We start from the raw sequence: 56,685 nt of genomic DNA, 5'->3' as shown, positions 1-56,685 counted from the left end.
CGAGTATGTGGCGGCGCCGTGGCAATGGCCAGTGCCATTTGCCGTTCACCTCTGCAGGCCGTCAGTCATAAGCCTGTCCGATGACCAATTCGGCAAACGCCTTGGCCATTGCCGACCTGCCGCGCTCGCGTTGTACCAGCCACACCGCCGTCATCGCCCCGTCATCGAGCAAGGTGCGGTACACCACCCCGTCGATGCGCATGCGCTGGAAGGACGCCGGCAGCACCGAAACCCCCAGCCCCGCCGAGACCAGGCCAATGATGGTCATCGCCTCGCCCGCCTCCTGGGCAAAATGCGGACTGAACCCCGCCTGCCGCGCCAGGCTCAACAGCTGGGCATGCAAACCGCTGCCATAACTGCGCGGGAAGAAAACGAACGGCTCATCGGCCAATGCCGCCATGTGCAGGCCATGTTCAGTACCCTCGGCCAGCGGATGCGACGCGTTGATCACCGCCACCAACGGCTCGCTGAACAACTCGGTGGCCAGCAAGCCTTCCGGCAGCGGCATTGGCCGCATCAGGCCTACTTCGATCGACTCATTGAACACCCCCTCGGCGACATCGCGACTGCTCATTTCCCTGAGGTTCAAGTGCACCGCCGGGAAACGCTGGCGGAACGCATGGATGGCCTTGGGGACCTTCGAGGTGAACGGGGCCGAGGAGGTGAAGCCGATCTTCATTTCGCCCAGCTCACCCAACTGCGCACGTCGGGCCACGTCAGCGGCCTTTTCCACCTGCGCCAGGACCTGGCGGGCTTCGTCGAGGAACAACCGCCCCGCCTCGCTCAGCTCGACCCGTCGGTTGGTACGCTCGAACAGCCGCGCGCCCAGCTCCTGCTCCAGCGCCTGGATCTGCTGGCTCAGTGGCGGCTGCGAGATGCCCAGTTGCTGGGCGGCACGACCAAAGTGCAACTCCTCGGCCACGGCAATGAAGTAACGCAGGTGGCGCAGTTCCATGATTGGCTCCGAGCAGGTCGTTAAACGTCTTAAATAGGTCGAACAATATATTGGATCTAATCATTAGCCAGCTATATGCTTTTTTCATTGCGCCAGAGGTCCCGCCTGTGAAAACTGCTGTAGCGCCCCTTCCCGCCGAGCCAAAACCCGACACCTTGAACGACATGTGGATCGAAAAGGGCACTCCTGCTTTCATGAAGACCGTGCTGGCCCTGTTCAGCGGCGGCTTCGCCACTTTCGCCCTGCTGTACTGCGTGCAGCCGATGATGCCCCTGCTGTCCAGGGAGTTTGCCATCAACGCGGCGCAAAGCAGCCTGGTGCTGTCGGTATCGACGGCGATGCTGGCGTTCGGCCTGTTGGTCACCGGGCCCATTTCCGATCGCATCGGCCGCAAGCCGGTGATGGTGTTCGCCCTGGCTTGCGCTGCACTGTCCACCTTGGCCAGCGCGGTGATGCCGAGTTGGGAGCTGGTCCTGGCCAGCCGCGCCCTGGTCGGCCTGTCGCTCAGCGGCCTGGCGGCGGTGGCGATGACCTACCTGAGCGAAGAGATCCACCCGCAGCACATCGGCCTGGCCATGGGCCTGTACATTGCCGGCAACGCTATTGGCGGCATGAGTGGACGCCTGATCACTGGTGTGCTGATTGACTTCGTCAGTTGGCATACGGCGATGCTGACCATCGGTGGCCTGGCCCTGGCAGCCGCGCTGGTGTTCTGGAAAGTGCTGCCCGAATCGCGCAACTTCCGCCCACAGGCAATGAACCCGCGCAGCCTGCTGGACGGCTTTGTCATGCACTTCAAGGATGCCGGGCTGCCCTGGCTGTTCCTCGAAGCCTTCCTGCTGATGGGCGCTTTCGTCACCCTGTTCAACTACATCGGCTACCGACTGCTGGCCGAGCCTTACCACATGAACCAGGCCTTGGTCGGCTTGCTGTCGGTGGTGTACCTGTCGGGTATCTACAGCTCGGCGCAGGTCGGCGCTTTGGCCGACAAGCTGGGTCGGCGCAAGGTTTTCTGGGCCAGTATCGTGGTGATGGCGAGTGGCTTGCTGATGACCATGGCCAGCCCGCTGCTGATGGTGATCGTCGGTATGCTGGTGTTCACCTTTGGCTTCTTTGGCGCACACTCGGTGGCCAGCAGCTGGATTGGTCGCAGGGCTTCGAAAGCCAAGGGACAGGCGTCGTCGTTGTACCTGTTCAGCTATTACGCCGGGTCAAGTGTGGCCGGTACGGCGGGCGGGGTGTTCTGGCACCAGTGGGGGTGGAATGGCATCGGGGTGTTCATTGGCAGCCTGCTGACGGTGGCATTGCTGGTGGCGCTGCATCTGAGCAAGCTGCCACCTAAATCGAGCTGAACCTCGGGGGTCGCGATGGGCTGCAAAGCAGCCCAAGAATATCGGATCAGTTGATGATCTCGACCATGTCCACATCCACTTCCCGGCTCATCAGGTGTTTCTCCACCTCACCGGTCAGCTTGACCCTGGTCTTGTCGTTGAACGGCGTCTGCGGCAGGTCTTCATCATCGATTTCCACGGTGATGGTGCCGGTGTTGTCCTTGAACTCGTACTTGTCGTCGTTGTTGATCTTTTTGGTCACGAAGCCCTGCAGCACCACTGGGGTGTCGTCGGCTGCATCGTTGGCCGCAGCTACGGTGGCCACCGACTGGGCGCCCGGACCGGTGTAGCCGGCAGCCAGGGCGGCAGTGCTGAACAGAGGGGCGAGGATCAGGGCGAGGTAGCGAGCTTTCATGAGGATCAGGTCCTGTTTGGTTTCGATAGGACCAGATTAGCGACGATCGCTGAATTAAAACTTAACGCAACAAAAAGCCCGGCACTTGGCCGGGCTTTCACTTTCAGTGATCAGCTCACTGATGGTATTGCGCCGACAGCTCATGCACGGCGTTGATGAACACGCCGGCGTGCTCCGGGTCGACTTCCGGTGTGATGCCGTGGCCCAGGTTGAACACATGGCCTGTGCCGTTGCCATAGCTGGCCAGGATGCGCGCCACCTCCTTGCGGATGGCTTCGGGCTTGGCGTACAGCACGGTCGGGTCCATGTTGCCCTGCAGCGCAACCTTGTCACCCACGCGGCGGCGGGCATCGCCGATCTCGCAGGTCCAGTCCAGGCCCAGCGCGTCGGCGCCGGCTTCGGCGATGCTTTCCAGCCACAGGCCGCCATTCTTGGTGAACAGGATTACCGGTACCTTGCGCCCTTCGTGCTCGCGGATCAGGCCGCTGACGATCTTGCGCATGTAGGCCAGGGAGAATTCCTGGTAGGCCGCCGCCGAGAGGTTGCCGCCCCAAGTGTCGAAAATCTGCACGGCCTGGGCGCCAGCGAGGATCTGCCCGTTGAGGTAGCTGGTAACCGACTGCGCCAGCTTGTCCAGCAGCAGGTGCAGGGCCTGCGGGTTGTCGTAGGCCATTGCCTTGGTCTTGCGGAAGTCCTTCGATGAGCCGCCTTCGACCATGTAGGTGGCCAGCGTCCATGGGCTGCCGGAGAAGCCGATCAGCGGCACGCGGCCGTTGAGCTCGCGGCGGATGGTGCTGACCGCGTCCATCACATAGCCGAGGTCTTTCTGTGGGTCGGGGATTGGCAGCGCTTCGATATCGGCCGGGGTGCTGATGACCTTCTTGAAGCGCGGGCCTTCGCCGGTTTCGAAGTACAAGCCCAGGCCCATCGCGTCTGGGATGGTGAGAATGTCCGAGAACAGGATCGCCGCATCCAGCGGGTAGCGGTCCAGCGGCTGCAAGGTGACCTCGCAGGCGAACTGCGGGTTCATGCACAGGCTCATGAAGTCACCGGCCTTGGCGCGGCTGGCGCGGTACTCCGGCAGATAGCGGCCGGCCTGGCGCATCATCCACACCGGGGTGACGTCTACGGGTTGCTTGAGCAGTGCACGCAGGAAACGATCGTTCTTCAGGGCAGTCATGTCGGCATCCGGAAAAAAAGTGCGGGCATTTTCTCAGACGCCAGCGCAAAAGGCACGGTCAGGGCCATGCGTTTTATCTATTGGATGCCATGGATCAAGGGTTTTTGTATACAAAGCTTCGCGAGCAAGCTCGCCCCCACAAGGTACTCGTGGATCCTGTGGGAGCGGGCCTGCCCGCGAATGCGATCGATCAGACTTCGAGGTAGTCCAGGATACCTTCGGCGGCAGTACGCCCTTCGAAGATCGCCGTCACCACCAGGTCCGAACCGCGCACCATGTCGCCACCGGCAAACACTTTCGGGTTGCTGGTCTGGTGCTTGAACTTGCCCTTCTCCGGGGCCACCACGCGGCCCTGGCTGTCCAGCTGGATGCCATGCTGCTCGAACCACGGCGCCGGGCTTGGGCGGAAGCCGAAAGCGATCACCACGGCGTCGGCTGGCAGGATCTCTTCGGAACCCGGGATCGGTTCCGGGCTACGGCGGCCACGGGCATCCGGCTCGCCCAGACGGGTCTCGACCACCTTCACGCCTTCGACCTTGTCTTCGCCGACAATGGCGATCGGCTGGCGGTTGTAGAGGAACTTGACGCCCTCTTCCTTGGCATTCTTCACTTCACGGCGCGAACCCGGCATGTTCGCCTCGTCACGACGGTAGGCACAGGTCACCGACTTGGCGCCCTGGCGGATCGAAGTACGGTTGCAGTCCATCGCGGTGTCACCACCACCGAGCACCACCACCTTCTTGCCCTGCATGTCGACGAAATCTTCCGGCGACTTCTCGAAGCCCAGATTGCGGTTGACGTTGGCGATCAGGAAGTCCAGCGCGTCATGCACGCCCGGCAGGTCCTCGCCCGGGAAGCCGCCCTTCATGTAGGTGTAGGTGCCCATGCCCATGAACACTGCGTCGTACTCGGCGAGCAGTTGCTCCATGGTCACGTCCTTGCCCACCTCGGTGTTCAGGCGGAACTCGATACCCATGCCGGTGAACACTTCGCGGCGGTTGCTGAGCACGGTCTTTTCCAGCTTGAACTCGGGGATGCCGAAGGTCAGCAGGCCGCCGATTTCCGGGTTACGGTCGAACACCACCGGGGTCACGCCAGCACGCACCAGCACATCGGCACAGCCCAGGCCGGCCGGGCCGGCGCCGATGATGGCGACGCGCTTGCCGGTTGGCTTGACCTTGGACATGTCCGGGCGCCAGCCCATGGCGAAGGCGGTGTCGGTGATGTACTTCTCGACCGAGCCGATGGTCACCGCGCCGAAGCCGTCATTGAGGGTGCAGGCGCCCTCGCACAGGCGATCCTGCGGGCATACGCGGCCGCACACTTCCGGCAGGGTGTTGGTCTGGTGCGACAGCTCGGCCGCCGCCAGGATGTTGCCTTCGGAAACCAGCTTCAGCCAGTTGGGGATGAAGTTGTGGACCGGGCACTTCCATTCGCAATACGGGTTACCGCAGCCCAGGCAGCGGTGCGCCTGCTCCACGGACTGCTGCGGCTTGAACGGCTCGTAGATTTCCACGAACTCCTTCTTGCGCTGGCGCAGCAGCTTTTTCTTCGGGTCCTTGCGGCCCACTTCGATGAACTGGAAGTCGTTGTTCAGACGTTCAGCCATTTTTCAAAACCTCTTTACCGCAGTTGTCAGCCCCAGGCTGCAAGCTGCAAGACGATCACTTGAGCACGACAGGCCCCGCGCACGGGGCCGTCACTTGCAGCTGTTGTTACTGCGGGTTGGCACGGGTGCTGGACAGCAACTGCTTCAGGTTGGCCGCCTTCGGCTTCACCAGCCAGAAGCGCCGCACGTAGTCGTCCAGGTTCTCCGAGAGCTCACGCCCCCACTCGCTGCCGGTCTCCTCGACGTACTCGGCAAGGACTCGCGCCAGGTGGCTGCGATAGGCCTCCATCGCTTCACCACTGATCCGCTGGATTTCCACCAGCTCGTGGTTGAGTTTGTCGACGAAGGTATTGTCCATGTCGAGCACGTAGGCGAAGCCGCCAGTCATGCCAGAACCGAAGTTGTAACCGGTCTTGCCCAACACGCAGACAAAGCCGCCGGTCATGTATTCACAGCAGTGATCGCCAGTGCCCTCGACAATAGCGTGGGCGCCAGAGTTACGCACAGCGAAGCGCTCGCCTGCGGTACCGGCAGCGAACAGCTTGCCGCCAGTGGCGCCGTACAGGCAGGTGTTGCCGACGATGGCGCTGTGCTGGGTTTCGAAGGGGCTGCCGGCTGGCGGCACGATGGTGACCTTGCCACCGGTCATACCCTTGCCGACGTAGTCGTTGGCGTCGCCTTCCAGGTGCAGGTTCAGGCCCCCGGCGTTCCACACGCCGAAACTCTGGCCCGCAGTGCCCTTGAAGCGGAAGGTGATCGGCGCTGCAGCCATACCCTGGTTGCCGTGCAGACGGGCGATCTCGCCCGACACGCGGGCACCGATGGACCGGTCGCAGTTGCAGATGTCGAGGCTGAACTCGCCACCGGCCTGGTCACGGATAGCCGGCATGGCCATTTCAACCATTTTCTCGGCCAGCTCGCCCTGGTCGAACGGCGGGTTCCTGTCCACTTCGCAGAACTGCGGCTTGTCCGCCGGGATGTGCGAGCTGCCCAGCAGCGGCGACAGGTCGAGGTACTGCTGGCGCTCGGTGTCGCCTGGCAGTACATCGAGCAGGTCGGTACGGCCGATCAGCTCGCCCAGGCTGCGCACGCCCAGCTTGGCCAGCCATTCACGGGTTTCTTCGGCCACGAAGGTGAAGAAGTTGATCACCATGTCGACAGTGCCGATGTAGTGATCCTTGCGCAGCTTGTCGTTCTGCGTGGCGACGCCGGTAGCGCAGTTGTTCAGGTGGCAGATGCGCAGGTACTTGCAGCCCAGGGCGATCATCGGTGCGGTGCCGAAGCCGAAGCTTTCGGCGCCGAGGATGGCTGCCTTGATCACGTCCAGGCCGGTCTTCAGGCCGCCGTCGGTCTGCACCCGTACCTTGCCGCGCAGGTCGTTGCCGCGCAGGGTCTGATGGGTCTCGGCCAGGCCCAGCTCCCACGGGGCACCGGCATACTTGATCGACGTCAGCGGCGAAGCACCGGTGCCACCGTCGTAGCCGGAAATGGTAATCAGGTCAGCGTAGGCCTTGGCCACACCGGCGGCGATGGTGCCGACACCGGCTTCAGCAACCAGTTTGACCGATACCAGGGCCTGCGGGTTGACCTGCTTGAGGTCGTAGATCAGCTGGGCCAGGTCTTCGATCGAGTAGATGTCATGGTGCGGTGGTGGCGAAATCAGAGTCACACCCGGCACCGCGTAGCGCAGCTTGGCGATCAGGCCGTTGACCTTGCCGCCTGGCAGCTGGCCGCCCTCACCGGGCTTGGCGCCCTGGGCAACCTTGATCTGCAGCACTTCGGCGTTGACCAGATATTCCGGGGTCACGCCAAAGCGACCGGTGGCCACCTGCTTGATCTTCGAGCTCTTGATGGTGCCGTAGCGCGACGGGTCTTCACCGCCCTCACCCGAGTTGGAGCGCGCACCCAGGCGGTTCATGGCCTCGGCCAACGCCTCATGCGCCTCTGGCGACAACGCGCCCAGCGAAATACCGGCGGAGTCGAAGCGCTTGAGGATGGCCTCCAGCGGTTCGATCTGCTCCAGCGGCAGCGGCTGGTCGGCCACTTTCACCTTGAGCAGGTCGCGGATCATCGACACCGGGCGCTGGTCGACCAGCGTGGTGTATTCCTTGAACTTGGCGTAGTCGCCCTGCTGCACAGCGGCCTGCAGGGTGTTGACCACGTCCGGGTTGTAGGCGTGGTATTCGCCACCGTGGACGAACTTCAGCAGGCCACCTTGCTGGATCGGCTTGCGCGCGCTCCAGGCTTCGGCAGCCAGCAGCTTCTGGTCGCTTTCCAGGTCTTCGAAGCGCGCACCCTTGATGCGGCTGGACACGCCCTTGAAGCTCAGGCCAACCACTTCTTCGGACAGGCCGATGGCTTCGAACAGCTGCGCACCACGGTACGAGGCGATGGTGGAGATGCCCATCTTCGACAGGATCTTCAACAGGCCCTTGGAGATGCCCTTGCGGTAGTACTTGAACACTTCGTCCAGGTCGCCCAGCACTTCGCCGGTGCGGATCAGGTCGGCCAGCACTTCGTAGGCCAGGTACGGGTACACGGCCGAGGCACCGAAGCCCAGCAGCACGGCGAAGTGGTGCGGGTCACGGGCGGTAGCGGTTTCCACCAGGATGTTGCTGTCGCAGCGCAAGCCCTGTTCGGTCAGGCGGTGGTGCACCGCACCAACGGCCAGCGAGGCATGCACCGGCAGCTTGCCCGGGGCGATGTAGCGGTCGCTCAGCACCAGTTGGGTCTTGCCAGCGCGCACCGCTTCTTCGGCCTGGTCGGCGATGTTGCGGATGGCCGCTTCCAGGCCGACGCTCTCTTCATAGTTGAGGTCGATCAGCTGGCGGTCGAAGCCTTCGCGCTCAAGGTTCATCAGCGAGCGCCACTTGGCCGGCGAGATGACCGGCGAGCTGAGGATCACCCGCGAAGCATGTTCCGGGGATTCCTGGAAGATGTTGCGCTCGGCGCCCAGGCAGATTTCCAGGGACATGACGATCGCTTCGCGCAGCGGGTCGATCGGCGGGTTGGTCACCTGGGCGAACTGCTGGCGGAAGAAGTCGTACGGTGAGCGCACGCGCTGCGACAGCACGGCCATCGGCGTGTCGTCCCCCATCGAACCGACCGCTTCCTGGCCCTGCTCGCCCAGCGGGCGCAACACCTGGTCACGCTCTTCGAAGGTGACCTGGAACATCTTCATGTATTGCTTGAGCTGGTCGGCATCGTAGCTGGCCACGCCCTGGTCGTCGGTCAGCGTTGCCTGGATGCGCGTGGCATGCTGACGCAACCAGCGCTTGTACGGGTGGCGCGACTTCAGGCGATTGTCGATGGCATCGGTATCGAGGATCTGGCCGGTTTCGGTGTCGACGGCGAAGATCTGCCCCGGGCCGACACGGCCCTTGGCGATGACGTCCTCTGGCTTGTAGTCCCACACGCCGATTTCCGACGCCAGGGTGATGTAGCCGTTCTTGGTGGTCACCCAGCGCGCCGGGCGCAGGCCGTTGCGATCGAGCAGGCACACCGCGTGGCGGCCTTCGGTCATGACGATACCGGCCGGGCCATCCCACGGCTCCATGTGCATGGAGTTGTATTCGTAGAAGGCGCGCAGGTCGGCGTCCATGGTCTCGACGTTCTGCCAGGCTGGTGGTACCAGCATGCGCACGCCACGGAACAGGTCGATGCCACCGGTAACCATCAGCTCGAGCATGTTGTCCATGCTCGATGAGTCGGAACCGACACGGTTGACCAATGGGCCGAGCTCTTCGAGGTCGGGGATCAGGTCATTGGCGAACTTGGTGCGACGGGCCATCGCCCAGTTGCGGTTGCCGGTGATGGTGTTGATCTCGCCGTTGTGGGCGAGGAAGCGGAATGGCTGCGCCAGCGGCCATTTCGGCAGGGTGTTGGTGGAAAAGCGCTGGTGGAACACGCAGATCGCGGTTTGCAGGCGCTCGTCACCCAGGTCCGGGTAGAACGCCGCCAGATCGCGCGGCATCATCAGGCCTTTGTAGATGATGGTCTTGTGCGAGAAGCTGCAGATGTAATGGTCGACGTCGTGCGCGTTGGCCACGGACGAACGGCGACGAGCACTGAACAGCTTGATGGCGAATTCCTGGTCGCTCAGCCCTTCGCCACCAATGAATACCTGCTCGATCTGCGGCAGGCGCTCCAGGGCGAGGCGGCCGAGTACGCTGGTGTCGATCGGCACCTTGCGCCAGCCAACCAGCTTCAGGCCGGCGGCGATGATTTCGCGGTCCATGTTGGCACGGGCAGCTTCGGCTTTGACCGGGTCCTGGTTGAAGAACACCATGCCGACGGCATACTGCCTGGGCAGCTCGACGGCGAAGTGCTCCTGGGCCACGGCACGCAGGAACTGATCGGGCTTCTGCATGAGCAGGCCGCAACCGTCACCGGTCTTGCCGTCGGCGTTGATGCCGCCGCGGTGAGTCATGCAAGTCAATGCCTGCATGGCGGTTTGCAGAAGGTGGTGGCTCGGCTCGCCCGTCATGTGGGCGATCAGGCCAAAACCACAGTTGTCCTTGAATTCTTCGGGATGGTACAGACCTGTTTTCATAGACACATTCTCACCAGGTTCACCTCTCAACGGAGGTAAATCTCTTTTTTAACAACCACTTACCATCCACGCCGATCAAACGCCAGCTTTTTTGCGGTGGCCATGGAAAACCATTGTTGCACAGCGACAGCGATGCTCACAAATTTTCATGTCTCACCATTGAAAATTTATGTCGCAATTTTGAATGTTTTTACGCCATGCGCCGTGATAGCGGCTTGGCTCGAGTCTGAAGCGTTTCAGCCATGACTGCAAGTAAGGCTTGTGGCCGACAGTCCGGGACAGAAAAGCCTGCCGCGCTCGGGCGCAGCAGGCTAGTCGAAGTTCTGTAATCGCTCAGCAACTGGGCAGCGGGGGTGTTGCCGCCCGGAAGGTAATCAGCGAGCCGTGGCAAGCTCTTGTTGAACGCTGCCAACGGTACGTGGCCAAGGTTTACCAGCCTGGACCTTCGCTGGCAAGTTCTTGATTGCCGCAACCGCAGCATCACGGCTGGCGAAGTTGCCGTAGGTGACGACGTACAGCGGTTTGCCCTGGAGGTTTTTCTTGAAGTAGCGATAGTCGCCACCCTGAGCCTTGACGAAGGCCTGGGCCGACGCTTCGGAGCTGGTACCGAGGATCTGCACCACGTAATTGCCCGGCTTCTGCCCGGCGTACCAGCCACTGTTGCCACTGCCACCAGCCACTGGCTTCTCGGCAGGTTTGGCGGCCGGCTTGGCCACGGCGACCTGGGTCGGCGCCGGGGCAGGCTTGGCAGGCGCAACCGGCTTGGCAGGCTGGGTTGCAACAGGTTTAGGCACAGGCGCAACCGGCTGCGACTGCACCGGCTGGGCAGGTGCAACGGCAACAGGCTGGGCAGGTACCGGCGCCGGACCTGCCTGTACGCCTTGCGGCGGTGCGATGGTGGTCACAGTTGGCGGCGGGTTGCCAGGCTGCAGCGCGGTATCGCCAGCCGGGCTGCCTTCTTCACCCTCGCCCATGCCTGCAGCCTGGGCCAGCGGCTCGCGCATCACCGGCTGTGACTGGCCAACCAGTGGCAGCGGCATCGGCTGGGACGAACCCGAGAATTCGATGGCCGGGCTGCCAGCGTTGCCCTGGCCTTCACCCAGTGGCAACTGGGCCTGGGCGACGGGCGCTTCGGCAGGCGCCTTGTCGCCTTTCTTGGGCATCAATACCGCGGCCGCAACAGCGACCACGACCACAGCGGACAGCGCGAGCACGTGTTTTTTAGGCATCTTGAACCCCATGGATGGTCGCTTGGCCGTCGAGCGGCTGGCGATCATGGCTTCGATCAAAGTGTCACGGGCGACCTGGTTGATGTTGCCAGGCCAACCGTCAGAGTTTTCATGGATATCGACGATCTGTTCGCGGGTGAACACCTCGATGCCCCGGCCAGCCCCTTCCAGGCGCTGCTCCAGATACTCGCGGGTTTCTTCTTCGCTGTAGGGGGCGAGCTCGATGATGTGGAAACGTTCTTCCTCGATATTCAGCTCGTCCAGCCCGGCAATCAGCGAAGGCTCACCGAACAGGAACACATGCGGACGCCCTTCCGGTACGCCAGCGGCCAATTCCAGCAACGCTTGGAGTGCCGACTCGTCGAGTTGTTCCGCATCGTCCACCAGCAAATACACTTCCTGGCCAGTCAGTGCCAGTTGCACCACCTTGGCCAGTATCGCCTGCATTTCTGGCTGCGCCACGTCCAGGTTCTGCGCGACCTGGCCAAGTACGCTGGCGGCGTCACTGGCGCCCCGGGCAGACACCACGACGCTCTGCACCGCCTGCTTGTTGGTGCTGGCCACCAGGGCCTGGCGCAGCAAGGTCTTGCCGCTGCCCAGCGGGCCGCTGACCACCAGCATCAACTGGCTGTAGCGCGCCAGGTGGTGCAACTGGCCGAGCACGGGCTTGCGCTGGGCCGGGAAAAACTTGAAGCCGGGCACGCGGGGCGCGAACGGATCGTGGCTCAACTGGTAATGGTCGAGAAAGGCCTCATCGGCATGCAAACTGGTCATTGCGCTGTCACAACCTCAAAGCTGGGCCACGATCGCGCGGTAATCCGCCGACAAGGTGGCCTGTAGAATCTCTTTCGGATAGTCGTCGGTCACAACGGCCTCGCCCATCTGGCGCAGCAGCACCAGACGCAGACGACCGTCGAGCACCTTTTTGTCGACCGCCATGTGCTCCATGAAATGCGCCGGGGTCATTTCCTGTGGTGGCACCACCGGCAAACCTGCGTCCTGCAACAGGCGGATTCCGCGATCGCGCTCGGCCTGGCTGATCCAGCCAAGGCGCATGGACATTTCCAGGGCCATCACCGTGCCCGCCGCCACGGCTTCGCCGTGCAGCCACACGCCATAGCCCATGTGGGTCTCGATGGCATGCCCGAAGGTATGCCCCAGGTTCAGCGTGGCACGCACGCCTGACTCGCGTTCGTCAGCCCCCACCACCGCGGCCTTGGCCGCGCAGGAGCGGCGAATGGCTTCGGTCAGCGCTGCCGGCTCGAGGGCACGCAGCGCCTGCATATTGTCCTCGAGCCAGGCGAGGAACGGCTTGTCGCAGATCAGGCCGTACTTGATCACTTCGGCCAGGCCGGCGGACAGCTCGCGCGCCGGCAGGGTCTTCAGGGTGGTGGTATCGATCATTACCGCATTGGGCTGGTAGAAGGCTCCGACCATGTTCTTGCCCAGCGGGTGATTGATACCGGTCTTGCCCCCTACCGAGGAGTCGACCTGGGATAGCAGGGTGGTCGGCACCTGGATGAAGTCGACACCACGCTGGTAGCAGGCGGCGGCGAACCCGGCCATGTCACCGATCACGCCCCCACCCAGGGCAACCACGGTGGTGCGGCGGTCGTGGCGCGCCGCCAGCAGGCCATCGAAGATCAGTTGCAGGGTTTCCCAGTTCTTGTGGGCTTCGCCATCGGGCAACACCACTGGCAGTACCGAATAGGCACCCAAGGTCTTGCTCAGGCGTTGGAGATACAGGGGCGCGACGGTTTGGTTGGAAACGATGGCAACCTGCCGCCCGGCGATATGTGGTGCCAGCAGCTCGGGCTGGTCCAGCAGCCCTTCGCCAATGTAGATCGGGTAGCTACGCTCGCCCAGGTCGACCTTTAGTGTCTGCATGTATCCCCACAATGTGCTTGGGCGCGGCGCCGTTGGGCGGCCCACGCGGTTACGTTCAACCTCGCCTCGGCGCAGGTGGCCGAGAATAGTCCCGGGTTAACGGGGCGGCAACTGCTGCAAGCGCTCGAGAATGTCGATCACCACCATGCGTGGCGGCCGCTCGTCGGTTTCCACCACCAGGTCGGCGATCTCGCGGTACAGCGGGTCGCGCGTCTCCAGCAGGGAGCGCAAGGTTGCCTCGGGATTGGCCGTACGCAGCAGGGGGCGATTGCGGTCGCGCGCGGTACGGCCAACCTGCTGTTCCACCGAAGCATGCAGGTAGATCACCCGGCCACCCCGGCGCAGCGCCTGGCGATTGGCTTCGCGCATCACGGCGCCACCACCGGTGGCCAGGACCACGCCGTCGAGTGCGCACAGTTCGGCGATCATCGCCTGTTCGCGGTCACGGAAACCCGGCTCGCCTTCCTTGTCGAAAATCCACGGGATGTTGGCGCCGCAGCGCAGTTCGATTTCCTTGTCGGAATCCTTGAACAGCAGGCGCAGCTCTTTGGCCAATAGGCGTCCGATGGTGCTTTTTCCAGCACCCATGGGTCCCACAAGTATCAAATTTCGCACAGAATCAACGACTCACAGCAATCGCCTGGTCACTCATGATACGCGGAGTCAGGAAGACCAGCAGCTCGGATTTTTTCTCTTGTAATGCATCGCGTCGAAACAGCCGCCCAACATACGGCAGATCGCCGAAAAATGGCACCTTGTCGACCACATTGTTTTGCGAAGTCGAGTACACGCCACCAATCACGATCGTTTCGCCGTCCATCACGCGCACCTTGGCATTGACCTCGTTCTTGCGAATCGGCGGTACGTCGTTCAAGGCATTGACGTAATCCGGCTCGTCCTTGGTCACCCTGACGGTCATGATCACCTTGTTGTCCGGGGTGATCTGCGGGGTCACCTCCAGCGATAGCGAGGCTTCGCGGAACGCTATCGACGTGGCGCCACTCTTGCTGGTCTCCTGATATGGCACCTCGGTGCCCTTGAGGATCCTCGCTGTTTCCTTGTCGGCGGTGACCACCTTGGGTTGCGAGATGATTTCACCGTTGCCGCTCTTCTCCATGGCGCTGAGTTCAAGATCGAGCAGCACGCCCCCACGCAGCAGGCCCAGGCCGATGCTGCTGCCGGCACGCTCCAGTCCAAGGTCGACGAACAGGTCTTTGCCCAGCTGCGGATCCTCCAGGTACAACGGCCCGCCCCAGCGCACCCCCAGGCTCTTCTGGTAATCAACGTTGGCCTCGACGATACGCGCCTCGATCACCACCTGGCGCACCGGCACGTCCAGCTGCGCCACCAGTTGCCGCAACTCGGCAAGACGCTCGGCCGGCTGATGCACCACTAGTGTATTGGTACGCTCATCGACACTCAGGCTGCCCCGCCCGGTGAGGATACCGTCATCCGCCAGGCTCGCCATCAGCAACTCCGCCAGTTCGGCCGCCTTGGCATGGTGGATGGGTAGCAACTCCCGGCGCAACGGCTGCAACTGCGCCTCCAGTGCCTGCCCCACGCGGGTATCGAACGACTGCGTGGCCAATTCGGTCGCAGGCGCCACCAGCAGCACGTTACCGTCCTGGCGCCGAGCCAGGCCCTTGCTGCGCAGCACCAGGTCAAGGGCCTGGTCCCACGGCACATCCTGCAAGCGCAAGGTGACGTTGCCCTGTACGGCATCGCTGGCCACCAGGTTCACGCCGGCATAATCTGCCAGCACCTGCAACACGGCGCGCACCTCCACATCCTGGAAGTTCAGCGACAGCGGCTCACCCTGATACGGCGTCGCCGACGCCAGTGGAATCGGCAGCAGGGCTGCCAGCCCCAACTTCATCAATCGTTTCATCCTGGTTCGGGGCCTCCTTGCCCAGGCGTTTTGCGAGGGTGAGGAACGCCGTGCGTTCGTGCCAGCCCCCCGCCATGAACACGCGCTCGCGCACTTCGACCTGACGCTGGTCGATTTGCGTCACTACACCCTGGTCACGCCCCACCCGGTCGCCCGGGCGCACACGATAGAGCCTGCCAGCCACCCTCAGCAGTGCCTCATGCGCGGCTCCGCGCGACAGGCTGCCGACCATTTCCAGTTGCGCCAACGGCACGCTGGCCAGCCCGGCACTCGGCAGCCGCGACGCCCCGGGGGCAAATGGATCGATCGCTGATATTACGATCGCAGCCCTGGCCGGCACTTGCGCCAGCACAGCGGGGGCCGATGTAGGCGCCAGCGCCTGGTAGGTATCAACCCGCAACTCGAGGCGCAGCAGGCCAGGCTGACCATCGGCTGCCGCAAGCCGCAGGTCACCGCTGCGCAACACGCGCGCCTGGCCGAACCAGTCGTCCAGCCACCGGCGCAAGGCTGCGTAGCGCCCCAGGACCTGTAGCTCCAGCGGTACTTTGCGATAGCCAGGCTGCTGTTCGTCTTCATGTACAACGACCCGCTCGATGAGCAAACCGTGCGCATGCCCCAGCGCGGCCAGGCGATCGAGTAGATCACTCATGCCCTCTCCGGCCGCCAGCTGCCAGTACGCCTCCTGCAAACGCTGTTCGGCAACCGTTACAGACACCTGAAGCTGCTCCAGTGCGGCCAGGTGCGCAGCGCTGGCTGCCTGCTGTTCAGTCAGCTCAGCGTGCCGGACCTCCTCCTGCGCCTGCTGTTGCAACACTGCTGGCAAACGAATTGCGCAGCCCAGGCCAAACAACGCTACCGCCACCAACCCTGGCGCCAGCCGCCTGAAGCGGCGGGAGCGGCTGAGCACAGCCAGCCAGGCCAGCAGCTGCGCTGCTTTCATGACCAGAACGCCGAAACACGAGCGCTGAGCAGAAACTCATCGCCGCCCGGCAAGCTCTTGATGCGCTTGAGCTCCAGGTCGAGTAGTGCGCTCGAGCGGTCCAGGTCGCGCATGAATTGCGCAACCACGGCACCGGACGGGGCCAGCCCGGTCATCTGCAAGTGGCCGTCTTCAAGGCTGAGGTCGAGTAGTTGAACACCGTGCGGCAACGCACCCTCGAGGTCCGCGAACACGCCAGCCAATACATCCTGCTGGGCACGCAGGCTCTCCAGCGCCGTCGCACGGGCGAGCAGGGTTTCATGCAGTTCCCGCACATCCGCCAGCGGTTGCAGTTGCTCGCGCAGCACGGCAATGGCTGCCTGCCGCTGGTTGTTGGCCAGCGCCTGCTGTTGGCCGCGCTGGCGGGCCAGTTGATCGACCAGCGTCACCGCTGCCAAGGCCAGGAGTGCGCCGGCGACCAGTTGCCGGCGAAAACGCCGGAGCGCAGCCTGGTGCCGCCGTTCGCGCCACGGCAGGAGATTCAACCGCATCATGGCCGCCCCCCACCGAGTGCCAGCGCGCAAGCCAGCAGCATCGAGCCATCGATGTGCCCAAGGCCTGCCGGACCAGGCAGAGGCCGGCAGGGTACGTGCAACCGGGCACTCAGTTTTTGCAGCCAACCAGGGTCGATGGGTGAACTGCTGACAACCCACAGGCACGCCGCCCGCTGCCCATCGGCAAGCAGCGCCTGCAAGTGCCCGGGCAACTGCTCCGTCATGCCCACCCCTGCCGCCTGCAGATCCCGACGCTGTTGCAGCCGCCCCGGCTGCCAGTCATAAAGCGTTGAGCCGTGCACGTCGATACGTAGCAGTGCCGCCCCTTCAGGGTTGCCCTGTGGCAACAGGCGGCGCAGGGCAATGCTGTCGACCTCCACCGCCTCCAGCTGCAACCCGGCCTCCTCGACGATGGCCTCAAGGGGCGCCATCGTACTCTGCCGGCACGCAGCCACCATCACTTCGACACAGCCTGGCTGAGCGCGGGAGCCTTCCATCACTTGAAAGTCCAAGGCCAGGTCTTCCAGTGGAAATGGAAACAGCCGCTCTGCGTCAGCCAGCAGCTGCGCCTCCATGTCCGCCTCGTCCTGGCCCGCCGGAAGCTGGCACAGCTTGCAAATCACCATGTTGGCAGGCAATGCCAACGCCACCCGGCGCTGCCCCAGCCCGTTGCGACGACAGGCGCGCCGCAAGGCAGCCACCACTTCTGCAGGGTCTGCCAGCCAATCCTGGCCAACCGGCGTTACGAATGACTCCTGTACCGAGACATGCACCCGGTGGCGCCCATGGTGCCGTTGCAGTTGCACGATCCGAACGGTGTCAGGGGCTATTTCCACCCCCACGAGTGAACCCGCATCCTTGCCGAAGCGTCCTAGCATCGTGGCTTCCTTGCCGTCTGTCGCAGCTGTCTGTCGCAACCCCGCGCCAACACCAGGCCGCACCGGCGCATCGAGGCGACGGGCAGCCCGACCGGTAACCCGGAGAGGCTAAAAAATGCTTATAATGCCCAGCGTTTTTGGGTCCGCCGGACCTGCGTGCAATCCACTCCCAACCTGGACACCGAAAAGCCTTGATACGCCTGCTGAAGTTCTTCTGGTGGTCTTCCGTCGCAGTCATCTGCGCGCTCGTACTCGGTGTGAGCGGTGCGTTTCTGTATCTTAGCCCCAGCCTGCCCTCGGTCGAGTCGCTCAGAAGCATCCAGTTGCAGATCCCCCTCAGGGTGTACAGCAGCGATGGCAAGCTGATCGCCGAGTTTGGCGAAATGCGCCGCTCGCCGATCCGCTTTGCGGAAATTCCCCCACAGTTCATCCAGGCGCTTCTTTCAGCCGAGGACGACAATTTCCTCAATCACTACGGTGTCGACCCCAGCAGCCTCATGCGCGCCGCGACCCAGCTGGTGAAAACCGGTCATATCCAGACCGGCGGCAGCACCATCACCATGCAGGTAGCGAAGAACTTCTTCCTCACCAGCGAGCGCAGTTTCTCGCGCAAGACCAACGAAATCCTGCTGGCCTTGCAGATCGAGCGTGAGCTGACCAAGGACGAAATCCTCGAGCTGTACGTGAACAAGATCTACCTGGGCAACCGCGCCTACGGTATCGACGCCGCTGCGCAGGTGTACTACGGCAAGTCGATCCGCGATGTGAGCCTGGCGCAGATGGCGATGATCGCCGGGCTGCCCAAGGCACCGTCGCGCTTCAACCCGCTGGCCAACCCGGTGCGCGCCAAGGAGCGCCGCGACTGGATCCTCGGCCGCATGTACAAGCTCGGCAAGATTGACGAGGCCAGCTACCAGGCAGCCCTGGCCGAGCCGCTCAACGCCAGCTACCACGTGCCCGCGCCAGAAGTTAACGCACCCTATATCGCCGAAATGGCCCGCGCCGAGATGGTCGGCCGTTATGGCAGCGACGCCTACACCGAAGGCTTCCGCGTCACCACCACGGTGCCCAGCGACATGCAGGAAATGGCCAACAAGGCGATCCTCAACGGCCTATCCGAATATGATGAGCGCCATGGCTACCGTGGGCCGGAAGCACGCTTCCCGGGCCGCACGCAGGCGGCCTGGCTGCAGGAGCTGGGCAAGCAGCGTCCGCTGGGAGGCCTGGAACCGGCCATCGTCACCCAGGTCGAGAAAACCGGCCTCAAGGTGCTGACCCGCAGCGGCCAGGAAGAACTGGTAGCCTGGGACACCATGAAATGGGCCCGTCCGTTCATCAACAGCAACGCCCAGGGCCGTTCGCCACAGTCACCGGCAGATGTGGCCCAGGTCGGCGACCTGGTGCGCCTCCAGCGCCTGGAAGATGGCAAGCTGAAGTTCAGCCAGGTGCCCGGGGCACAGAGTGCGCTGGTCACCCTCGACCCTTATAGCGGCGCCATCCGCGCACTGGTTGGCGGCTTCTCGTTCGAGCAGAGCAACTACAACCGCGCCATGCAGGCCAAGCGCCAGCCGGGGTCCAGCTTCAAGCCGTTCATCTACAGTGCCGCCCTGGACAGTGGCTATACCGCTTCCAGCCTGGTCAACGATGCGCCGATCGTGTTCGTCGACGAGTATCTGGACAAGGTCTGGCGACCGAAGAACGATACCAACACCTTCCTTGGCCCTATCCGCATGCGCGAGGCCCTGTACAAGTCGCGCAACCTGGTGTCGATCCGCCTGCTGCAGGCCATGGGCGTAGACCGCACCATCGACTACATTGCCAAGTTCGGCTTCAACAAGCAGGACCTGCCGCGCAATCTGTCGCTGGCGCTGGGCACTGCCACGCTGACCCCGATGGAAATCGCCACCGGCTGGAGCACCTTTGCCAACGGCGGCTACAAGGTTACCCCGTACCTGATCGAGCGCATCGAGAGCCGCAGCGGTGAAACCCTGTTCACCGCCAACCCGGCGCGCGTACCGCAGGGCGCCGAGGACCATGCCGGCCTGGCAGCACCCGAACAGCCGATCAGCACCGCCGCCATGCCGGGCGAGGCACCCCCTGCCTTCAGCCAGGTAGCCTCTGCACCGCAGGCGCCAGTCGTGGCCGAACAGATCATCGACGGGCGTACCACCTACATCCTTACCAGCATGCTGCAGGACGTGATCAAGCGCGGCACCGGCCGCCGGGCGCTGGCCCTGGGCCGCACCGACCTGGCCGGCAAGACCGGTACCACCAACGAGTCCAAGGACGCCTGGTTCTCCGGCTACAACGCCGACTACGTGACCACCGTGTGGGTTGGTTTCGACCAACCTGAAACCCTTGGCCGCCGTGAGTATGGCGGCACCGTGGCGCTACCGATCTGGATGAGCTTCATGGGTGCGGCACTCAAGGACAAGCCTGAGCATGCGCCTGCCGAGCCGGAAGGTATCCTAAGCCTGCGCGTCGACCCGGTGAGCGGTCGCGCTGCCTCACCCAGCACGCCAAATGCCTACTTCGAACTGTTCAAGGCCGAAGATTCACCGCCGTCGGTAGACGAACTGGGCACCGGAGCGGCGCCGGGCAGCCCGCTGCCGGCGGATGAAGCGGCGCCAATGGATCTGTTCTGAAGTAGAACACTGTCAGGACGGGACAGCGGCAAACAAAAAGCCCCGGCTCATGCGAGCCGGGGCTTTTTTGTGTCGCTCAGCTGCAATCAGCCGTTGAACACATCATCCACGCTGGTCAGCGGATAGTGCTTCGGATACGGCAGGGTCGCTACGCCGGATTCGATGGCGGCCTTGGCCACGGCGTCGGATACGACGGTGATCAGGCGGGCGTCCAGCGGCTTCGGAATGATGTATTCGCGGCCGAACTCCAGGCCTTCGACGCCATAGGCTTCGCAGACTTCCTTCGGCACTGGCAGCTTGGCCAGGTCCTTCAGGGCGATGGCGGCAGCGATCTTCATTTCTTCGTTGATGCGCTTGGCGCGAACGTCCAGGGCACCACGGAAGATGAACGGGAAGCCGAGTACGTTGTTGACCTGGTTCGGGTAGTCGGAGCGACCGGTAGCCATGATCACGTCGCTGCGGGTGGCGTGAGCCAGCTCTGGCGAGATTTCCGGGTCCGGGTTCGAGCAGGCGAACACGATCGGGTTGGCGGCCATCGACTTCAGGCCTTCGGCGCTCAGCAGGTTCGGGCCCGACAGGCCTACGAACACGTCGGCACCGTTGAGGGCGTCAGCCAGGGTGCGCTTGTCGGTCGCGTGGGCGAACTGCGCCTTGTACTGGTTCAGGTCGTCGCGGCCAGCGTGGATCACGCCGCTGCGGTCGATCATGTAGATGTTCTCGACCTTGGCGCCCATGCTCACCAGCAGCTTCATGCAGGAGATGGCGGCAGCGCCAGCACCCAGGCAGACGATCTTGGCGTCTTCCAGCTTCTTGCCGGCGATTTCCAGGGCGTTGATCATGCCGGCCGCGGTCACGATGGCAGTGCCGTGCTGGTCATCGTGGAACACCGGGATGTCGCACTGTTCGATCAGGGTGCGCTCGATCTCGAAGCACTCAGGCGCCTTGATGTCTTCGAGGTTGATGCCACCGAAGGTGATCGAGATACGGCGAACGGTGTCGATGAATGCCTGCGGGCTCTCCGACTCCACTTCGATGTCGAACACGTCGATACCGGCGAAACGCTTGAACAGTACACCCTTGCCTTCCATGACCGGCTTGGAGGCCAGCGGGCCGAGGTCGCCCAGACCGAGGATGGCAGTACCATCGGAAATCACCGCAACCAGGTTGCCTTTGCCGGTGTATTTGTAAGCCAGCTCTGGATCACGGCCGATTTCACGCACCGGCTCTGCAACACCTGGGCTGTAGGCCAGGGCGAGGTCACGGGCGGTGGCAGTGGGCTTGGAAAGTTCGACGCTCAGTTTCCCCGGACGAGGTTGGGCGTGATATTCGAGAGCGGCGGTTTTCAGGTCTGACATGGTGGGCATTCCGCTGTTTACTGTTCTGACGGACCGCCGAGGATACGCAAAGAGCCGGGGAGCCACAAGACTGGCCGGTCACTTGTGTCAAGGCCTTTAGCCTACGACTTTACGCTATAACCCACGGGGCATACGCCCGACAGTGTGTACAATCCGATAGCGAAATGTCTACAACTTTTAACCTGAAACATGCTCCAGCATGCTTGGATCGGTCAGTGGCAATACCCAGCGCAGCTGCCCCGGCTTGAGGCCGCCCTTGCGGGAACGATCCAGCACCCAGCCGCGTGCTTCGACCTGGCGTCCCTTGAGGTTATCGAAGAAGCTGGCGGGGAAGTTGTGTTGCAGACGAGCGGGTACCTGCAGCACCACGGCCTTGTCCAGGTTCAGCCAAACTCCGCCACGGTTGCGCTGCACAGCTTCGATACGGCCAGCGACAACAGCGAAACCGGACTGCCGCACCTCCCCGGCACGCAGCACTGGCGAGCGTCGCCACAGGCCGGCACCCGCCTTGCGCGCCGCCTGCTCGGCAAGCTGTTGGCAAGCGCTGAGACGCACATTGGGCGCAACCGCCACCCGATAGCCCAAGCCCTCGCCGAGCAACTGTGCTTCAAGATTGTCGCCATTGCTGGCGTAAATATGTGCCAGTGTTCGACCGTATTTGTCTTTGCTTTCGATGCCCGGCACCAGCCCGACTCGCCCGTCACTGGCCTTGACCAATGCCTGCAGGCGCTGTTTGGCGGCCTCAGCAAAGGGCTCGTTGCTACGCCCCTTACGGCCGATTTCCGGGGCATTGATGCCTATCAGCCGCACGCTGCGACCGTCGACCAGCCGCAAGGTGTCGCCATCTATAACCTGGCGCACGGCCACCTGTTGCGGTTTGTCTGGCAGTGGGCAGAACGCCTGGGCAGGAAGGTGCCAGATCACGCCCATAAAAAAGGCGCCCACGAGGGGCGCCTTTTTTTGCAGCAATGCGAAACCCGAGGGGCTCGCCATGCGCATGATTACTTCTTGGTACCGAACATACCGAAGCGATCGGCGAACTTCTGTACGCGACCACCGGTGTCCAGGACTTTCTGCTTACCGGTGTAGAACGGGTGGCACAGGTTGCAAACGTCGATCGCCAGGGTGCTGCCCAGGGTCGAACGAGTTTCGAACTTGTTGCCGCAGCTGCAGGTGACTGCAACTACTTCGTAGTTCGGATGAATATCTGCTTTCATGGTCACTTCCTCGAGCTGCGTGCCGCCACCCAACACCAATTGTTGAATACCGCACGTAATTAGGCGGCGAATAATACCAGAGCGTCGCGCCAGTGCAAGTTGTCGCTTGCACCGACCGTCGTCTGCTAGGCTCGCCAGTTCTTGAAACGCCCTCCGAGACTTTCCGCGTGTCCGACGTCATCCTGCGCCTTGCCCTGCCCTCCCCGCTGCGTCGCCTGTTCGACTACAAGGCACCGGCGAGCATGGCGCGCCAGGCCCTGACCCCGGGCATGCGTATCCGCGTGCCGTTCGGCCGCCGCGAAATGATCGGTGTGCTGGTGGAGGTCTGCGAGCACAGCGAAGTGCCGGCAGACAAGCTGAAACCGGCCAGCGCCCTGCTCGACCCGGTGTCACCGGTCCCGCCGTCGCTGTTCAAGCTGTGCCTGTGGACAGCCCAGTACTACCAGCACAGCCTGGGCGATACCCTGAGCTGGGCCCTGCCAACGCTGCTGCGTCAGGGCGAACCCGCCGAGATGCGCCAGGAGCGCTTCTGGCACGTCGCCCCCGGTGCTCGCCTGGAAGACCCGCGCATCGCCCGCGCCCCACGCCAGCGCGACGCGCTCAAGACCCTGGCCCAGCATCCGCACGGCGTGGCCCACAGCCTGCTGGCCAAACTCAACCTGAACAAGGACAGCCTCGACCTGCTGCTGGCCAAGGACCTGGTGCAGATCGAAGTGCGCCGCCACCTGCCGGCGCTGCGCCACGAACACTGGCTGGCACAACCTGAACTGCCGCTCAACGACGAGCAGCGCGAGGCCTTTGACGCCGTGCGCGAAGGCTTCGGCGGCTTCGCGGCGTTCCTGCTGGCTGGCGTGACCGGTAGCGGCAAGACCGAGGTCTACCTGCAACTGATCCGGGAAACCCTGGAGGCCGGCAAGCAGGCACTGGTGCTGATCCCGGAGATCAACCTCGGCCCGCAAACGCTGGCGCGTTTCGAACAACGCTTCAACGCCCGCATCGCCCTGCTGCATTCGGCGGTGAACGACCGCGAGCGCCTCGATGCCTGGCTGGCGGCCAGGGACGGCGAGGCCGACATCATCATCGGCACCCGCTCGGCATTGTTCACGCCGATGAAAAACCCCGGCCTGATCATCATCGACGAAGAACATGACGGCTCCTATAAACAGCAGGAAGGCCTGCGCTACCACGCCCGCGACCTGGCGCTGGTGCGGGCCCACCAGGAGAACATCCCGATCCTGCTCGGCTCGGCCACGCCGTCGCTGGAAACCCTGCACAACGCCCTGAACGGGCGCTACCGCCTGTTGCGCATGAACCAGCGCGCCGGCGGCGCACGCCCACCGCGCATGCTGCGCCTGGACGTGAAGAGCCTGCCGCTGGACAGTGGCATCAGCGGCCCGTTGCAGCAGGCCATCCGCCAGACACTGGAGGCGGGCCAGCAAGTGCTGGTGTTCCTCAACCGCCGCGGCTTCGCCCCGACCTTGCTATGCCATGACTGCGGCTGGCTGTCGGAATGCCCACGCTGCGACGCGCGCATGACCGTGCACCAGCGCTCCGGCGTGCTGCGCTGCCACCATTGCGGTTATGACGAACGCCTGCCGCACCAGTGCCCACAATGCAACCACGTCGACCTGCGCCCGGTCGGCGCCGGCACCGAGCGGGCCGAAGAGCGCCTCAAGGTACTGTTCCCGGATTTCCCGATTCTGCGCGTGGACCGCGACAGCACGGCGCGCAAGGACGCCATGCATAACCTGTTCAGCACTATCCAGCGTGGCCAGCCGAGTATCCTTGTCGGCACCCAGATGCTCGCCAAGGGCCACCATTTCCCGCGGGTGACCCTGGTGGCCATCCTCGACGCCGATGGCGGGCTGTTCTCCGGCGATTTCCGCGCCAGCGAGCGCATGGCGCAGCTGATCGTGCAGGTGGCCGGGCGTGCCGGGCGCGCCGAAGAGCCAGGCAAGGTCATCATCCAGACCCACCTGGCCGACCACCCGCTGCTGGTGCAACTGACCGAACAGGGCTACTTCGCATTTGCCGAGCAGGCCCTGCAGGAACGCCGTGCCGCTGGGCTGCCACCCTACTCGCACCTGGCGCTGCTGCGCGCCGAAGCACACAGACCCGGGCAGGCCGAAGGCTTCCTTGACGAGGCCTGCGCCGCTGCCGAGCGCCTGGTAGCCGAGCAGCACCTGGCGGGCATCGAGCTGTTGGGGCCGGTGCCGGCGCCAATGGAACGGCGGGCCGGGCGCTTCCGCGCGCAACTGTTGATACAGGCCAATACCCGCGCGCCTTTGCATCGACTGATCAGTGCCTGGTTGCTAGTGTTGGAGCAGATGCCGAGTGGGCGCCAGGTGCGCTGGTCGCTGGATGTCGACCCGGTAGACCTTTACTGATACCGGGGCTGCTTTGCAGCCCAAAGGTTGGCAACCCGCTCCCAGCCACGGATAATGTCCAGTTTTTCCACCTGCGCATCCAAGCGCTCCACCGCGCTTGCGGTCGAAAAGAGATCCCCATGAAAGACACCATTCGCCAGCTGATCCAGCAAGCCCTCACCCAACTCGTCACCGACGGTGTGCTGCCTGAAGGGCTGTCGCCGGCGATCCAGGTGGAAAACGCCCGGGACAAGACCCACGGCGACTTCGCCAGCAACATCGCCATGATGCTGGCCAAGCCGGCCGGCATGAAACCACGCGACCTGGCGGAAAAACTGATCGACGCCCTGCCCCCCAGCGCTGACATCAGCAAGGTCGAGATCGCCGGCCCCGGCTTCCTCAACTTCTTCCAGAATACCGCCGCCCTGGCCAACCGCCTGGATGCCGCGCTGGCCGATGCCCACCTGGGTGCACGCAAGGCCGGCCCTGCGCAAAAGGTGGTGATCGACATGTCGGCGCCCAACCTGGCCAAGGAAATGCACGTTGGCCACCTGCGTTCGACCATCATCGGTGACAGCGTGGCGCGCGTCCTGGAATTCCTTGGCGACGAGGTGATCCGCCAGAACCACGTGGGCGACTGGGGTACCCAGTTCGGCATGCTGCTGGCCTACCTGGAAGAAAACCCGATCACCAGCGACGAGCTGTCGGACCTGGAGAACTTCTACCGCGCCGCCAAGAAGCGCTTCGACGAATCCGAGGAATTCGCCACCCGGGCCCGTGGCCTGGTGGTCAAGCTGCAGGCCGGCGACCCGGACTGCATGGCACTGTGGACACGCTTCAAGGACATTTCGCTGTCGCATTGCCAGAAGACCTACGAGCTGCTCAACGTCAAGCTGACCATGGCCGACGTGATGGGCGAGAGCGCCTACAACGCTGACCTGGCCAACGTGGTAGCCGACCTCAAGGCCAAGGGCCTGCTGGTCGAAGACCAGGGCGCCCAGTGCGTATTCCTCGAGGAGTTCAAGAACAGCGAAGGCGAGCCTCTGCCGGTGATCGTGCAGAAGGCCGACGGCGGCTACCTGTACGCCACCACCGACCTGGCCGCCGTGCGCTACCGCAGCAACGTGCTCAAGGCTGACCGCGCCCTGTATTTCGTCGACCAGCGCCAGGCCCTGCATTTCAACCAGGTATTCGAAGTTGCGCGCCGCGCAGGCTTCGTCGGCCACCCGATGCAGATGGAACACATGGGCTTCGGTACCATGAACGGCGCCGACGGCCGTCCATTCAAGACCCGTGACGGCGGCACCGTGAAGTTGATCGACCTGCTCACCGAGGCCAAGGAGCGCGCCTACGCACTGGTCAAGGAAAAGAACCCGAGCCTGGCCGACGAAGAACTGCGCCGCATCGGCGAAGTGGTGGGCATCGGCGCGGTGAAGTACGCCGACCTGTCCAAGCACCGCACCAGCGACTACAGCTTCAACTTCGAGCTGATGCTCAACTTCGAAGGCAACACCGCGCCTTACCTGCTGTACGCCTACACCCGCGTGGCCGGTGTGTTCCGCAAACTGGGCAAGGCCTTTGACCAAGTCGACGGCAGCATCGTGCTGCAAGCCCCCCACGAGCAGGACCTGGCCGCGCGCCTGGCGCAGTTTGGCGAAATCCTCAACAACGTGGCCGACAAGGGCACACCGCACGTGCTGTGCAGCTACCTGTACGACCTGGCAGGGCTGTTCTCCAGTTTCTACGAGAACTGCCCGATCCTCGCCGCCGAAACTGCAGAACAGCAGCAGAGCCGCTTGCGCCTGGCGGCCCTGACTGGCCGCACCCTCAAGCAAGGTCTGGAACTGCTCGGCCTGGAAACCCTGGAGCGCATGTAAGTTGGCTGCCAAGAAAAAACCTGCCCCAAAACGCGGCGCCAGCCGTCAGACGGCGCCGGCCAAGCAGCCGATTCCCGGTTGGGTGTGGCTGGCGGTCGGCCTGACCGTAGGCGCGTTCATCGTATTCCTGATGAAGCTCGAGCCTGGTGGCGAAGACATCAAGCGGGCCAAGCCCGAGCAGCAGAAGCCGGAAAAAGTGGCCGAAGCCGGCAAGACGGCGCAAGCCTCGTCGCAGCAGCCGGTGAAGCCGAAGTATGACTTCTATACCCTGCTGCCGGAGACCGAGGTGATCGTGCCGCCGGAAGCCGTGCCGGAGAAAACGCCGCCCGTCCCGGCCCAACCGGTGGCACCGGTGACCCCCGCCGAAGCGGCAAAGATCGACACGGCGCGGGCCCAGGCGGCGCTGATGGGCCAGACCCCGCCGCCGGCGCCACCGGTGATCAAGCCGGCGGCCACCACCCAGTTCTTCCTGCAGGCTGGCTCGTTCCGCAAGCAGGCTGACGCCGACAAGGTGCGCGCGCAGATCATCCTGCTGGGCCAGGCGGTGAAGGTGGAGTCGGGCACGGTCAAGGACGAAACCTGGTACCGCGTCATGGTCGGCCCGTTCAGTAACCGCGAGCAGTTGACCGGGGCACAGAAGCAGCTGGCCGGGGCTGGTTTCAGCAACCTGCTGCTGCAACAGCGGCAGACCCGTCAGTAACCTGCATTCCGGGGGGCGCTTTGCAGCCCCCTGTGCCTTAAGCCCGCCCCGAATTCCGCTCGGAAACCTGGCTGTTCAGCGTCCAGAAGTCATACAGCACCCCCACCAGGCACAGCCCGCCGGTAAAGAAGTAGATGATCGCGGTCACCCACTTGCCCTGGTACAGCCGGTGCAGGCCAAACACCCCGAGAAAGGTCAGCAGAATCCAGGCAATGTTGTAGTCGATACGCCCGGACTGGAACCTCAAGTCGGCTTCACGGTCCATGGACGGGATCAGGAACAGGTCAATCAGCCAGCCGATGCCCAGCAGGCCCAGGGTCAGGAACCAGATGGTGCCGGTAACGGGCTTGCCGTAGTAAAAGCGATGCGACCCGGTGAAACCGAAAATCCACAACAGGTAGCCAATGGTCTTGCTGTGGGTATCGTGAAACGGCGCTCCGTGTTGATAACTGTTCATTCGTAGCTCCTGCGGGTTATCCAAAAATTTTCTAAAAAAAAATGTGACTTTCTTGTTGCAGGCCGACGTACGGCACCCTGACAGTCGACCAACGGATCAAAGACTGATCAAAAAGCTGTTATAAAGTTGCGCGCCCAACACACAACTATTCATAAGAGCTTCATCTATGCCGCCTTTACTCAAGACATGGCTGACCCTCTGCCTATTATTGCCCCTGGCCGCCCACGCCACCAATCGTGAGCAACGTCTTCCCAATGGTTTCACCGGCTACACCACCAATGCCTCGGTGAGACACGCACCGGCCAAGCAGACCACCCTGCGCACCCGGCCAAACAATGCAGCCAGCAGCCGCAGCAGCGTGCCAGCCATTGCCATGTCGCCGAAGCAGAGCAGCGATGTGCTCAGCCGCGCGGTAAATGTGCTCGGCACCCCTTACGTCTGGGGCGGCAGCAGCCCGAAGAAGGGCTTCGACTGCAGCGGGCTGGTCAAGTACGCCTTCAACGATGTCGCCGACGTCGACCTGCCCCGCACTTCCAACGCCATGGCCCAGGGCCAGGGAGTCAAGGTGGCCAAGGGCGACCTCAAACCAGGCGACCTGATCTTCTTCAACATCAAGAGCCGTCGGGTGAACCACGTTGCCATCTACCTGGGCAATGACCGCTTCATCCATGCCCCGCGTCGTGGCAAGCGGGTGAGCATCGACACCCTGAGCAAGCCTTACTGGCAGCAGCACTATGTAGTGGCCAAGCGGGTGCTGCCGAAAGACCAGCAACAGCTGAATCTGGCCAAGCGCTGATCGCTCCTCTGCCTGCATTGGCCTCATTGCCGGCAAACCAGCCCTTACAGGTACACCACAACCCTTTAAAAACCGTGGCGTACCTGTGGGAGCTGACGTGCCAGAGATAGGGCCGGTAAAAGCTAGAAATCCTTGATCAACTCCTTCTCCTTCAACACCCGCAACGCCCCTTCCATCGTCCGCATCCCCTCTGCACCACCCGCCTGCATCACCGAACACAACTGTGCCATCCGCCCCTCCCGCACCAGATTGCGCACCGCTGGCGTCGCCACCAGCACTTCCCGCGCAGCCACTCGTCCGCCACCCACACGTCCGACCAGCACCTGCGCCACCACAAGGCGCAACGCATCCGCCAGCATTGCGCGCACCAGCGCCTTTTCTTCGGCCGCAAACACTTCGACCAAACGGTCAATGCTGTTGGCCGCCGACCGAGTGTGCACGGTTGCCAGCACCAGATGGCCGGTCTCGGCAGCGCGTAACGCCAGGCGGATGGTTTCCAGGTCGCGCAGTTCGCCGATCATGATCACATCCGGGTCCTGGCGTAGCGCACTGCGTAGCCCCTGTGCATAACTTTCGCAATGGCGACCGATTTCGCGCTGGGTGACCAGACTGCGCTGACTGCTGTGGATAACCTCGATCGGGTCTTCGAGGGTGATGATGTGCAGCGCCCGGTCCTGGTTCAGTTGGTCGAGTAGCGTCGCCAGGGTGCTGGACTTGCCGCTGCCGGTAGGCCCACCGACCAGGATCAAGCCATCGTTGCACTGCGCAACAGCTTGAAACACATCCTTGAGGTCAAGTTCATCGAGAGTGGCGATGCGCCCCGGGATCAGGCGAAAGGTGACCGCCAGGCCGTGCAGCTGGCGAAACAGGTTCAGCCGAAAGCGCCCAAGCACGGGCAAATCCAGCGCCAGGTCCAGTTCGTCACCCTGGACCCATTGCCGGTGCTGATCATCGCCCAGCACAGCTGCCATGCCCTCGATCAGGGATGCCAAGCCCACGGCCGGCATGGCCATGCGTTGCAACTCGCCATCCAGGCGCAACATCGGTATCTGCCCTGCCGCCAGGTGCAGGTCGGAAGCGCCCGCATCCACGGCCAGGGCCAACAGGTCGGTCACATCCATGAGACTCCCCAAAGGCCTGCAAGTAGGTAGAATGCCGCAAACCCTCAAGCTGCCGGCACCCGTCCATGTCCACCCTAGCAGACAACCTTTCCGCTATTTCCGCCCGAATCGCCAGTGCTGCCCAGGCTGCCGGACGTGATCCGGCCAGCGTCCAGTTGCTGGCCGTGAGCAAGACCAAGCCAGCCAGTGCCATCCGCGAGATCCACGCCGCCGGCGTGCGCGATGTAGGTGAAAACTACCTACAGGAAGCGTTGACCAAGCAGCAGGCACTCAGCGACTTACCCTTGATCTGGCACTTCATCGGCCCCATTCAGTCGAACAAGACCAAAGCCATCGCCGAACATTTCGACTGGGTACATTCCGTGGACCGCCTGAAGATCGCCCAACGCCTGTCGGAACAGCGCCCTGCCGGGCTGGCGCCGCTGAATATCTGCCTGCAAGTGAACGTCAGCGGCGAAGACAGCAAGTCCGGCTGCGCACCAGCCGATCTGCCGGCCCTGGCCAAGGCAGTAGCCGCACTACCCAATCTGCGCCTGCGCGGGCTGATGGCCATTCCCGAACCCACCGATGACCGCGCCGCCCAGGAAGCCGCCTTCGCCACCCTGCGCGAGCTGCAGGAAGACCTGGGGCTGGGCCTGGATACGCTGTCCATGGGCATGAGCCACGACCTGGAAGCCGCCATTGCCCAGGGCGCGACGTGGGTGCGTATCGGTACTGCCCTGTTCGGTGCCCGCGACTACAGCGGCCACGCCTGATCCCATGCTTTACTCACTCTTTCAAACAAGGACCTGACATGAGCAAGACACGTATTGCCTTTATCGGCGCCGGCAACATGGCCGCCAGCCTGATCGGTGGTCTGCGTGCCCAGGGCCTGGACGCCTCGCAGATCCGCGCCAGCGACCCGGGCGCCGAGACCCGCAGCCGCATCCAGGCCGAACACGGTATCGAAACCTTCGAGGACAACGCCCAGGCCATCGACGGCGCCGACGTCATCGTGCTGGCGGTCAAGCCGCAGGTCATGAAAGCCGTGTGCCAGGCCCTGCAGCCAAACCTGCAGGACGGCCAGCTGATCGTTTCCATCGCCGCCGGCATCACCTGCGCCAGCCTGCAAAGCTGGGTTGGTGCGCGCCCAGTGGTACGCTGCATGCCCAACACCCCTGCACTGCTGCGCCAAGGCGTGAGCGGCCTGTATGCCACTGCACAAGTGTCCGTCGAACAGCGCCAGCAGGCCGAACAACTGCTGTCGGCCGTGGGCACCGCCCTGTGGCTGGAGCAGGAGCAGCAACTGGATGCCGTGACAGCTGTCTCCGGCAGCGGCCCGGCGTACTTCTTCCTGTTGATAGAGGCCATGACCGCAGTTGGTGAAAAGCTCGGCCTGCCACGCGAAACCGCCTCCCAGCTGACCCTGCAAACGGCTCTGGGCGCCGCGCACATGGCGGTCGCCAGCGATGTCGATGCCGCCGAACTACGCCGCCGTGTGACCTCGCCCGCCGGCACCACCGAAGCGGCGATCAAGTCGTTCCAGGCCAGCGGTTTCGAAGCCATCGTCGAACAGGCCCTGCGAGCTGCCGCCACGCGCTCTGCGGAGTTGGCCGAACAACTGGGCAAATAAGGAGTTCCAGATGAATGCACTGTCCGGCGCCGCGATCTTCGTGGTGCAAACCCTGGTCAGCCTGTACCTGGTGATCGTCCTGCTGCGCTTCGTGCTGCAGTTGGTAAAGGCCAACTTCTACAACCCGCTTTGCCAGTTCGCGGTACGCGCCACCCAGCCGCTGCTCAAGCCGATTCGCCGGATCATCCCCAGTGTCGGCGGGCTGGACACTTCGTCGCTGCTGCTGTCGGTGGTCATCCAGGCGCTGTTGATGGGCTTCGTGCTGATGGTCACCTACGGCACCTTCGGTGACATCCTGCACCTGCTGATGTGGGCAATCATCGGTATCACCTCGCTGTTCCTGAAGATTTTCTGGGTGGCGATGATCGTCATGGTGATCGTTTCCTGGGTCGCCCCCAACAGCCACAACCCGGCCGCCGAGCTGGCCTACCAGATCAGCGAACCGGTGCTGGCACCGTTCCGCCGCATCGTGCCCAACCTGGGCGGCATGGACATCTCGCCGATCTTCGCCTTCCTCGCGATCCAGGTGATCCAGTCGTTCGTGATGCCGCCGCTGGCCGCCTACGCCGGCATGCCACAAGAGCTGTGGCGGATGATCTGAGCCGCCCCCGGCCCTGGTTGCTTCCAGTGGCGAGCCTGTGCTTGCCGCTGGGGGTAGCGCTCTTTAGACTGACGCCTCCGTCAAGCGTGAGCAGGGTCGATGTCCACTGTCTTTCCCGAAGATTCCGTCGGTCTGGTAGTACCGCAAACAGCCCGGTTCGATGAACCGCTGGCCCTGGCCTGTGGCCGCTCGCTGGCCAGTTATGAACTGGTCTACGAGACCTATGGCACCCTCAACGCCAGCGCGAGCAACGCCGTGCTGATCTGCCATGCCCTGTCCGGCCACCATCATGCCGCTGGCTACCATGCCGCCACCGACCGCAAGCCGGGCTGGTGGGATAGCTGCATCGGCCCTGGCAAGCCGATCGACACCAACCGCTTCTTCGTGGTCAGCCTGAACAACCTGGGCGGCTGCAACGGCAGTACCGGCCCCAGCAGCATCAACCCGGCCACCGGCAAGCCCTATGGCGCCGATTTCCCGGTGCTGACCGTGGAAGACTGGGTACACAGCCAGGTACGCCTGGCCGAACGCCTGGGCATCCAGCAATGGGCTGCCGTGGTCGGTGGCAGCCTGGGCGGCATGCAGGCGCTGCAGTGGACCATCAGCTACCCCGAGCGCGTGCGCCATTGTGTCGATATCGCCTCGGCGCCCAAGCTGTCGGCACAGAACATTGCCTTCAACGAAGTGGCGCGCCAGGCCATCCTCACCGACCCCGAATTCCACGGTGGTTCGTTCCAGGACCAGGGCGTGATCCCCAAGCGTGGCCTGATGCTGGCGCGTATGGTTGGCCACATCACGTATCTGTCCGACGACTCGATGGGCGAGAAATTCGGCCGCGAGCTGAAGAGCGACAAGCTCAACTACGACTTCCATAGCGTCGAATTCCAGGTCGAAAGCTACTTGCGCTACCAGGGCGAGGAGTTTTCCGGGCGTTTCGACGCCAATACCTACCTGCTGATGACCAAGGCGCTGGACTATTTCGACCCGGCTGCCGCCCATGGCGGTGACCTGGCGGCCACCCTGGCTCACGTCAAGGCGGATTACTGCATCATGTCGTTCACCACCGACTGGCGCTTCTCCCCGGCCCGTTCGCGCGAAATCGTCAACGCCCTGATGGCCGCACGCAAGAACGTCTGCTACCTGGAGATCGACTCGCCTTATGGGCACGATGCTTTCCTGATCCCCACGCCTCGCTACATGCAGGGTTTCGCGAACTACATGAACCGCATTGCCATCTGAGGACAGCATGAGAGCCGATCTGGAAATCATCCACGACTGGATTCCCGCCGGCAGCCGGGTACTCGACCTGGGCTGCGGCAATGGCGAACTGCTGGCCTCGCTGCGTGACCGCAAGCAGGTCACCGGCTACGGCCTGGAGATCGACGCTGACAATATCGCCGCTTGCGTGGCCAAGGGCGTCAACGTCATCGAACAGGACCTGGACAAGGGCCTGGGCAACTTCGCCAGCAACAGCTTCGACGTGGTGATCATGACCCAGGCCCTGCAGGCCGTTGAGTACCCCGACCGCATCCTCGACGAGATGCTGCGCGTGGGCCGCCAATGCATCATCACCTTCCCCAACTTCGGCCACTGGCGCTGCCGCTGGTACCTGGCGACCAAGGGCCGCATGCCGGTATCGGACTTCATGCCGTACACCTGGTACAACACGCCGAACATCCACTTCTGCACCTTTGCCGACTTCGAGGAACTGGTGCATGAGCGCAAGGCCAGGGTGCTTGACCGCCTGGCTGTCGACCACTTGCACCGTAATGGGTGGGGTGGCCGGCTTTGGCCTAATCTTCTAGGTGAGATCGGCATCTACCGCGTCAGCAGCCCGGGCCTGCAAGAACATCAGCTCGCTGTCTGACGCCCAGCGGAGGAACCACCCCATGCGTCGCCTGACCCTGTTCCTGATCAGCCTGTGCCTGGCCCTGCCGGTACTGGCTGCCGATGCTGCCCGCCCCGAGCGCAAGGAAGTGTTTGGCGACGTGACGGTGCACTACAGCGCATTCACTTCGAGCATGCTGACACCAGAGGTGGCCGCCGCCACTGGCCTGGTACGCAGCAAGAACCAGGGCGTGCTCAACATTGCCGTGTTCAAGGCCAACAAGCCCGCCATGGCGGTGGTCAGCGGCACGGTCAAGGACCTGACCGGGCGCAGCAGCCCGCTGTCGTTCAAGCAGATCAACGAGCAGGGGGCGGTGTACTACATCGCCCAGTTCAAGATCGACCAGGCAGAGACCGTCACCTTCGACCTCAACATCGAAACCGGCGGCATCAGCAACTCCCTCAGTTTCAACCAGGAAGTCTTCCCAGGCGAATGATGAATTTCCAGCAACTCGTATTGGCCAGCCACAACGCCGGCAAACTCAAGGAACTCCAGGCCATGCTCGGCGCATCCGTGCAGCTGCGCTCGATCGGCGAATTCAGCCAGGTTGAGCCGGAAGAAACCGGCCTGTCGTTCGTCGAGAACGCCATCCTCAAGGCGCGCAATGCCGCACGCATCTCCGGCCTGCCGGCCCTGGCCGACGATTCCGGCCTGGCGGTAGATTTCCTCGGCGGTGCGCCGGGCATCTATTCGGCGCGCTATGCCGACGGCAAGGGTGACGCGGCGAACAATGCCAAGCTGCTCGAAGCGCTGAAAGATGTGCCCGAAGCCGAACGCGGTGCGCAGTTCGTCTGTGTGCTGGCGTTGGTGCGCCATGCTGACGATCCGCTGCCGATCCTGTGCGAAGGCCTGTGGCACGGGCGCATCATGTTCGAGGCCAGTGGCGAGCACGGCTTTGGCTATGACCCGCTGTTCTGGGTACCGGAGCGCGGCTGTTCCAGCGCCGAGCTGGCCCCTACGGACAAGAACCAGCTCAGCCACCGCGCCCGCGCCATGGCCCTGCTACGTCAACGTCTGGGCCTGGCATGATCGAAACGCTGTCCAACCCCGGTGCTGCGGGTTTCACCAGCCTGCCGCCGCTGGCGCTGTATATCCACATTCCGTGGTGCGTACGCAAATGCCCCTACTGCGACTTCAATTCCCACGCTGCCGGGCCTGAACTGCCGGAAGACGCCTACGTTGCGGCCTTGCTGACCGACCTCGACCAGGAGCTGGCCGCCGTGCAAGGCCGGTCGATCAGCTCGATCTTCTTCGGTGGCGGTACGCCGAGCCTGTTCAGTGCCGATGCCCTCGGCCGGCTGCTGCGTGGTGTGGAGCAACGCATTGCGTTTGCGCCGGACATCGAAATCACCCTGGAAGCCAACCCAGGCACGTTCGAGCAGGACAAGTTCAAGGCCTACCGCCAAACCGGTATCAACCGCTTGTCCATCGGCGTGCAGAGTTTCCAGCCAGCCAAGCTGCAGGCGCTGGGGCGCATCCACAATGGCGATGAAGCGGTCCGCGCCGCCGGCATGGCGCGTGCGGCCGGCTTCGACAACTTCAACATGGACCTGATGCACGGCCTGCCCGACCAATCGCTGGACGACGCGCTGGGCGACCTGCGCCAGGCGATCGAGCTCGGGCCCACGCATTTGTCGTGGTATCAGCTGACCGTGGAGCCGAACACGGTGTTCTGGAACCAGCCACCGGAGCTTCCCGAGGACGACATCCTCTGGGACATCCAGGAAGCCGGCCAGGCGCTGATGGCCGACCACGGCTTCCGCCAGTACGAGGTCTCGGCCTATGCCCAGGCTGGTCGCGCCGCGCGGCACAACCTCAATTACTGGCGCTTTGGCGACTTCATCGGCATTGGTGCCGGTGCCCACGGCAAACTGACCTTCGCCGACGGGCGCATCCTGCGTACCTGGAAGACCCGCCTGCCCAAGGATTACCTGAACCTGGCCAAACCGTTCAAAGCCGGCGAAAAGCTGCTGCCGGTCGACGAGCTGCCGTTCGAGTTCCTGATGAATGCCCTGCGCCTGACCGATGGTGTGGAGGCCGAACTGTTCACCCAGCGCACCGGGTTGCCACTGGCACAGCTGCGCGAAGCGCGGCGCGCCGCCGAACAAAAGGGCCTTTTGCAGGTCGAAGCGGATCGACTGGTGGCCACGCCACGGGGCCAGTTGTTCCTCAATGACCTGCTGCAGTATTTCTTGACCTAAGGATGACCCATGGATCTGGTACTTGATCTGCTCGCGACGGTTTCCCGCTGGAGCCGCAGCAACCTGTCGGAGATTTCACTGGCCCTGGTAGGCTGCCTGCTGGTGCTGTTCGGCACCGATATCAAAGGCTGGGTGGAACAGCGCCTGGGCGGCCTGGCCGGCGCCCTGCGCGTACCGTTCATGGCCTTGCTGGTGATGATCGGCAGTGGTGCGGCGTTGATCTATGCCACACCGTGGGTGGTCAAGGGGCTGGGCCAGTTCAACAACTACGCGCTGGCACCGGTGTTGCTGGTGGTGCTGGTGCTGATTGGGGTAGTGGCTGATCGGCGGGGCTGAGCCAATCCACACCGGAGCAACACGATGGTGATCTGGAGGCAGCGGGCGCAAGCCGTTGTTGTTGTGCCAGAGCGGCAATCGAGCGCCGCCCGCGCGGCGCATCGCGGATAAATCCGCTCCTAAGTTTGTTGCAACGTGACCATGCCTGCGAGGCCATGGTTGTCAGCCGGTTTGTTCAATCCCGTCGCAAAAAGAAACCGCCCTTCTCAGGGCGGTTTTTTCACATGGAAAGGCCATACCGGCCGATCAATCCACCTTCTCGAACTTCAAATCCCAAACCCCATGCCCCAGCCGCTCGCCACGGCGTTCGAACTTGGTGATCGGGCGCTCTTCCGGGCGCGGCACGTAGGTGCCGTCGGCCGCACGGTTGCGATAGCCCGGGGCCGCGCTCATCACTTCCAGCATGTACTCGGCATACGGCTCCCAGTCGGTAGCCATGTGGAACACGCCACCCGGCTTGAGCTTGCGCCGTACCAGCTCGGCGAACTCCAGCTGAACGATGCGCCTTTTGTGGTGGCGCGCCTTGTGCCATGGGTCGGGGAAGAACAGCATCAGTCGGTCGAGGCTGTTGTCCGCCACGCAGCGGTTCAGCACTTCGATAGCATCGCAGTCATACACCCGCAGGTTCTTCAGCCCCTGGGTCAGCACACCGTTGAGCAGCGCACCCACGCCCGGGCGGTGCACTTCCACACCGATGAAATCCTGCTCCGGCGCGGCAGCCGCCATTTCCAGCAGGGAGTGGCCCATGCCGAAGCCGATCTCCAGGGTGCGCGGCGCCGAACGGCCGAACACCTGGTCGTAGTCCACCGGGCTGTCGGCCAGCGGCAGGATGTACAGCGGGCCGCCCTGCTCCAGGCCGCGTTGCTGGCCTTCGGTCATGCGCCCGGCGCGCATCACGAAACTCTTGATGCGGCGGTGCGGGCGGGCTTCGCCGTCAGGGGTGCTCGGCGTATCGTGCGATTCAGTCATCAGAGGCTCTTACTTGATCAGACCTTCCAGCGGCGAGGAGGCGCTGGCATAGAGTTTCTTCGGCATACGGCCGGCCAGGTAGGCCATGCGGCCAGCGACGATGGCGTGCTTCATGGCCTCGGCCATCAGTACCGGCTGCTGGGCATGGGCAATGGCCGAGTTCATCAGCACGGCTTCGCAACCCATTTCCATGGCAATGGTGGCGTCGGAAGCGGTGCCCACGCCGGCATCGACCAGCACCGGCACCTTGGATTCTTCCAGGATGATCTGCAGGTTGTAGGGGTTGCAGATACCCAGGCCGGTACCGATCAGGCCAGCCAGGGGCATGACCGCGATGCAGCCGGCCTCGGCCAGCTGGCGGGCGATGATCGGGTCGTCGCTGGTGTAGACCATCACGTCGAAACCGTCCTTGACCAACACTTCGGCGGCCTTGAGGGTTTCGATCACGTTGGGGAACAGGGTTTTCTGGTCGGCCAGTACTTCCAGCTTGACCAGGTTATGGCCATCCAGCAGTTCGCGGGCCAGGCGGCAGGTACGCACGGCCTCGACCGCGTCATAGCAACCGGCGGTGTTCGGCAGGATGGTGTAGCGGTCCGGTGGCAACACGTCGAGCAGGTTCGGCTCGCCCGGGTTCTGGCCGATGTTGGTGCGGCGCACGGCAACGGTGACAATCTCGGCACCCGAGGCCTCGATGGCCAGACGGGTTTCTTCCATGTCACGGTACTTGCCGGTACCGACCAGCAGGCGCGACTGGAAGGTACGCCCGGCCAGGGTGAAGGGCTTGTCGCTACGAACGTTGCTCATGGTTGTTCCTCGGGAAAAGGTTGCAGGGCTTGCATGTGAACCGCCGGGCCGCGGTCAGCCGCCACCAATGGCGTGGACCACTTCGACCTGGTCGCCATCATTCAGCAGCGTACTGTCGTGCTGGCTACGCGGCACGATGTCCAGGTTCAGCTCGACCGCGACGCGGCGCCCGGTCAGCTCCAGGCGGGCCAGCAGGGCCGCGACGGATTCGCCAGCGGGCAATTCGTAAGGTTCACCGTTCAGTTGAATGCGCATGCGCACGGCCACCATTGTGCTTTGGGGGGCACGCATTCTAGCGCCGAACCACCCTGCAACCCAAGGGCGGCGCGCGCCATTAGTCGTGATTGTGGACCACCCGGTCAGCCCATCCGCCATGCCGCCAGGCCCAGGCACAACCAGCCGGCGAGGAAGCACAGCCCGCCAAGCGGGGTGATGATACCGAGCTTGCCCAGGCCGCTGAGGGTGAGCAGGTACAGGCTACCGGAGAACAGCACTATACCCAGGGCAAACAGCGCGCCCGCCCAGCCGACCAGGCGCCCGGGCAAGTGGGCCGAAAGCACCGCGACACCCAGGATCGCCAGGGCATGCACCAGCTGGTAGGTAACACCGGTCTGGAAGATTGCCAGGTAATCGGTAGTCAGCCGGCTTTTCAGGCCATGAGCGGCAAAAGCGCCCAGGGCGACACCGGTAAAGCCGAAAAAGGCGGCAAGCATCAGGAAGCTGCGAAGCATGGGACGACTCCTCGGATCGGGTCTGTATAATGGCCCCTTCCATCCGTACGGCCAAGCCATTGCCATGCTGTCAACCCTTCTTCGCCGCCTCTCCCGTGCCCTGCTCTGGTTCGCTGCCGGCAGCATCGTGCTGGTGCTGGTGTTCCGCTGGGTGCCACCACCCGGCACAGCGCTGATGGTCGAGCGCAAAGTGCAGTCCTGGGTGAATGGCGAGCCGATCGACCTGCAGCGTGACTGGGAGCCTTGGGAGAACATCTCCGACGAGCTCAAGGTCGCGGTCGTTGCTGGCGAAGACCAGAAGTTCGCCAGTCATTGGGGCTTCGACATTCCAGCCATCCAGGCAGCGCTGGCCTACAACGAGCGTGGCGGCAACATTCGTGGTGCCAGCACCCTGACCCAGCAAGTGGCCAAGAACCTGTTCCTGTGGTCCGGGCGCAGCTGGTTGCGCAAAGGGCTGGAGGCGTGGTTCACCGCACTGATCGAGCTGTTCTGGTCGAAGGAGCGGATTCTCGAGGTCTACCTGAACAGTGCCGAATGGGGCAAGGGTGTGTTCGGCGCCCAGGCGGCGGCACGTTACCACTTTGGCGTTGATGCCAGCCGGCTCAGCCGCCAGCAGGCGGCGCAGCTGGCGGCCGTGCTGCCAAGCCCGATCAAGTGGAGTGCCAGTCGGCCGAGCGCCTATGTGGCCAGCAGGGCCGGGTGGATTCGGCGGCAGATGAGCCAGCTGGGTGGGCCTAGCTACCTGATGCAGCTCGACTCTTCGCGCAGGTTTTAAGGTTAACGGGGCTGCTGCGCAGCCCCAAAAAAAAGCCGCTCACCCGATCAGGGCCAGCGGCTTTCTTTTGCAATCAAAGCCTGATCAGGCAGCGATCAACGCCTTGACCTTGTTCATTGCATTCTTCTCCAGCTGGCGAATCCGCTCAGCCGAAACGCTGTACTTGTCTGCCAGCTCATGCAAGGTAGCCTTCTCTTCCGCCAGCCAGCGCTGGTACAGAATGTCGCGGCTACGCTCGTCCAACCCTTGCAGCGCTTCGTGCAGGTTGCTGGTGGAGTTGTCGCTCCAGTCAGCGTCCTCCAGTTGCATCGCAGGGTCGTAACGGTGGTCTTCCAGGTAGTGCGCAGGCGACTGGAAGGCGCTGTCGTCGTCAGCTTCCGCTGCCGGGTCGAAGGCCATGTCCTGACCGCTCAGGCGGCTTTCCATCTCGCGCACCTCCCGCGGCTCCACGCCCAGGCTTTCCGCTACACGGTGCACTTCGTCGTTGCTCAGCCAGGCCAGACGCTTCTTCTGGCTGCGCAGGTTGAAGAACAGCTTGCGCTGGGCCTTGGTGGTAGCCACCTTGACGATGCGCCAGTTGCGCAGGATGAACTCGTGGATCTCCGCCTTGATCCAGTGCACGGCGAAAGACACCAGGCGCACACCCATTTCCGGGTTGAAGCGCTTGACGGCTTTCATCAGGCCGACGTTGCCTTCCTGGATCAGGTCAGCCTGGGCCAGCCCATAGCCAGCGTAGCTACGAGCGATGTGTACGACGAAACGCAGGTGGGCCATCACCATTTGGCGAGCGGCCTCGACATCCTGCTCATAATAGAGACGCTCGCCCAGATCACGCTCCTGCTCGACCGTCAGCAGCGGAATGCTGTTGACCGTGTGCACGTAGGCTTCCAGGTTTGCACCGGGCACCAGGGCATAGGCAGGTTGCAACGATGTGGTCATTCAAGAACCTCCGACTTACCAAACTCGCACCTTGTGGGCGCTGCCAACATTGACCTGGAACGACGGTACAAGTTCCATAGTGAAGAATTTGTCAATGCTGGCACTTAAAAACTATCGCGGCGCCAGCTCGTTCAGGTGGCGGGCGACTGCAATCCATGCACCGATATACCCCAACAGCACCGCTCCGATCAAGAGCGACAGACCATCGGACGCCGGCACTCCGCCCAGGGCGAAGTCACTGCCGTACAGGCCGGAAAGGCCTACCACCGCCTCGTTCAGCCAGTTCAGGCCAAACGCCAGGATACCCCACGCCAACAGGCCTGCGCCCAGGCCATACAGGGCGCCCATGTACAGGAAAGGCCGGCGCACATAGGCGTCGGTGCCCCCGACCAGCTTGATCACTTCGATCTCGGTGCGGCGGTTTTCAATGTGTAGCCGAATTGTGTTACCGATTACTAACAGCAAGGCAGAAATCAGCATCACAGCCAGGCCGAAGACGAAACGGTCACCCAGCTTGAGGATGGCCGCCAGGCGCTCGACCCACAGCAGGTCGAGCTGCGCCACCTCTACCCGCGGCAGTTCGGACAGGCGCTGACGCAAGGCTTCCAGCGCCGGTTTGTCGACCTCGGTCGGGGTCACCACCACCACGCCAGGCAACGGGTTGTCGGGCAGCTCACGCAGGGCTTCGCCAAGGCCGGACTGCTGCTGGAACTCGTCCAGCGCCTGTTCGCGGCTTACATACAGCGCGTCGGCCACACCGGGCATGCCCTTGATCTCGTCGCGCAGCGCCTCGCCTTCGCGGCTGCCGGCATCGAGCTTGAGGTACAGCGAAATCTGCGCGGCGCGCTGCCACGAGCCGCCAAGCTTTTCGACGTTCTTCAGCAGCAACGACAAGCCCATGGGCATGCTCAGCGCCACCGCCATCACCAGGCAGGTGAAGAAGCTGCCAATCGGCTGCTTGCCCAGACGGCGCAGGCTGTCGGCCAGGCTGGCACGGTGGCTTTCCAGCCAGGCATGCAGCAGCGTGCGGAAATCCGGGCCGTCGTCGTCTTCACCGCGTTTTTTCTTCGCCGGTTGCGGGTCGGCCGGTTTCGGCGCAACCCGCTCGGAAACTTTCGGTGTGCGTGTAGTGGTCATTGCCCGGCCTCCCCATCGCCGATCAAGCGGCCGCGCTGCAAGGTCAGCATGCGGTGGCGCATGCGCGCAATCAGTGCCAGGTCGTGGCTGGCGATCAATACCGTGGTGCCCAGGCGGTTGATGTCCTCGAACACGCCCATGATCTCCGCCGCCAGGCGCGGGTCGAGGTTACCGGTGGGCTCGTCGGCCAGCAGCAGGGCTGGCTGATGCACGATGGCGCGGGCAATACCCACCCGCTGTTGCTGCCCGGTGGACAGGTCGGCCGGGAATAGCTCGCCCTTGTCGGCCAGCGACACGCGCTCCAGGGCCGAATCCACGCGTTTGGCGACCTCGGCCTTGGACAGGCCGAGAATCTGCAGTGGCAAGGCGATGTTGTTGAACACCGTGCGGTCGAACAACAGCTGATGGTTCTGGAACACCACGCCAATCTGCCGGCGCAGGAACGGGATCTGTGCGTTGCTGATCTGGCCCAGGTCCTGCCCGGCCAGCATCAGCTTGCCGCTGGTCGGGCGTTCCATGGCCAGCAGCAGACGCAGCAAGGTGCTTTTGCCAGCCCCCGAATGGCCGGTGACGAACAGGAATTCGCCCCGGCGCGCCCGGAAACTCAGCTCATGCAACCCCACATGACCATTGGGATAACGCTTGGCAACCTGTTCGAATCTGATCATGGTCAGTCTCGCTCGGCGAACAGAGCCTTGACGAACGGCTCGGCTTCGAAGGTACGCAGGTCGTCGATGCCTTCACCGACACCGATGAAACGGATCGGCAGCTTGAACTGCTTGGCCAGGGCGAAGATCACCCCACCCTTGGCGGTGCCGTCCAGCTTGGTCAGGGCCAGGCCGGTCAGTTCGACGCTCTGGTTGAAGTACTTGGCCTGGCTGATGGCGTTCTGGCCGGTACCGGCATCCAGCACCAGCAGCACCTCGTGCGGCGCTTCGGCGTCGAGCTTGCCGATAACCCGACGTACCTTCTTCAGTTCTTCCATCAGGTTGTCTTTGGTATGCAGGCGACCGGCAGTGTCGGCGATCAGCACATCGACGCCACGGGCCTTGGCGGCCTGCACGGCGTCGAAGATCACCGACGCCGAGTCGGCCCCGGTGTGCTGGGCGATCACCGGGATCTGGTTGCGCTCGCCCCACACCTGCAGTTGCTCGACCGCCGCGGCACGGAAGGTGTCACCAGCGGCCAACATCACTTTCTTGCCTTCGAGCTGCAGCTTCTTCGCCAGCTTGCCGATCGTGGTGGTCTTGCCGGCGCCGTTCACGCCAACTACCAGAATCACATAGGGCTTGTTCTGCGCCTGTACCACCAGCGGCTGTTCGACTGGGCGCAGCAACGCAGCCAGCTCTTCCTGCAGCGATTTGTACAGGGCATCGGCATCGGCCAGCTGCTTGCGGGCGACCTTCTGGGTCAGGTTCTGGACGATGGTCGAGGTCGCCTCCACGCCGACGTCGGCGGTCAGCAGGCGGGTCTCGATCTCGTCGAGCAGGTCGTCATCGATGACCTTCTTGCCCAGGAACAGGCTGGCCATGCCCTCGCCGATGCTGGCGCTGGTCTTCGACAGGCCCTGCTTGAGGCGTGCGAAGAAGCCGGGCTTGGCCTGCTCGGCCGGTGCAGGTGCAGATTCGACCGGTGCTGCGGCCGCAACAGGCTCTGGCGCGGAACGTTCCGGGATGGCAGGCGGAGCCTTCGGTTCCAGGTCCGGTACCAGAGCCACAGGTTCTTCGGCAACCGGCAGTACCAGGTTGCTGACCGGCGCGGCAGGTTCCACTGCCGTGGCAGGCTCGATCGGAGCCGCCTGCAACGGCACGGACGCGACCGGCTGCGGCGCTGGTGCCACCAGCGGCTGGGAAGCGAGCGGCTCTGGCTCAGGGGCCTGCAATGGCTGGGAAGCAAGCGGTTCAGGTATCGGCGCCTGGGCTACTTCGGCGACCGGCTGCGGCTCAACCAGCACTGGGGCTGCAGGGGCCTGAACGGGCTCTGCGGCTCGCGGCGTTTCGGCGGCAGGGACCTCGACCGGAGCGGCAGCAGGCTGCTCGACGGCGTGGGTTTCATTCGCGGGCGAGCCCGCTCCCACAGGTTGCTGCGGCTTCTTGCGAAACCAGCTGAACAGGCCTTTCTTCTCACCAGCCTCGGCCGGTGCTTTTTTGTCGTCGTTGGAACCAAACATGGAAGACGGCTATCTCAGGGTAGCGATGGGCCAGCTACGGCGCATCGGGAATTCTCTCTACGCAGAACAGACTATCTTGAAGCCGGCTGGTTCATGCGCAACGTTTTGTGTTGATGGCCTGGGGGCCAGAACGGCGACAGGCATGGTCGCCAGGCAACCGGATCAGTATCCTAGCACCTCCTGGCCCGCCGACGCTAAACCCAGCGGGCCGCCGAACAGGTTAAACACCGTATGAATGCTCTAGCCCGCCGCGCCGCAGGCCTGTTGCTCGGCACGCTGTGCCTGCCGCTCGCGGCCTTGGCCGCCGATGTGCAACCCACCCACGAGTTCATCCTCGACAACGGCCTGAAAGTGGTCGTGCGCGAAGACCATCGCGCCCCGGTGGCCGTCTCGCAGATCTGGTACAAGGTTGGCTCCAGCTACGAAACCCCGGGCCAGACCGGCTTGTCCCACGCCCTGGAACACATGATGTTCAAAGGTAGCGCCAAGGTCGGCCCTGGTGAGGCATCGCGCATCCTGCGGGATATCGGTGCCGAAGAGAACGCCTTCACCAGCGATGACTACACCGCCTATTACCAGGTGCTGGCCCGCGACCGCCTGCCGGTGGCCCTGGAGCTGGAGGCCGACCGCCTGGCCAGCCTGCACCTGCCCGCCGACGAGTTCAGCCGCGAAATCGAGGTAATCAAGGAAGAGCGCCGCCTGCGCACCGACGACCAGCCCAACGCCAAGGCGTTCGAACTGTTCCGCGCCATGGCCTACCCGGCCAGCGGCTACCACACGCCGACCATCGGCTGGATGGCCGACCTCGAGCGAATGAAGGTCGAGGAACTGCGCCACTGGTATGAATCCTGGTATGCCCCCAACAACGCTACCCTGGTCGTCGTGGGCGATGTCACCGTCGACGAAGTCAAGGGTCTGGCGCAGAAGTACTTCGGCAGTATTCCCAGGCGTACCGTGCCCTCGGCCAAGTTGCCACTGGAACTGGCCGAACCCGGCCAGCGCCAGCTGACCCTGCACGTACGCACCCAGTTGCCCAGCCTGATCTATGGCTTCAACGTCCCCGGCCTGGCAACTGCCAAGGACCCGCGCACGGTGCACGCCCTGCGCCTCATCTCGGCGCTGCTCGACGGCGGCTACAGCGCGCGCATGCCGGCACGCCTGGAGCGTGGCCAGGAGCTGGTGGCCGGTGCTTCGTCCAGCTACAACGCCTTCACCCGTGGCGACAGCCTGTTCCTGATCTCGGCCACACCGAACGTACAGAAGCACAAGTCCCTGGCGGACGTGGAAAAGGGCATCTGGCAGCTGCTGGATGAACTCAAGACCTCCCCGCCCAGCACCGAGGAACTCGAGCGCGTGCGCGCCCAGGTCATTGCCGGATTGGTCTACGACCGTGATTCCATCAGCAGCCAGGCCACCACGATCGGCCAGCTGGAAACCGTTGGCCTGTCCTGGAAGCTGATCGACAGCGAACTGGACGAACTCGAGCGCGTCACCCCGCAGGACATCCAGAACGCCGCGCGCACCTACTTCACCCGCGAACGCCTGAGCGTTGCCCATGTACTGCCCGAGGAGTCCGCTCATGAGTGACCGCCGCGTCTCGCGCCCAACCCTGCTGGCCACCGGCATCCGTGTCCTGGCGTTGGCGGCCGTGCTGGCTGGCCCGGCCATGGCCGACGATCTCGCCAAGGTAGAAAGCAACGCCGCACGCCCGGCCAACACCCTGCAGTCGCTGGCCGAGCTGGATGGCAAGGCACCCAGCCGGCGCCAGCTGAACATCCAGCACTGGAATACCGCTGAAGGCGCGCGGGTGCTGTTCGTCGAAGCCCGCGAACTGCCCATGTTCGACCTGCGTGTCACCTTCGCCGCCGGTAGCAGTCAGGATGGCGGCGTGCCAGGCCTGGCCGCCCTGACCAACGCCATGCTCAACGAAGGCGTGGCCGGCAAGGACGTGACCGCCATTGCCGAAGGCTTTGAAAGCCTGGGCGCAGACTTTGGCAACGGTTCCTACCGCGACATGGCCGTGGCCTCGCTGCGCAGCCTCAGCGCCAAGGACAAGCGTGAACCAGCGTTGAAGCTGTTTACCGAGGTAGCCGGAAAACCGACCTTCCCGGAAGATGCCCTCAAGCGCATCAAGAACCAGATGCTGGCCGGGTTCGAATACGACAAACAGAACCCCGGCAAGATCGCTGGCAAGGCGCTGTTCGCCAATCTTTACGGCGAGCATCCCTATGCCCACCCAAGCGACGGCACTCCCGAAGGCATCAAAGGTATAAGCCTGGCACAATTGCGTGCCTTCCATGCCAAGGCCTACACCGGCGGCAATGCAGTCATCGCCCTGGTCGGCGACCTCAGTCGCGCCGAAGCCGAAAGCATCGCTGCCCAAGTGTCCGCAGGCCTGCCCAAGGGCCCGGCACTGCCGGCACCGGCCCAGCCCGCTGAAACGTATGCAACCCTCAACCACATTGATTTTCCGACTGCGCAAACCCACCTGATGCTGGCCGCACTCGGTATCGACCGCCAGGACCCCGACTGGCCAGCGCTGTCGCTGGGCAACCAGATACTCGGTGGCGGTGCCTTCGGCACCCGGCTGATGAGTGAGGTGCGTGAAAAACGCGGCCTGACCTACGGGGTTTACTCGGCGTTCAGCCCGATGCAGGTCCGCGGCCCGTTCATGATCAACCTGCAAACCCGTGCCGAGCTCAGCGAAGCTACGCTCAAGCTGGTGCAAGGCATACTCGCCGATTACCTCAAGACCGGCCCCACCCAGCAGGAGCTGGACGACGCCAAGCGCGAGCTGGCCGGCAGCTTCCCGCTGTCCAATGCCAGCAATGCCAGCATCGTCGGCCAACTGGGCGCCATCGGCTTCTACAATCTGCCGCTGACCTGGCTGGAGGACTTCATGCAGCAGTCCCAGGCACTCACCGTCGAACAGGTCAGGGCGGCCATGAACAAACACCTGTCAGCGGATAAACTGGTGATGGTCACCGTCGGCCCGAAAGTGCCACAAAAGCCGCTGCCAGCACCTACCGACAAACCCTCCGAGCAAGCGCTCGGGGTACCGGAGCACTAATGCCAAGATCCACCCCCACCGCCCGCCCGCAACCGGGCCAGAGCAAGGGCCAGGGCCACCTGCGCATCATCGCCGGCGAGTGGCGCAGCCGCCGCCTGGCGGTCCCGGACGGCGAAGGTCTGCGGCCAACGCCCGACCGCGTGCGCGAAACCCTGTTCAACTGGCTGGCCCCCTATATCGAAGGCGCCCGCGTGCTGGACGCCTTCAGCGGCAGCGGCGCCCTGGTGCTCGAAGCCTTGTCCCGCGGGGCCGAGGACGCGGTGGCGCTGGACAGCAACCCGGCCGCCATCGCCAACCTGAAGAACAACCTCGAAATCCTGCGCTGCCCACGCGGGCAAATCCTGCAAACCGATGCCCTGCGCTACCTGCAAGGCCCGGCCAAGCAGCAGTTCGACGTGGTGTTCCTTGACCCGCCGTTCCATCAGGACCTGCTGGCCGACACCTGCAACCTGCTGGAGCAGAACCAGTGGTTGCATGAAAAGGCCTGGGTCTACACCGAAAGCGAAACCGCGCCGTCGACCTTGCAATTGCCTGGCAACTGGCGCCTGCACCGCGAGAAGAAAACCGGCCAGGTGTACTACGCACTCTGGCAGCGGGGCTGACCGGGTAGCGTGGGTTGGCGTATTTAGTTACCGCCAACCCAACCCTGCCATCACTGAAGCTGCTCCTTCGTTCTTGCAGGAGCACTTCAACGATGACCGATCGCCCCTCCCCGGCCACGCCAACCAGCGCGGTGCAATCCCTGATCCTCGACAACGGCTTGCGCGTCTACCTGCGCGAAGACCACCGCGCCCCGCTGGTCAGCGTGCAGCTTTGGTATCACGTCGGGTCCAGTTACGAACCGCAGGGCCACACCGGCCTGTCCCACGCACTGGAACACCTGCTTTTTGAAGGCAGCAGCAAGCTGGCGCCAGGCGAATATTCGACGCTCATGACCCGCCTGGGTGGCAATCCAAACGCCTTCACGTTCTCGGATGCCACCGTCTTCCCGCTCACATTGCCGGCCAACCGCGTGGAAATTGCCCTGGAGGCCATGGCCGATGTCATGGCCAGCGCCACCCTCAGCGATATGCCGTTTGCCAGGGAACTGGCGGTAGTCATGGCCGAGCGGCGTGAAAATGTCGACAACAACCCGCTGGCGGTTGCGCTGGAGCATCACCACTTGCTGACCTATGGCGATTCCGGCTATGGCACGCCTGTGATTGGCCACAAACTCGATCTTGAGCATATGACGCTGGCAGCGGCCCAGACCTGGTACCGGACCTGGTACCACCCCAATAACGCCACACTCGCAGTAGCCGGCGACCTCACCCTGACACAGCTAGAAACACTCGTTACCAGGCATTTTGCCGAAATACCGGCCCATCGCCTCCCCACACGCCAGGTGCCAACGGGGCTCACCAACCCGGCCAAACGCCAGCAGACACTACGTCTGCCGGGTCTGTACACAGGCACGGCCCTCGGTTTCAACGTGCCCAGCCAATGCACCGCCAGGTCGGCCAGCCAAGGCTATGCATTGCGATTACTGCCCGAGATTCTTGCCAATGGCCATGCCAGCAGGCTGCAGCGACTGCTAGTGCTGGACGAGTCGCTCCTGCAAGGCATGCGGGCGGCTTATGAGCCTTGGCAACGCGGCGACAGCATGCTGGCCTTTTATGCGTTCTGCAGCCCGCACATCACGCCAGAGGCCGCAGCCGAGCGCCTGATGCTCGAAATCGAAGCTTTTCGCCAGGCGGCGCCCACCAAACAAGACCTTGAACGGGCCAAGGCACGCCTGCTGGCCAGGCAACTGTTCGAAAGAGATGACATCAACAAACAGGCGCACGCCATCGGCAAACAGGCAGCCTGCGGGCTGGACCCGGTTGCCCTGGATGACGAACAACAAGCCATAGAGGCAGTAACCGCCGAACAAGTGGCTCAGGTAGCCTACGAATATCTGAGCGAGCCCCGAGCAGCCATGACCTTCATGTACGCCAGGGAGAGCGCTCATGCCTGACACTACTTCGACCTCGCCACAATCGAACCTGGCCAGCAGCATCGGTAGCAACTTGTTGTCCATCCAAGGGCTAGACCTGGACCAGTTCGCTACTTTGCACACGTCAGTCCAGGGCTGGACCACGAAGGCTGGCACAGGCGTCAAGTTCATCGAAGCCCGCGGGTTGCCAATCGTCGACGTGGTACTGCGCTTCAAGGCTGGCACCACCCAGGACACTGACCAATCCGGCCTGGCAGCCCTGACGCTCTACATGCTTGACGAGGGCAGCCAGCGGCATACAGCTGCCCAACATGCGGAGCACCTGGAACACCTGGGCGCGATCACGAAGAAGGAGATAGGACTGGAGCACGCCACGCTCAGTCTGCGCAGCCTTGGCAATAAGGCAAGGCTCGATGCTGCCCTGGAGCTGTTCATCGACCTGGCGGCCCACCCCGCATTCCCGCCGCCTGCACTGGACAAGATAAAACCGCAGTTGCAACGGCTGAACGCATCGCAAGAACGGCAGCCTGAGGTGAGGGCGCGCAGTGAAGCCTTCCGTCATTTGTTCAATGGCCACCCTTATGGCAATTATCTGGGAAGCACTCATCAGGGAATCGCGGCGGTAACGGTCCAGGACCTGCGCAGGTTCCATCAACGGGCCTATGCTGCCAGCAACCTTGAAATGGTCATGGTGGGAGACCTTTCCCTGAGCGAAGCCCAAGCTATAGCTCAACGGATCAGCCAGGCCCTGCCCCAAGGCTGGACAGCCGCTGAACTGCCTCCTGTACCGGTGGCAACCAGCGCAACGATCAATATCGAGCAGCCCGGGGCCAGTACTGCAATCTTGCTTGCGCTGCCCATGGATGTGCCTGCAAACGACCCTGAGTTTCCACGCCTGACATTGGCCAGCGAGGTACTTGCAGGAGGCTTCGAGTCGCGTTTGATGACGGAGCTGCGCCAACGTCGCGGCCTTACCTATTCGGTCCGCAGCACGGTAAAGCCATTGAATGCAGGAGGTGTGTTCGTCGTTGAATGGGAGATCGCGCCCCAATACGCTCAAGCTTCCCAGACCCTGGTGGAAACCTTGCTGCGCGAGTTCATCGACAGCGGGCCAACCCAGGCGCAATTGCAGCTCGCCCGCAAGCAACTGGCCGGTGACTTGCTGCGTGCCGTTGCGCAAAACCAGAGCCTGGCATCTTTGCTTACCGAAGTTACCCATCAACGCCAGCCCGACGATCATCTGAACACCTACGTCGAGCGCATCAGTGCAATCACCCCGGCAGATGTGCGCTCGGTCATGCAACGTCGGCTGCATCTCGAGCAAAAGGTGCTGGTCAGTGTCGGCCCTGACGTCGAGCAGCAGCCGCTGCCGCCTACCGACCAATAGCGCAGGTACAGTGGCGCTGTTTCATGGCACTCTAGGCAGGCACATCACGAGTCGCCCAGCATGCCCAATTCCAGTGCCACATTCCGCCCGGCCATCGGCTTGTCCAACCCTCACCTGCAAACCCTGTGGGGGCCACTGTGGCGCAAGCTGCCCGACCTGCCACGCAGCCGCGAGCGACTGTGGCTGGCCGATGGTGACTTCATCGACCTGGACTGGCATGGCCCGCATCAACCCCATGCCCCCCTGGTAGTGGTGCTGCACGGTTTGACCGGTTCATCCCACTCGCCTTACGTCAAAGGCTTGCAGCAAGCGCTGCAAGGCCACGGCTGGGCCAGCGTGGCGGTGAACTGGCGCGGCTGCTCGGGCGAACCCAACCTGTTGCCGCGCAGCTACCATTCCGGTGCCAGCGAAGACCTGGCAGAAATCGTCAGCCACCTGCGCGCCCAGCGCCCGTTGGCACCGCTGTACGCGGTGGGCTATTCGCTGGGGGGAAACGTGCTGCTCAAGTATCTGGGCGAAAGCGGCGTCGCCAGCCAGCTGGAAGCCGCCGTGGCGGTGTCGGTGCCGTTTCGTCTGGACCATTGCGCTGACCGTATCGGCCAGGGTTTCTCGAAGGTGTACCAGGCGCATTTCATGCGCGAGATGCAGGCGTACGTGCAACTCAAGCAGCGGCACTTTCACGACAATGGCCAGCATGAGCGGCTAGCGACACTGCAACGGCTGGGGCCACTGGGCAATCTGCGCACCTTCTGGGACTTCGATGGCAAGGTCACCGCCCCGCTGAACGGCTTTCGCGACGCGCACGACTACTATCGCCGCTCATCGAGCCATTTCTTCCTGGGCAGCAACCGCACGCCGACACTCATCATCCATTCCAGCGATGATCCATTCGTTTCAGGCCACAGCCTGCCCACGGCACGTGAACTGGCGCCACAGACCCGTTTCGAACTGCACAGCCGGGGTGGCCATGTGGGGTTTGTCGACGGCAGCCTGCGCAACCCGGGGTATTACCTGGAGCGGCGGATTCCGCAGTGGTTGTTGCAAGGCCAGTAAGCAGTACCGGCCTCATCGCTGGCAAGCCGTGGCGCAGCTGTGAAACCCGGCTTGCCGGCGATGAGGCTGGGCCTGCTTACTCGCCAGTTGCTACCCCATGCGCCGGGTCATTGATCCACTCGCTCCAGGACCCGGCATACAGCTTGCCCAGCGGGTACCCTGCCAGGGCCAGGGCAAACAGGTTGTGACAGGCGGTCACGCCTGACCCGCAATAGGCGACCAACTGCTCCGGTGCACGCCCTGCCAGCTTTTCGGCAAAGCGCTGCCGGAGCTGCTCCGCCGGCAGGAAGCACCCGTCATCTCCCAGGTTGTCGGCGAACGCTGCGCACTGGGCGCCAGGGATATGCCCCGCCACTGGGTCGATCGGCTCCACTTCCCCACGAAACCGCGGCAAGGCACGCGCATCGAGCAAAGTCAGGTCATCTGCACCCAGGCGCTTGGCCAAATGCCCGGCATCGATCAGCAGCTTGGCGTCCGGCTCACCTGCGAAGGTGCCTTCCCGCTTGGCTGGCGGGTCCAGGCTCAGCGGCAGGTGTGCCGCATGCCAGGCCTTCAGCCCGCCGTCGAGGATTGCCACATCGCTGCGCTTGCCCAGCCAGGCCAGCAGCCACCACGCTCGGGCGGCATAGGCGCCGGGGCCGTCGTCGTACAGCACCACCTCGCTGTCATTGTCCAGGCCCCACTCGCGCAGGCGCTCGACCAGCCGGCGCGCATCCGGCAATGGGTGGCGCCCGGTGCGCCCTTTGCTCACCGGCCCGCTCAGGTCACGCTCCAGGTCGGCAAAATGCGCCCCGGCAATATGCCCCTGGGCATAGCTGCGTTGGCCATAGTCCACATCCTCCAGAGCAAAGCGGCAGTCGAGTATCACCAATTTGGGCGAGCCCAGACGCTCGGCCAACTGCTGCGGGGTGATCAATTGCGCAAGGGGCATGACAATCTCCTGATCGATGGCGCTAGGGCCCCAGCTACTGCTCCAGGGCCTGGTTGAACGGTACATGGAATTCCTCGCACAGGGCCTCCACGGCACTGCGGGCATTATCGGTGACGAAGCCAAGCTCAAGCACCAGTACCTGGTAGACGCCGCGCTTGAAGGCTTCTTCTCCCAGATGCGCGGAATGTTCCCGCGTGGTACTGAGAAAACGTACCCAGGACGTCAGCACGATCCAGGCATTGATGGTCAGCGATTCGATCTGCGCTGGCGCCATGGCCAGGATGCCCGCCTCGACAAAGCCACGGTATATCGCCTGGCCCTGGCGCAGGCAGCGCTCGGAAAAGCGCCGGTAACGGGCGGCCAGCTCCGGGTCACTGTCCAGCAGGTGTTCCAGGTCGCGGTGCAGGAAGCGGTAGTTCCACATCGCTGCCAGCAGGGCCTTGAGGTAGAAGCGCTTGTCCTCAACGGTCGCTGCACGGCCTTGCGGTGGGCGCAGGAAGCTGTCCACCAGTTCCTCATATTGGCTGAATAACAGGGCGATGATCGCCTGCTTGTTGGGGAAGTGGTAGTACAGGTTGCCGGGCGAGATTTCCATGTGCGCGGCAATGTGATTGGTGCTGACGCTGCGTTCACCCTGCTGGTTGAACAACTCCAGGCTGTTCTGCACGATGCGCTCTCGGGTCTTCATGCGCGGCGCCATGCTCGGCTCCCAGTCTGCGGGCTTCATCAAAAAGGTCATCTTACGGCGTATTGATGGGGGAGTGCACCGCTCGAAAGCGCGAAAAAAGTCCACCATCGGCCGAATTAGAGTATAGGCTCTAGGAATTTCCCGCCCGGACTCGACGCAGCCATGAACACGCCTAGCGCCCTGCCTCTTGTGCAATCCGACATCGACCTGGCGGCAATGTTCGCTGCCCAGCGCCGCGCCTTTGCCGGCAACCCGTTGCCACCTGCGGCGCAGCGGCGGCAATGGCTGAGAAGCCTGCGGGAGGCCTTGCTGGCCGGCCAGGCGGAGTTGATTGATGCCATCAGCCAGGATTTTGAAGGACGCAGCGCTGACGAGACCTTGCTGGCCGAACTGCTGCCTTCCGTGCAAGGCCTGCGCCATGCCGAAAAGCACCTGCAACGCTGGATGCGCCCCAGCCGGCGCCGGGTCAGCCTGGCCTTCCAGCCGGCCCGCGCGCACGTGCGTTACCAACCCTTGGGTGTGGTCGGTATCATCGTGCCATGGAATTACCCGCTGCTCCTGGCCATCGGCCCGCTAACCTGCGCCCTGGCAGCTGGCAACCGGGTCATGCTCAAGCTCAGCGAAGCCACACCGGCCACGGGCGTGGCGCTAAGACAGCTGCTGGAACGTGTGTTCCCCAGCGACCTGGTCAGCGTAGTGCTCGGCGAAGTCGAGGTAGGCCAGGCCTTTGCTCGCGTGCCTTTCGACCACCTGCTGTTCACCGGTGCCAGCAGTGTCGGGCGTCAGGTGATGCTGGCTGCAGCGCACAACCTGACCCCGGTCACTCTGGAATTGGGCGGCAAGTCGCCGGCGATTGTCTCGGCTGATGTACCGCTGGACAGCGCCGCCGAGCGCATCGCCTTCGGCAAGACGCTGAACGCTGGCCAGACCTGCGTCGCCCCCGACTACGTGCTGGTGCCGCGCGAGCGGCTGCAAGCCTTCAGCGATGCCTACCAGCGAGCCGTGCGCCGGTTGTACCCGCGCATTTCCGACAACCCCGACTACACCGCAATCATCAACCCGTCGCAGCTGCAGCGGTTGCAGCGCCTGCTGGACGATGCCCGCACCAAAGGCGCGCAGGTGCTCGACCTGTACCCCGACGAAGCGCGCCAGGGCCGGCGCCTGCCACCACACCTGTTGCTGGGGGTAGATGACAACATGCAGGTAATGCAGGACGAGATCTTCGGCCCCCTGCTGCCGCTGGTGCCTTATGACAACCTGGAGCAGGCGCTGGCCTACATCAACCAACGGCCACGTCCATTGGCGCTGTACTACTTCGGCTATGACCGCGCTGGCCAGGAGCAGGTACTGCACCACACCCATTCCGGCGGTGTGTGCCTGAACGACACCCTGCTTCACGTCGCCCAGGACGACCTGCCGTTCGGCGGCATCGGGCCTTCGGGCATGGGCCATTACCATGGCCGTGACGGCTTCATGACCTTCAGCAAGGCCAAGGCGGTGCTGGCCAAGCAACGCCTCAACACCGCGCGGCTGATCTACCCGCCTTATGGCAAGGCCTTGCAGCGCCTGGTGTTCAAGCTGTTCATTCGCTGAGGCCCAGCCCATGCACCGCCGCGAACTGTTGCGTTTCAGCCTGGGTGCCAGCCTCGTGCTGGCCGGTACCAGCCTGGTCGGTTGCCGTGCACAAACCGCCGCGACTGGCTACGAAATCCTGCGCGACGATGACCTGCCGCTACTGAGCGCACTGATCCCGGTGGTACTGGCCGGCACGCAAGCCACCGAAACACTGGTGCTGCACAGTCTCGACCACAAGCTGTCGGCGTTGTCGCCAGAAATGCTCAAGCTCACCCGGCAACTGTTCGACGTACTCAGCCTGCCGCTCACCCGCGGCCCCCTGACGGGTGTCTGGGGCGCGTGGGAACAAGCCAGCCCCGCGCAAGTCGTTGCCTTCCTGCAGCGTTGGCAGGACAGCTCACTGAACCTGCTGCGCATGGGTCACGCATCGCTGCTGCGGCTGCTGCAGATGGCCTGGTACGAACGCCCTGAATCCTGGGCTGCCTGCGGCTACCCAGGCCCACCGAAGATCTGAAAACGAAGAGCAGCGCAGATGCCTGTACCTGACCCGTTTCGCCAAGGCCTGGAGCGTGGCTGGATTACCCACGACGCCTCGCGCCTGGAGCACGACCTTGGCCTGGAAGCCGATGTTGCCGTGATCGGCAGTGGTGCAGGTGGTGCCACCAGCGCGCAGATGCTCAGCGCCGCCGGCTTCAAGGTGCTGCTGATCGAAGAAGGTCCGTTGAAGACCAGCAGCGATTTCCATCTGCTGGAAAACGAAGCCTACGCCAGCCTGTACCAGGAAGGCCTGGGCCGCATGAGCAAGGATGGCGCCATTACCATCCTCCAGGGCCGGGCCGTGGGCGGCACCACGCTGGTCAACTGGACCTCGAGCTTTCGCACCCCGCCCCAGACCTTGGCGCACTGGGCGTCAGCGCACAACGTGAGCGGCCTGGACGAAGCGCAGATGCGCCCCTGGTTCGAACGCATCGAACAGGAGCTGGGCATCAGCCCCTGGGCACTGCCGCAGAATGCCAACAATGACGTGCTGCGTCGTGGCTGCGAGCAGCTGGGCTACCGCTGGGCGGTGATCCCGCGCAACGTGCGCGGCTGCTGGAACCTGGGCTATTGCGGCATGGGTTGCCCGGTGAATGCCAAGCAGTCGATGCTCGTGACCCGCATTCCCGCCACCCTCGAGCGAGGCGGCGAGCTGCTCTATCTGGCCCGGGCCGAGCGTTTCGAGCACAACTGCGAACGCATCCTCGGCCTGACCTGCCAGGCTCTGGACAGCCAGGGCATACACCCAACAGGCCGCTTGGTGCGCATTCGCGCACGTCACTACGTTGTTGCCGGTGGCGGCATCAACAGCCCGGCGCTGCTGCTGCGGTCCGCCGCGCCCGACCCGCACGGCCGCCTGGGCAAACGGACCTTCCTGCACCTGGTGAACTTCAGCGCGGCACGCTTCAACGAGCGTATCGACCCCTATTACGGCGCCCCGCAATCCATCTACAGCGACCACTTCCAATGGCAAGGCGGCATCGACGGCCCGATTGGCTACAAGCTGGAGGTACCGCCGTTGCACCCGGCCCTGGCCAGCACCCTGCTGGGCGGATACGGCGAGGAAAATGCCCGACGCATGGCCGAGCTGCCACATACCCACGTGATGCTGGCGCTACTGCGTGATGGCTTTCATCCGCAAAGCCAGGGTGGAACCGTGGAGCTGCGCGGCGATGGCTCACCGGTGCTCGACTATCCGCTCACCGACTACCTGTACGACGGTTTGCGCCGCGCCTACCGCAGCATGGCGCAAATCCAGTTCGCCGCCGGCGCCACCCAGGTCACCCCCGTGCACAGCGATGCCAGTGCCGCATCCAGCCTGCAGCGGGCCTTGGCCATGATCGACAGCTTGCGCCTGGAGCCGTTCCGCACGCGC

52 protein-coding genes (1 of these 52 running past the window's edge) are annotated in these 56,685 nt (G+C 63.6%); 25 read left to right on the top strand and 27 right to left on the bottom strand.

Going from position 1 to position 56,685, the window contains the following annotated elements; genetic code table 11:
- Positions 1–61: 61 nt before the first annotated feature.
- Complete coding sequence (locus HU760_RS02500; protein WP_186672217.1) at positions 62–955, bottom strand: LysR family transcriptional regulator; 894 nt, start codon at positions 953–955, stop codon at positions 62–64.
- 107 nt (positions 956–1,062) lie between these two features.
- Here HU760_RS02500 and HU760_RS02495 point away from each other — a divergent pair, with 107 nt between their 5' ends.
- On the top strand, positions 1,063–2,307 hold the full coding sequence (locus HU760_RS02495) for an MFS transporter (protein WP_186672215.1): 1,245 nt from the start codon (positions 1,063–1,065) through the stop codon (positions 2,305–2,307).
- Positions 2,308–2,353: 46 nt separating this feature from the next.
- Here the strand turns inward: HU760_RS02495 and HU760_RS02490 are convergent, their stop codons facing one another.
- The 11 genes from HU760_RS02490 to pilM form a co-directional block, all read right to left on the bottom strand.
- Positions 2,354–2,701, bottom strand: coding sequence for a NirD/YgiW/YdeI family stress tolerance protein (locus HU760_RS02490; protein ID WP_186672213.1), 348 nt, complete (start codon positions 2,699–2,701; stop codon positions 2,354–2,356).
- Between the two features lie 115 nt (positions 2,702–2,816).
- Positions 2,817–3,881 carry a uroporphyrinogen decarboxylase gene (gene hemE / locus HU760_RS02485; RefSeq protein ID WP_186672205.1) on the bottom strand — a complete coding sequence of 355 codons (1,065 nt, stop codon included), beginning with the start codon at positions 3,879–3,881 and terminating at the stop codon, positions 2,817–2,819.
- Between the two features lie 190 nt (positions 3,882–4,071).
- On the bottom strand, positions 4,072–5,490 hold the full coding sequence (locus HU760_RS02480; RefSeq protein ID WP_013974599.1) for an FAD-dependent oxidoreductase: 1,419 nt from the start codon (positions 5,488–5,490) through the stop codon (positions 4,072–4,074).
- Positions 5,491–5,596: 106 nt separating this feature from the next.
- Positions 5,597–10,042, bottom strand: a complete 4,446-nt coding sequence (gltB, locus tag HU760_RS02475; RefSeq protein WP_186672203.1) for a glutamate synthase large subunit — start codon at positions 10,040–10,042, stop codon at positions 5,597–5,599.
- A 374-nt stretch (positions 10,043–10,416) separates the two neighbouring features.
- Positions 10,417–12,045 (bottom strand): SPOR domain-containing protein, encoded by a 1,629-nt coding sequence (locus HU760_RS02470; RefSeq protein WP_186672202.1) that lies wholly within the window; start codon positions 12,043–12,045, stop codon positions 10,417–10,419.
- A gap of 15 nt (positions 12,046–12,060) precedes the next feature.
- Complete coding sequence (aroB, locus tag HU760_RS02465) at positions 12,061–13,158, bottom strand: 3-dehydroquinate synthase (protein ID WP_186672200.1); 1,098 nt, start codon at positions 13,156–13,158, stop codon at positions 12,061–12,063.
- A gap of 96 nt (positions 13,159–13,254) precedes the next feature.
- Positions 13,255–13,773, bottom strand: a complete 519-nt coding sequence (aroK, locus tag HU760_RS02460; protein WP_170033370.1) for a shikimate kinase AroK — start codon at positions 13,771–13,773, stop codon at positions 13,255–13,257.
- Between the two features lie 4 nt (positions 13,774–13,777).
- Positions 13,778–15,046, bottom strand: a complete 1,269-nt coding sequence (locus HU760_RS02455) for a type IV pilus secretin PilQ (protein WP_186672198.1) — start codon at positions 15,044–15,046, stop codon at positions 13,778–13,780.
- Positions 14,970–15,986 (bottom strand): pilus assembly protein PilP, encoded by a 1,017-nt coding sequence (locus HU760_RS02450; protein ID WP_225932792.1) that lies wholly within the window; start codon positions 15,984–15,986, stop codon positions 14,970–14,972. Before HU760_RS02450 ends, HU760_RS02455 begins: the two co-directional genes overlap by 77 nt.
- Entirely contained in the window at positions 15,983–16,519 is a 537-nt protein-coding gene (locus HU760_RS02445; RefSeq protein WP_186672197.1) for a PilN domain-containing protein, read from the bottom strand. Before HU760_RS02445 ends, HU760_RS02450 begins: the two co-directional genes overlap by 4 nt.
- Complete coding sequence (pilM, locus tag HU760_RS02440) at positions 16,516–17,397, bottom strand: type IV pilus biogenesis protein PilM (protein WP_186672195.1); 882 nt, start codon at positions 17,395–17,397, stop codon at positions 16,516–16,518. Before pilM ends, HU760_RS02445 begins: the two co-directional genes overlap by 4 nt.
- A gap of 194 nt (positions 17,398–17,591) precedes the next feature.
- Here pilM and HU760_RS02435 point away from each other — a divergent pair, with 194 nt between their 5' ends.
- Positions 17,592–20,042: a penicillin-binding protein 1A gene (locus HU760_RS02435; RefSeq protein WP_437179848.1), complete on the top strand. Its 2,451-nt coding sequence runs from the start codon at positions 17,592–17,594 to the stop codon at positions 20,040–20,042.
- 86 nt (positions 20,043–20,128) lie between these two features.
- On the opposite strand, the gene HU760_RS02430 is transcribed toward HU760_RS02435, so the two are convergent.
- The 3 genes from HU760_RS02430 to rpmE form a co-directional block, all read right to left on the bottom strand.
- Complete coding sequence (locus HU760_RS02430) at positions 20,129–21,397, bottom strand: malic enzyme-like NAD(P)-binding protein (protein WP_119371725.1); 1,269 nt, start codon at positions 21,395–21,397, stop codon at positions 20,129–20,131.
- 177 nt (positions 21,398–21,574) lie between these two features.
- Complete coding sequence (locus HU760_RS02425) at positions 21,575–22,396, bottom strand: thermonuclease family protein (RefSeq protein ID WP_186672192.1); 822 nt, start codon at positions 22,394–22,396, stop codon at positions 21,575–21,577.
- A 2-nt stretch (positions 22,397–22,398) separates the two neighbouring features.
- The gene (gene rpmE, locus HU760_RS02420) at positions 22,399–22,614 is read right to left on the bottom strand and encodes a 50S ribosomal protein L31 (protein ID WP_003257833.1); all 216 of its coding nucleotides are present in this window, start codon (positions 22,612–22,614) and stop codon (positions 22,399–22,401) included.
- Between the two features lie 167 nt (positions 22,615–22,781).
- Between rpmE and HU760_RS02415 the strand changes: the two genes are divergently transcribed.
- The 3 genes from HU760_RS02415 (at position 22,782) to HU760_RS02405 (ending at position 27,557) form a co-directional block, all read left to right on the top strand.
- Entirely contained in the window at positions 22,782–25,001 is a 2,220-nt protein-coding gene (locus tag HU760_RS02415; protein WP_186672190.1) for a primosomal protein N', read from the top strand.
- Positions 25,002–25,120: 119 nt separating this feature from the next.
- Complete coding sequence (gene argS, locus HU760_RS02410; RefSeq protein ID WP_186672188.1) at positions 25,121–26,857, top strand: arginine--tRNA ligase; 1,737 nt, start codon at positions 25,121–25,123, stop codon at positions 26,855–26,857.
- Position 26,858: 1 nt separating this feature from the next.
- A complete protein-coding gene (locus HU760_RS02405) occupies positions 26,859–27,557 on the top strand; it encodes an SPOR domain-containing protein (RefSeq protein ID WP_186672186.1) in 699 nt (232 codons plus the stop codon).
- Positions 27,558–27,594: 37 nt separating this feature from the next.
- Here HU760_RS02405 and HU760_RS02400 read toward each other — a convergent pair whose 3' ends face one another.
- Positions 27,595–28,014 (bottom strand): NINE protein, encoded by a 420-nt coding sequence (locus HU760_RS02400; RefSeq protein WP_186672184.1) that lies wholly within the window; start codon positions 28,012–28,014, stop codon positions 27,595–27,597.
- A 166-nt stretch (positions 28,015–28,180) separates the two neighbouring features.
- On the opposite strand from HU760_RS02400, the gene HU760_RS02395 reads away from it, so the two are divergent.
- Positions 28,181–28,810 carry a C40 family peptidase gene (locus HU760_RS02395; RefSeq protein ID WP_186672182.1) on the top strand — a complete coding sequence of 210 codons (630 nt, stop codon included), beginning with the start codon at positions 28,181–28,183 and terminating at the stop codon, positions 28,808–28,810.
- Positions 28,811–28,932: 122 nt separating this feature from the next.
- Here HU760_RS02395 and HU760_RS02390 read toward each other — a convergent pair whose 3' ends face one another.
- Positions 28,933–29,931: a type IV pilus twitching motility protein PilT gene (locus HU760_RS02390; protein WP_186672180.1), complete on the bottom strand. Its 999-nt coding sequence runs from the start codon at positions 29,929–29,931 to the stop codon at positions 28,933–28,935.
- 65 nt (positions 29,932–29,996) lie between these two features.
- Here HU760_RS02390 and HU760_RS02385 point away from each other — a divergent pair, with 65 nt between their 5' ends.
- The 9 genes from HU760_RS02385 to HU760_RS02345 all read left to right on the top strand — a co-directional run bounded on the left by HU760_RS02385 (position 29,997) and on the right by HU760_RS02345 (position 36,569).
- Complete coding sequence (locus HU760_RS02385) at positions 29,997–30,686, top strand: YggS family pyridoxal phosphate-dependent enzyme (RefSeq protein WP_186672178.1); 690 nt, start codon at positions 29,997–29,999, stop codon at positions 30,684–30,686.
- A gap of 38 nt (positions 30,687–30,724) precedes the next feature.
- On the top strand, positions 30,725–31,543 hold the full coding sequence (gene proC / locus HU760_RS02380; protein WP_186672176.1) for a pyrroline-5-carboxylate reductase: 819 nt from the start codon (positions 30,725–30,727) through the stop codon (positions 31,541–31,543).
- A gap of 10 nt (positions 31,544–31,553) precedes the next feature.
- Entirely contained in the window at positions 31,554–32,144 is a 591-nt protein-coding gene (locus HU760_RS02375) for a YggT family protein (protein ID WP_170033398.1), read from the top strand.
- Positions 32,145–32,243: 99 nt separating this feature from the next.
- Positions 32,244–33,383 carry a homoserine O-succinyltransferase MetX gene (gene metX, locus HU760_RS02370; RefSeq protein ID WP_186672174.1) on the top strand — a complete coding sequence of 380 codons (1,140 nt, stop codon included), beginning with the start codon at positions 32,244–32,246 and terminating at the stop codon, positions 33,381–33,383.
- A gap of 7 nt (positions 33,384–33,390) precedes the next feature.
- Complete coding sequence (metW, locus tag HU760_RS02365; RefSeq protein WP_186672173.1) at positions 33,391–34,011, top strand: methionine biosynthesis protein MetW; 621 nt, start codon at positions 33,391–33,393, stop codon at positions 34,009–34,011.
- 22 nt (positions 34,012–34,033) lie between these two features.
- The gene (locus tag HU760_RS02360; RefSeq protein ID WP_186672171.1) at positions 34,034–34,468 is read left to right on the top strand and encodes a DUF4426 domain-containing protein; all 435 of its coding nucleotides are present in this window, start codon (positions 34,034–34,036) and stop codon (positions 34,466–34,468) included.
- Positions 34,465–35,061: an RdgB/HAM1 family non-canonical purine NTP pyrophosphatase gene (gene rdgB / locus HU760_RS02355; protein WP_186672169.1), complete on the top strand. Its 597-nt coding sequence runs from the start codon at positions 34,465–34,467 to the stop codon at positions 35,059–35,061. Before HU760_RS02360 ends, rdgB begins: the two co-directional genes overlap by 4 nt.
- Positions 35,058–36,233 carry a radical SAM family heme chaperone HemW gene (hemW, locus tag HU760_RS02350; RefSeq protein WP_186672164.1) on the top strand — a complete coding sequence of 392 codons (1,176 nt, stop codon included), beginning with the start codon at positions 35,058–35,060 and terminating at the stop codon, positions 36,231–36,233. The genes rdgB and hemW overlap by 4 nt, the downstream gene beginning before the upstream one ends.
- A 9-nt stretch (positions 36,234–36,242) precedes the next feature.
- Positions 36,243–36,569 carry a DUF3392 family protein gene (locus tag HU760_RS02345; RefSeq protein ID WP_023378203.1) on the top strand — a complete coding sequence of 109 codons (327 nt, stop codon included), beginning with the start codon at positions 36,243–36,245 and terminating at the stop codon, positions 36,567–36,569.
- A gap of 246 nt (positions 36,570–36,815) precedes the next feature.
- On the opposite strand, the gene trmB is transcribed toward HU760_RS02345, so the two are convergent.
- The 4 genes from trmB to HU760_RS02325 all read right to left on the bottom strand — a co-directional run bounded on the left by trmB (position 36,816) and on the right by HU760_RS02325 (position 39,073).
- Entirely contained in the window at positions 36,816–37,538 is a 723-nt protein-coding gene (gene trmB, locus HU760_RS02340) for a tRNA (guanosine(46)-N7)-methyltransferase TrmB (protein ID WP_170033409.1), read from the bottom strand.
- Between the two features lie 9 nt (positions 37,539–37,547).
- On the bottom strand, positions 37,548–38,342 hold the full coding sequence (locus HU760_RS02335) for a thiazole synthase (protein WP_043208630.1): 795 nt from the start codon (positions 38,340–38,342) through the stop codon (positions 37,548–37,550).
- Between the two features lie 54 nt (positions 38,343–38,396).
- Positions 38,397–38,597, bottom strand: a complete 201-nt coding sequence (thiS, locus tag HU760_RS02330) for a sulfur carrier protein ThiS (RefSeq protein ID WP_003257817.1) — start codon at positions 38,595–38,597, stop codon at positions 38,397–38,399.
- A 104-nt stretch (positions 38,598–38,701) separates the two neighbouring features.
- On the bottom strand, positions 38,702–39,073 hold the full coding sequence (locus tag HU760_RS02325; protein ID WP_186672160.1) for a DUF423 domain-containing protein: 372 nt from the start codon (positions 39,071–39,073) through the stop codon (positions 38,702–38,704).
- Positions 39,074–39,137: 64 nt separating this feature from the next.
- Here HU760_RS02325 and mtgA point away from each other — a divergent pair, with 64 nt between their 5' ends.
- Positions 39,138–39,848, top strand: coding sequence for a monofunctional biosynthetic peptidoglycan transglycosylase (gene mtgA / locus HU760_RS02320; protein WP_186672158.1), 711 nt, complete (start codon positions 39,138–39,140; stop codon positions 39,846–39,848).
- An 84-nt stretch (positions 39,849–39,932) separates the two neighbouring features.
- Here mtgA and rpoH read toward each other — a convergent pair whose 3' ends face one another.
- The 4 genes from rpoH to ftsY form a co-directional block, all read right to left on the bottom strand.
- Positions 39,933–40,787, bottom strand: a complete 855-nt coding sequence (rpoH, locus tag HU760_RS02315; protein ID WP_170033417.1) for an RNA polymerase sigma factor RpoH — start codon at positions 40,785–40,787, stop codon at positions 39,933–39,935.
- A 111-nt stretch (positions 40,788–40,898) separates the two neighbouring features.
- On the bottom strand, positions 40,899–41,924 hold the full coding sequence (gene ftsX, locus HU760_RS02310) for a permease-like cell division protein FtsX (RefSeq protein WP_186672156.1): 1,026 nt from the start codon (positions 41,922–41,924) through the stop codon (positions 40,899–40,901).
- On the bottom strand, positions 41,921–42,592 hold the full coding sequence (gene ftsE, locus HU760_RS02305; protein WP_056794328.1) for a cell division ATP-binding protein FtsE: 672 nt from the start codon (positions 42,590–42,592) through the stop codon (positions 41,921–41,923). The genes ftsX and ftsE overlap by 4 nt, the downstream gene beginning before the upstream one ends.
- Before the next feature lie 2 nt (positions 42,593–42,594).
- Positions 42,595–44,094 carry a signal recognition particle-docking protein FtsY gene (ftsY, locus tag HU760_RS02300; protein ID WP_186672154.1) on the bottom strand — a complete coding sequence of 500 codons (1,500 nt, stop codon included), beginning with the start codon at positions 44,092–44,094 and terminating at the stop codon, positions 42,595–42,597.
- Between the two features lie 231 nt (positions 44,095–44,325).
- Here ftsY and HU760_RS02295 point away from each other — a divergent pair, with 231 nt between their 5' ends.
- The 6 genes from HU760_RS02295 to HU760_RS02270 all read left to right on the top strand — a co-directional run bounded on the left by HU760_RS02295 (position 44,326) and on the right by HU760_RS02270 (position 51,579).
- On the top strand, positions 44,326–45,681 hold the full coding sequence (locus tag HU760_RS02295; protein ID WP_186672152.1) for a M16 family metallopeptidase: 1,356 nt from the start codon (positions 44,326–44,328) through the stop codon (positions 45,679–45,681).
- Positions 45,674–47,164 (top strand): M16 family metallopeptidase, encoded by a 1,491-nt coding sequence (locus HU760_RS02290; protein ID WP_186672150.1) that lies wholly within the window; start codon positions 45,674–45,676, stop codon positions 47,162–47,164. Before HU760_RS02295 ends, HU760_RS02290 begins: the two co-directional genes overlap by 8 nt.
- The gene (rsmD, locus tag HU760_RS02285) at positions 47,164–47,766 is read left to right on the top strand and encodes a 16S rRNA (guanine(966)-N(2))-methyltransferase RsmD (protein ID WP_186672148.1); all 603 of its coding nucleotides are present in this window, start codon (positions 47,164–47,166) and stop codon (positions 47,764–47,766) included. The genes HU760_RS02290 and rsmD overlap by 1 nt, the downstream gene beginning before the upstream one ends.
- 92 nt (positions 47,767–47,858) lie before the next feature.
- A complete protein-coding gene (locus HU760_RS02280) occupies positions 47,859–49,160 on the top strand; it encodes a M16 family metallopeptidase (protein ID WP_186672142.1) in 1,302 nt (433 codons plus the stop codon).
- The gene (locus tag HU760_RS02275; RefSeq protein ID WP_186672140.1) at positions 49,153–50,526 is read left to right on the top strand and encodes a M16 family metallopeptidase; all 1,374 of its coding nucleotides are present in this window, start codon (positions 49,153–49,155) and stop codon (positions 50,524–50,526) included. The genes HU760_RS02280 and HU760_RS02275 overlap by 8 nt, the downstream gene beginning before the upstream one ends.
- Before the next feature lie 60 nt (positions 50,527–50,586).
- Complete coding sequence (locus HU760_RS02270; RefSeq protein ID WP_186672138.1) at positions 50,587–51,579, top strand: hydrolase; 993 nt, start codon at positions 50,587–50,589, stop codon at positions 51,577–51,579.
- Between the two features lie 76 nt (positions 51,580–51,655).
- Here HU760_RS02270 and HU760_RS02265 read toward each other — a convergent pair whose 3' ends face one another.
- Together HU760_RS02265 and HU760_RS02260 are read right to left on the bottom strand one after the other, a co-directional pair.
- Positions 51,656–52,510, bottom strand: coding sequence for a sulfurtransferase (locus HU760_RS02265; RefSeq protein WP_186672136.1), 855 nt, complete (start codon positions 52,508–52,510; stop codon positions 51,656–51,658).
- Between the two features lie 34 nt (positions 52,511–52,544).
- Positions 52,545–53,210, bottom strand: a complete 666-nt coding sequence (locus HU760_RS02260; RefSeq protein ID WP_186672967.1) for a TetR/AcrR family transcriptional regulator — start codon at positions 53,208–53,210, stop codon at positions 52,545–52,547.
- 150 nt (positions 53,211–53,360) lie between these two features.
- Between HU760_RS02260 and HU760_RS02255 the strand changes: the two genes are divergently transcribed.
- The 3 genes in view from HU760_RS02255 to HU760_RS02245 are tightly spaced (at most 18 nt apart) and all read left to right on the top strand, a layout consistent with a single transcriptional unit that may run on beyond the window.
- Positions 53,361–54,791 (top strand): coniferyl aldehyde dehydrogenase, encoded by a 1,431-nt coding sequence (locus HU760_RS02255; RefSeq protein ID WP_186672134.1) that lies wholly within the window; start codon positions 53,361–53,363, stop codon positions 54,789–54,791.
- A gap of 10 nt (positions 54,792–54,801) precedes the next feature.
- A complete protein-coding gene (locus HU760_RS02250) occupies positions 54,802–55,287 on the top strand; it encodes a twin-arginine translocation pathway signal protein (RefSeq protein WP_186672132.1) in 486 nt (161 codons plus the stop codon).
- Positions 55,288–55,305: 18 nt separating this feature from the next.
- Positions 55,306–56,685, top strand: the 5' portion of a protein-coding gene (locus HU760_RS02245; RefSeq protein ID WP_186672131.1) for a GMC family oxidoreductase. Its footprint extends 219 nt past the window's final position; the window shows 1,380 of its 1,599 coding nt (coding positions 1–1,380); it begins with the start codon at positions 55,306–55,308; the stop codon falls past the right edge of the window.

The organism is Pseudomonas oryzicola, from assembly GCF_014269185.2.
Taxonomy (GTDB): domain Bacteria; phylum Pseudomonadota; class Gammaproteobacteria; order Pseudomonadales; family Pseudomonadaceae; genus Aquipseudomonas; species Aquipseudomonas oryzicola.
The sequence above is the reverse complement of the archived record's forward strand: the minus strand, read 5'-3'. Positions and strand labels throughout refer to the sequence as shown.

Bases quoted from the DNA above. Each gene is read 5' to 3' on its own strand.
- argS (WP_186672188.1), top strand. From the start codon at position 25,121: ATGAAAGACACCATTCGCCAGCTGATCCAGCAAGCCCTCACCCAACTC.
- HU760_RS02375 (WP_170033398.1), top strand. From the start codon at position 31,554: ATGAATGCACTGTCCGGCGCCGCGATCTTCGTGGTGCAAACCCTGGTC.
- HU760_RS02455 (WP_186672198.1), bottom strand. From the start codon at position 15,046: ATGAAACGATTGATGAAGTTGGGGCTGGCAGCCCTGCTGCCGATTCCA.
- HU760_RS02250 (WP_186672132.1), top strand. From the start codon at position 54,802: ATGCACCGCCGCGAACTGTTGCGTTTCAGCCTGGGTGCCAGCCTCGTG.
- HU760_RS02290 (WP_186672150.1), top strand. From the start codon at position 45,674: ATGAGTGACCGCCGCGTCTCGCGCCCAACCCTGCTGGCCACCGGCATC.
- hemW (WP_186672164.1), top strand. From the start codon at position 35,058: ATGATCGAAACGCTGTCCAACCCCGGTGCTGCGGGTTTCACCAGCCTG.
- HU760_RS02500 (WP_186672217.1), bottom strand. From the start codon at position 955: ATGGAACTGCGCCACCTGCGTTACTTCATTGCCGTGGCCGAGGAGTTG.
- HU760_RS02395 (WP_186672182.1), top strand. From the start codon at position 28,181: ATGCCGCCTTTACTCAAGACATGGCTGACCCTCTGCCTATTATTGCCC.
- HU760_RS02470 (WP_186672202.1), bottom strand. From the start codon at position 12,045: ATGACCAGTTTGCATGCCGATGAGGCCTTTCTCGACCATTACCAGTTG.
- HU760_RS02385 (WP_186672178.1), top strand. From the start codon at position 29,997: ATGTCCACCCTAGCAGACAACCTTTCCGCTATTTCCGCCCGAATCGCC.
- HU760_RS02400 (WP_186672184.1), bottom strand. From the start codon at position 28,014: ATGAACAGTTATCAACACGGAGCGCCGTTTCACGATACCCACAGCAAG.
- HU760_RS02450 (WP_225932792.1), bottom strand. From the start codon at position 15,986: ATGAAAGCAGCGCAGCTGCTGGCCTGGCTGGCTGTGCTCAGCCGCTCC.
- mtgA (WP_186672158.1), top strand. From the start codon at position 39,138: ATGCTGTCAACCCTTCTTCGCCGCCTCTCCCGTGCCCTGCTCTGGTTC.
- metW (WP_186672173.1), top strand. From the start codon at position 33,391: ATGAGAGCCGATCTGGAAATCATCCACGACTGGATTCCCGCCGGCAGC.
- HU760_RS02295 (WP_186672152.1), top strand. From the start codon at position 44,326: ATGAATGCTCTAGCCCGCCGCGCCGCAGGCCTGTTGCTCGGCACGCTG.
- HU760_RS02480 (WP_013974599.1), bottom strand. From the start codon at position 5,490: ATGGCTGAACGTCTGAACAACGACTTCCAGTTCATCGAAGTGGGCCGC.
- metX (WP_186672174.1), top strand. From the start codon at position 32,244: ATGTCCACTGTCTTTCCCGAAGATTCCGTCGGTCTGGTAGTACCGCAA.
- rsmD (WP_186672148.1), top strand. From the start codon at position 47,164: ATGCCAAGATCCACCCCCACCGCCCGCCCGCAACCGGGCCAGAGCAAG.
- rpoH (WP_170033417.1), bottom strand. From the start codon at position 40,787: ATGACCACATCGTTGCAACCTGCCTATGCCCTGGTGCCCGGTGCAAAC.
- HU760_RS02265 (WP_186672136.1), bottom strand. From the start codon at position 52,510: ATGCCCCTTGCGCAATTGATCACCCCGCAGCAGTTGGCCGAGCGTCTG.
- HU760_RS02425 (WP_186672192.1), bottom strand. From the start codon at position 22,396: ATGCGCATGGCGAGCCCCTCGGGTTTCGCATTGCTGCAAAAAAAGGCG.
- HU760_RS02490 (WP_186672213.1), bottom strand. From the start codon at position 2,701: ATGAAAGCTCGCTACCTCGCCCTGATCCTCGCCCCTCTGTTCAGCACT.
- hemE (WP_186672205.1), bottom strand. From the start codon at position 3,881: ATGACTGCCCTGAAGAACGATCGTTTCCTGCGTGCACTGCTCAAGCAA.
- aroB (WP_186672200.1), bottom strand. From the start codon at position 13,158: ATGCAGACACTAAAGGTCGACCTGGGCGAGCGTAGCTACCCGATCTAC.
- HU760_RS02360 (WP_186672171.1), top strand. From the start codon at position 34,034: ATGCGTCGCCTGACCCTGTTCCTGATCAGCCTGTGCCTGGCCCTGCCG.
- ftsY (WP_186672154.1), bottom strand. From the start codon at position 44,094: ATGTTTGGTTCCAACGACGACAAAAAAGCACCGGCCGAGGCTGGTGAG.
- gltB (WP_186672203.1), bottom strand. From the start codon at position 10,042: ATGAAAACAGGTCTGTACCATCCCGAAGAATTCAAGGACAACTGTGGT.
- HU760_RS02325 (WP_186672160.1), bottom strand. From the start codon at position 39,073: ATGCTTCGCAGCTTCCTGATGCTTGCCGCCTTTTTCGGCTTTACCGGT.
- HU760_RS02335 (WP_043208630.1), bottom strand. From the start codon at position 38,342: ATGAGCAACGTTCGTAGCGACAAGCCCTTCACCCTGGCCGGGCGTACC.
- trmB (WP_170033409.1), bottom strand. From the start codon at position 37,538: ATGACTGAATCGCACGATACGCCGAGCACCCCTGACGGCGAAGCCCGC.
- pilM (WP_186672195.1), bottom strand. From the start codon at position 17,397: ATGCTAGGACGCTTCGGCAAGGATGCGGGTTCACTCGTGGGGGTGGAA.
- HU760_RS02270 (WP_186672138.1), top strand. From the start codon at position 50,587: ATGCCCAATTCCAGTGCCACATTCCGCCCGGCCATCGGCTTGTCCAAC.
- rdgB (WP_186672169.1), top strand. From the start codon at position 34,465: ATGATGAATTTCCAGCAACTCGTATTGGCCAGCCACAACGCCGGCAAA.
- HU760_RS02275 (WP_186672140.1), top strand. From the start codon at position 49,153: ATGCCTGACACTACTTCGACCTCGCCACAATCGAACCTGGCCAGCAGC.
- rpmE (WP_003257833.1), bottom strand. From the start codon at position 22,614: ATGAAAGCAGATATTCATCCGAACTACGAAGTAGTTGCAGTCACCTGC.
- HU760_RS02390 (WP_186672180.1), bottom strand. From the start codon at position 29,931: ATGGATGTGACCGACCTGTTGGCCCTGGCCGTGGATGCGGGCGCTTCC.
- HU760_RS02445 (WP_186672197.1), bottom strand. From the start codon at position 16,519: ATGATGCGGTTGAATCTCCTGCCGTGGCGCGAACGGCGGCACCAGGCT.
- thiS (WP_003257817.1), bottom strand. From the start codon at position 38,597: ATGCGCATTCAACTGAACGGTGAACCTTACGAATTGCCCGCTGGCGAA.
- ftsE (WP_056794328.1), bottom strand. From the start codon at position 42,592: ATGATCAGATTCGAACAGGTTGCCAAGCGTTATCCCAATGGTCATGTG.
- proC (WP_186672176.1), top strand. From the start codon at position 30,725: ATGAGCAAGACACGTATTGCCTTTATCGGCGCCGGCAACATGGCCGCC.
- HU760_RS02280 (WP_186672142.1), top strand. From the start codon at position 47,859: ATGACCGATCGCCCCTCCCCGGCCACGCCAACCAGCGCGGTGCAATCC.
- HU760_RS02345 (WP_023378203.1), top strand. From the start codon at position 36,243: ATGGATCTGGTACTTGATCTGCTCGCGACGGTTTCCCGCTGGAGCCGC.
- ftsX (WP_186672156.1), bottom strand. From the start codon at position 41,924: ATGACCACTACACGCACACCGAAAGTTTCCGAGCGGGTTGCGCCGAAA.
- HU760_RS02260 (WP_186672967.1), bottom strand. From the start codon at position 53,210: ATGGCGCCGCGCATGAAGACCCGAGAGCGCATCGTGCAGAACAGCCTG.
- HU760_RS02255 (WP_186672134.1), top strand. From the start codon at position 53,361: ATGAACACGCCTAGCGCCCTGCCTCTTGTGCAATCCGACATCGACCTG.
- HU760_RS02430 (WP_119371725.1), bottom strand. From the start codon at position 21,397: ATGTCAGACCTGAAAACCGCCGCTCTCGAATATCACGCCCAACCTCGT.